Source organism: Pseudoalteromonas sp. HL-AS2, assembly GCF_031198805.1.
GTDB lineage: Bacteria > Pseudomonadota > Gammaproteobacteria > Enterobacterales > Alteromonadaceae > Pseudoalteromonas > Pseudoalteromonas nigrifaciens.
Genome location: NZ_CP133572.1, coordinates 1 through 57671 on the forward strand (window position 1 = coordinate 1; position 57671 = coordinate 57671).

Below are 57671 nucleotides of genomic sequence, written 5' to 3' on the forward strand. Positions count from 1 at the left end.
TTAGTTAATGATGAGTAATTTACAGCATGGATGCTGTACAAAGCGTAGCTTGGCCACGGATGGCCTATCTACGCTGATTACGTTCACATCATTCACGTAAGTTGAAGCTACAGTGTGATCCTCGGGTGCGCCGTGGGATTCCAAAGGGCGGTCGGCGGCAGCCGCTCTTTGGTTGCCATCGCCAACGCGATATAACCTCGAATAGAGGTTTTTAAATCCCTAAATTCATACGCCTCAAAACTACTTATGAGTGTGATATAAAATCGCACCTACACATTCAAAGCTTTGCTTTTTGCGTCAGCAAGCTCAACGCCTACGAGCGAACATTTAACCTTCAATTTAAACAAGCGCGAGGTAAACTCCCGCCTACAGCACAAACTACAAATTCTGTATTACACGTCATACCTTGGCTTTTCTTCCGCCACTAAATCAAGCCCAGCACTTGGTTGCTGATATTTAAAACCAGCCGCTTCTTCAAAACTACCTTTCGCTATCCATAACTTTGCACTGTTGGCCTGCGCAACCTGATATGCCCAATCACTAACCGAAAGCGACTTATCTGAATCGCAATTAAAGTAATCACTAAGTTCATTTGTTAAATGCTGGCTGTGAGTCACTAAGTTTTGATTTTGCCAGCGCTCGCGATGCTGTTGCGCAGCTAAAAAGTCGCGCTTATTGTTATTACATGTGCGATGCGCTGCTACAAAGTTATGGCCTAGGTCGTTTGCGTAACGGGCAAACGGTATAAAGTGGTCGACCTCAATATCGTTTTTCATTGGCTTTTGGCAATAAAAGCATGAGTTTGATTGCAGCTCTACTAACACAGGTTTTGCTTTTGTGAGTGCGTTACGGTCAAAGCCAAATAAAAAATCATGCAGTTGGCTTTGCGGGCCAATAAGTGTTTGGTTGTACTTTATACTTTGAATTTTTTGCAGCCACGCATTTTTAGCTAAGTACACGACTAAATCATAAAAACGTCTAAAGCAACTGGCGATACCTGCGTTTAAGGTAATGAATTTAGTGTTTTTAGTGTGTGGGTATAAAAAGCATTCTTCTTGTTTGGCAAGTATTTGTAATCGCCAAAGCGGACCACTTTTCAATGTTGCCATAGCAGCGTTAAATGTTGGTTTGTAAAATGAACTTTGCTTTAGCTGGCGTAAATTACGAATATTGTTTTGTTGGCATTCAAACAATACGCTAATTACTTTTGATTGCGCGCCTGTGTTTTGCAAAAGCAGAGCGCTTTCACCGGTATGTTCTGACGGAAACGGCATTGCATGATGCCAATATAAGGTAATTAATTTATCGGCAAGTGTAGGTAACTCTATTACTAACTCACTTTGATCTGACAATAACGGCTGTTCTACACATACATCGGCAATAGCATGCAGCAGGGCAAACTTATAAGTTGCGCTAAAGTCCCCTTCAACTAACATTCGTTGAATATACGCAATAAAGTCGAGCTGTTGCTGCATTGCTCCAATCATAAAACGTGCACTACTTTAATCAACGCATTTAGCCACACTTCACTTTCGCGCTCTGGGCGCTGATCAACACTTTGCCATTGTTTAATCACTTTTAACTGTGTGTAATTAAGTAAATGCGTTAAAGCATTTTCGGTTAAATCGGTAAATTCACGACCATTATGCACACGCTCTGTATCGCCATATTTAAACGATACATACAAAACACCATTTGGTTTTAGTGCATTTTGTAGGTTTAAAAATACCTGTGGTAATTCAGCTTTTGGCACGTGTAATAAACTGGCGCAGCACCAAATGGCATCGTATTTATTAACAAAATCTAGCTGCTGGAAGGTTTTAACGTCGACGGGTTGCTGTAAGTAACTGCTTGCTATTGCGGCAAGTTCTGGGCTTGCATCAAACGCGCTAACAGTAAAACCCTGTTGTTTAAAGTAAGCAGCATCGCGGGCACTGCCGCACCCGGCATCTAAAATATGGCCGTGTTCGGTAACGTGTGGCAAAAACTCAGCATACAGCACTGACATATCAACATTTAAGGTTGAATCACTAAAGCTTTGTGCGTTTTGATTGTAGTAACTAAGTGTGGAGTTTGACACGAGACACACCGCTCCTTGGCTTATCTGTTAATAACTAACGTATTATTAAGTTAGTATTCATTTAAAACAATTTACCTGATTGGTAAAAATAAATATAGGCTTATTAGTTATATAACCAATAAAAACTACGCCGTTATCATTAATACGCGCCTGCTTTTACAATTATGTAAATTTAGCCTTAACTTTTAAACAATTAAGTACAAGCTTTTGTTATTACTAAATTTAAAAAACCACACAACACGTTTAAATTAATCCGAAGGTATAATCGTGCCTACACATTAAAAGCTGCGCTTTTCGCGTCAGCAAGCTCAACGCCTACAGCCCATAAGCGCGAAGTAAACTCCCGCTACTCTTGTACATTAACCTTGGTTAATTTTTACCTAAAGCCTCAAGCCTGACATCTAAAACCTGCTCTTGCCATACCGGCTATTTTTTAAGTTTCTTTTACCTTTCATCTTTGGCTTTGGATCTGTATAATTCGCCAGCTAATTTACCCTATTGTCTGGTTCTTGTTTGTGGCGTTTTGCTGCAGCCTATCCCTGTCAGTACTTTTTCTAGGATTACATTTTTTTGATCTCCACCGCAAATATCACGATGCAGTTTGGCGCAGAGCCGTTGTTTGAAAACATTTCAGCTAAATTTGGTAACGGTAACCGTTACGGTTTAATTGGCGCTAACGGCTGCGGCAAGTCGACTTTCATGAAAATTTTAAGCGGGGCACTTGTGCCAAGTGCCGGTAATGTATCTATTACTCCTGGGTTAAAAGTAGGTAACCTAAGCCAAGACCAGTTTGCGTTTGAAGAATTTAGCGTAGTTGACGCTGTAATTATGGGCGACGTGGAGCTTTGGAAAGTAAAGCAAGAGCGCGAACGTATTTACTCTTTGCCAGAAATGAGCGAAGACGATGGCATGAAAGTAGCTGAGCTAGAAAGCGTATTTGCAGAAATGGACGGTTACACGGCAGAAAGCCGCGCTGAAGAAATTTTGCTAGAAGCGGGTATCGATAAAGAATTTCATTATGGCTTAATGGCAAACGTAGCGCCAGGCTGGAAACTACGTGTGCTTTTAGCACAGGCGTTATTTGCAAACCCTGATATTTTGCTACTCGATGAACCTACAAATAACTTGGATATTCATACAATTACCTGGCTTGCTAACGAGCTTAACAAGCGTAAATGTACCATGATTATTATTTCGCATGACCGTCACTTTTTAAACTCGGTATGTACACACATGGCCGATATTGATTACGGTGAGCTGCGTATTTACCCTGGTAACTACGAGAAGTTTTTAGAAGCTGCTGGCCTACAACGCGAGCAATTACTTGCTGAAAACGCGAAAAAGAGCGCTGAAATTGACGAACTACAAGACTTTGTTAACCGTTTTGGTGCTAACGCATCTAAAGCGAAACAAGCAAGTTCGCGTGCTAAAAAAATGGATAAAATTAAGCTTGATGAAGTTAAATCGTCAAGCCGTATGAGCCCTTCGCTAAGCTTTGACGAAGGTAAAAAAATGTATCGCCAAGCGCTTGAAGTTAACAAAATTGGCCATGGCTTTGATGGCGAAATGTTGTTCTCTGGCGGCGACTTATTACTTGAAGCCGGCGCTAAGCTTGCGGTAATTGGCGAAAATGGTGTGGGTAAAACGACCTTTTTACGCTGTTTAGTAGACGAGCTTAAAAGCTTAGAGGGCGAAGTTAAGTGGTCTGAAAATGCTACTTTTGGTTATTGCCCGCAAGACAGCACTAAAGATTTTGATAACGACTTAACCTTGTTTGATTGGATGTCGCAGTGGCGCACCGCTAAGCACAACGATTTAATGGTACGTGGCATGTTAGGCCGTTTGTTGTTTACAGCAGACGATTCAAACAAGAAAGCGCGTAACTGTTCAGGTGGTGAAAAAAACCGTTTGTTATTTGGTAAGTTAATGATGCAAGACGTTAACGTACTAGTAATGGACGAGCCTACAAACCACATGGATATGGAAGCCATTGAAGCACTTAACAATGCGTTAAAAGACTTTCAAGGTACGCTTATTTTTGTAAGCCATGACCGTGAGTTTGTATCGTCACTTGCTACGCGTATTATTGATATTAAAGATAAACAAGTAATCGACTTTCAAGGCTCGTTTGACGAATACCTAGCCAGTTGTGAAGAGAAAAAAGTAGCGTAATAACAGCTTTTAAATACTCTATTTAAGTATTAAGTAAAAACGGTGCTAGCTTTAGCGCCGTTTTTTTGTGCTTGTTATTTGCGTTTCGAGCTTGGGCTTTGGCCTGTGAGCAATTGTTTTTTAAGTAATTAACTCACAAAAAGGCTATGAGGCGCTGCGCTTTTAGAGGGTGAAAAATAAATATAGCTCTACTAATTTACTCTCATTACCTACTCTTTGTGCAATTTTTGTAGGCGGGGCTTTATGCCGCGCATTTTAAATTTAAAAGCCTATTCACAAAGAGGCTATGAGGCGCTGCGCTTTAGAGGGTGAAAAGAGCTGCAAGTTTCGAACTGCGGATAAAATGGAACTGCTCTACTCATTTACTCTCATTATCTACTCTTTGTGCAATTTTTGTTGGCCGGGCTTTATGCCGCGCATTTTAAATTTAAAAGCCTATTCACAAAAAGGTATGTGGCGCTGCGCTTTAGAGGGTGAAAAGAGCTGTAAGTTTCGAACTGCGGATAAAATGGAACTGCTCTACTCATTCACTCTCATTACCTACTCTTTGTGCAATTTTTGTAGGCGGGGCTTTATGCCGCGCATTTTAAATAATAAAATGATCGCTTTTAAAATAAGCGACGTAATGTAATGTGAAGGGCTTAAAAAGTTGGCTGTCGGGTAACCAAGGTCACTGTGTATATCCCCCTTCGCCATGTAAGTTAAAAAAGGTGTATTTTTTGATGATTTATACACCTTATTTATTTAATTTAAAGTATTGAATTGAGTTAAGTAATTGTTCAGCTTAGTCGCGTTATTATGCAATCTAACTTATTGTTTTTCCCTTTGACATTATGTTGTTTTAAGTAGTTTTTGCCAGCTCACCTTGAGCTGGTTTTTTTTGCCTAATTTTTATCAATAGCGTCTAAAAATGTCTAATTGCTGCAAACTAACGTTAATTACCTAACCAGCGCTATAAAGTGTTTAACGAAACAGCAACCTCCTCTAGTACCCTGAATCTGTGCATGTTAAAGTTGCCTTAGCGATTTATTGATTTTATTTATTAGGCGTACTATGCGTTACTTTTTATTACTATTGTTTATTTGCGTAACTTTTAATTCTACAGCAATCATTGCTGCTGAAGATGACCCTTTTTCGGCTCCCACCGAGCAGCAACAAAACCAAGCTGTTGATGGGCTAGCTGCTCCTATGTATAAACCGCTAATGGAGCGTTATATTCTTGATGAGCTTAGAGCTGTGCGTCAAGATCAGCAAAAACTACGTGAGGATGTAACAAAACAAGTTACTCATGCCCAGCTAGATACCGCCGACCGTGCAATTACCTACACTACTGATACCATTAATAATGTATTTTTTATTATTACGGCTACCGCATCAATTTTAGTATTAGTGGGTTGGAACTCACTGCGCGATGTTAAAAATAAAGTAGAAGACATAGTAAATACCCGAGTAAGCGTTATTACCGATGAGTATGAAGATCGCTTAAAAATTCTTGAAGAAAAACTGCGCGTTCGCTCTGAAGAAATACTCAGTAACCAAGAACGGATTTCGGTCACTAATGAAGTTCACTCACTGTGGATGCGGGCTAATTTAGAAAGTGATTTTGCTAACAAAATTGAAATTTTTGACGAAATTTTAAAACGTAAACCCGAAGACGTAGAAGCTATTGCTTATAAAGCCGATGCACTGCTAGAAATTAACGACACAGCACAAGCTATTGAGCTATGTAACCAAGCAATAGAGATAGACAGCGATTATGGCTATGCTTATTGGCAACGTGCGTGTGCTTATGCGTTAATTCATGAACATGCCGATGCGTTAGCCGATATAAAAATGGCGCTAGATTACTCGCCTAACTTACGCAATGAACTACTGCACGAGAGTGCGTTTGCTAGCCTTCACGACAACGAAAGCTTTAACGATATTTTGAGTGCGACTAGCGTTTAAAGTACAGATCTATTGCTTTACTGAGCAGCTCGTCGAGCTGCTCTTCAAACTCTACTATATTTATTTGAAAGTGATCAAAGTACAGCTTGGCCTGAACTTGCGATAAGTTGCGGCTATTTACGCTGTATTGACGTTCACTTTTTTGCTTGTCGTAACGAGGGGTAAATAAAAATTGCGCATAATATGGTGATTTAATATGCTTATTAGCATAGCGACAAAAATCTTCTATGTGGCTTAGCCCTTGTGGGCCTAAACAGCCTGGCTCTACCCGATACTCTAGGCGAATTTTTTTCTCGTCGTTTAACTGCATTTTGATACTTACTTACCTAGTTATGAGTTATCGAAAAAATAACACACGAATTATTTTACCATCTTTAACTTGATAGCTTGAAATAAGCTCTGAGCGTTTATCTATTACGTTTTTATCTACTGAGCAGGTTTCTGATAATTCATGATCAATTACTATGTCGCCATGTACTATGCGTTTAATTGGTGATGAATGAATGCATTTTAGTTTTTTAAACATTAAGCCATAACGGGCTATTAGTTTTTCTTTGCCTTTAAATAGCAGCTCGTTAGGAAAAATATAAAATTCAACGTCTTCGGCATAAACCCGAATAAACTCTTCAATATTACGGGCGTTATAGGCTTTAACTAATTGTTCAATTACAGCTAATGATTCGCGCGATTGTTTGGCTTTTGTTTGCTGTTTTTGCGTTAAGGCTTCTTTAGCTTGCGTTACTACTTGCTCAGCTTTGGCTATAGCGGCGGCTTTTTCTTCTTTATTTTTAATTTTTTCAACTGGCTTAGGAGTTTCGGTGCCAAGTACTTTTGAGTCGTCTACTTTGTTAGGATCAACAACTGGTTTTGTTAATACTGCTTCTTTATGTTCTAGGGTATTGAGCCTATCTGTAGCTTGTTGCTTTGACTCGTCGGCAGCTTGCTGCTGTTTTTCAATTACAGGCTTAGCTTGCTCTGCACTGCTTTGCGCCGTTGTGTTGGTTTCTTGCTCTGTTGCGTAAACAAGTGCCGCGGCACCAATAAATATAAAAGCAAAAACGATAGGTAAAGATTTCATAGTTTTCCTAAAATGAGCACGAAATACTGTTAGGGCGCAACATAGCAAATTTTACGGTTTTGGGGTAGTGATTATCTGTTTAGTACTAGAGCATGTTTGGTATTTAGCATGGTTATTGCCCATTTAAAGGAATAACCACACTAAATAGGTACTTATTTACCTAAAAACCAAACATATTGCTACACGTTCAAGCGGGCAAAATACACACGCCTAACTACCAATATTGCTCAACTGTTATGTGGCCGGGGGTTCTACGGCGATTGCGTTGGTAATTTTGGCTTATTAGTAATTCGGTGGTGTCTTTTACCATTTGCGGATTACCACAGATCATAAACTGTGCATTTTCGGGCGTGGCATCTAGCCCAACGTGCGAAAACAATTGCTTATTAGCTATCGCATCCGTTATTCGTCCGTGCAACCCTACATCAGCTTGCTCACGACTCACTACAGGAATGTAATTTAACTGCTTAGGATGAGCTTCAAGTAGTGTGTTTATAAGCTCCTGATAGCTTAAATCGTCATTTAAACGTACACCATGTACTAGGTTTATATGCTGATACTTTTGCCATACTTCGCTCTGTTGCAGCATGGATAAAAACGGCCCTAAAGCGGTACCTGTGCTTAGCATCCATAACTGCTCGCTGGCGGGTATTTCGTCAAGGGTAAAAAAGCCTGTAGCGCGGCGCTCTATTAGTACATTATCACCTGGTTGTAGCTTGGCTAAATGCGATGAGAGTAAACCGTCAACTACGTTTATTAGGTAAAACTCTAAATTGGGGTCATCGGAGGCATTAACATAGGAGTAAGCCCGTGCAATACGTTTATCGCCATCCATTATAGATAGCTTAGTAAACTGCCCCGCTTTAAATGGCTCAACGTCGGCATTTACCGTTATGCTAAATAACGAGTCTGTCCACCAAGTAATTTTTTTTACTGTTGCATCAACCCAATTAGACATAGTTAGCTCCTATATTATCGGCTATAAAGTATTAAGGTTACTGATTTACTTTAAATGTGCGTTTTAGAGCTTAAACCTTAACATTAAGTAATAAATACTTATAGCTAAAACACTGTGTAATTGCAGGTAAAACAATCAGGATCAACCAGTCAAAATAAAGAGAGTATATGTAGTTAATGTCTGTGTTTATTTTGCGTTAGATTGGCTTTTTTACTTTTAGATCTGATATTTTTTAAAATATAATATATTTAATGATTCGCACTGCGTGCGCGCGGCACCCGACTTTATCGGGGTTATCGGTGATGTAAATTAATCAGATCGTTTTTTTTACTTGAACGATCTTTCCCATGTGTCATGCTATTAAAATGCCAGACACTATTCTCATCACCGAACTACAAAATCAGCTTGCACTTATGCAGGCTAAGCTTGATGCTTTACAAGAAGATAAGGTTGAAATGCAATCGCGGATTGACCACTTGCTTGCTGAGCTTAAGTTAAGTAAATCCCAAAAATACGGTAAAAAAAGTGAAAAAGCCCCACGGGGCACCTTCAATGAAGCGGAGCAGCATAAAACGACTGAGCCGCCTAAACACCATAAGAAAGGCAAATAAACGCTGGCTGAGCACTTTGAACGAGAAGAGGTTGAGCACACCTTAACCGAGTTAACGTGTCAGTGTTGCGGTGAGCAACTACATCAATGTGGTAGTGAAGACAGCGAACAAGTTAAAATTATTCCGGCGAAAGTCAGCGTCATTAAGCACAAACAATTTAAATATGCTTGCAGACATTGCGAGCATGAACAATTGACCAGTAAAATCATCACCGCGCCTAAACCTAAACAACCGATACCGGGGAGTATTGCCAGTCCCGAGGCATTAGCGGCGGTTGTGACAGGCAAATACTGCGATGCCTTACCGCCTTACCGCTTTATCGTTTCGTTGAAATACTGGGCCGTGGCGGCCTTGAACTATCGCGCGGAACATTAGCTAATTGGTGTATTAAAGCGGGCCTGCTAATCAGCCCCTTAGTGGCAGCCATGCAACGTCACTTGCTTAATGAGCACAGTTTATGTGCCGATGAAACCCGTACACAAGTCTTAGATGAAGGTGACAATCCTAGCAGCAATTCCTACATGTGGGTTTATCGCAGCAATGAGGTTAGCCATGAGCCTGTCGTGATTTACGATTACCAAGCAGGTCGAAGTCGCGCTTGCGCAAAAGAATTTCTTGCCGGTTATCAAGGCTATTTACAGTGCGACGGTTACCGTGTTTATGACGGTATTGAAGGCATTACCCCTGTTGGTTGTTGGGCACACGCTAGACGCAAATATAACGATGCCTTAAAAGCAGAGTCGAAAAACAAAGGTCGAGCGCATAAAGCCATCAGCTTTATCAGCCAATTATATAAACTGGAAACCCAGGCTAAAAACAAACAGTTATCCCCTCAAGCGCGGTATCAGTTACGACAAGAAAAAGCCTTACCCATATTAATGCACTTTAAAGCGTGGCTTGATGAAGCCGAAGGTAAAGTAACGGCGGGGAGTTATATTGGCAAAGCGATAAAATACACGCTTAATCAATGGCCGAAATTAATGCGATATAGTGAAGATGGCGAACTAGGGATTGATAATAATATTACTGAGCGAGATATTCGGCCGTTTACCACTGGTAGGAAAAACTGGCTATTCTCAAAGTCAATTAATGGTGCCCAAGCAAGCGCCACACTCTATAGTATTGTGATGACGTGTCGTGCCAATGACATCAATCCTTATTACTACTTTGTGCATTTATTTAAAACGTTGCCGAATCGAGATGAGGGTGATGATGATTTTACCGACCTAATGCCGTGGAATGTGCAGCTAGACTTCGATTATAGCTAAGCGCACTGCTTAAATTCGCGCTTACTTAATAACCAGCCAATCTTTTGAGAGTTTTATAAACATTTCTTTTTCATTCATATTAATAATGAATTCATAATAACGTTTAGAAGACGAAGCACTTTCGTCACTTTCCATAAATGAATACAGCCTAGCATTAATTTTTTTGTTTTTTGATTCGAACTCTACTCTTCTTAACTTTAAATCATCGCCATAAGCGATATAAACTGGTTTTAGAGTGTAGTTTGCTAAGCTGCTCTTACTGCCCTTTAGATTTATGTTTATAACTTCTACGCCCGTGTAAGGGATTTTCCGGCTCAAATCCCCAAATGTATCTATAACCCCGGTTTCATATTCAGCATCTATTTCTTTATCTGACTCAGCATTTTGGATAATAGCTTGTAGTGTACTTTTTTGGAGGTTGTTTAATTCAAACGATTCCACACGCTTGCTTTGAGAGTATTTATTAACGTGAAGATCAGAATTTTGAGCCTTCGCCTGGAAGCTAATCCCGCAGAGTAAAATTAAAGTGAGAGAAACTTTGCTCATATTATATATCCTTATATTAGATGTAATTTCAATTCAACAATAACGACTTCCGATTAAAAAGCAAACAGTCTTTAACTGCTATATTTTTGCATGTTGTTTAGAAATAAATGAAGTAGGAAGCGACAGCTTGTAAGCGAGGCACATTAATAATTTTATTTTTATCACAATGTGAAGTAAGGTGAATACTACGGAATGCAATAAGTTTGGATATGAGCATGCAAAAGCACCAACGATTATAAGCCTACACCACATATCACTAGTTCCTAAAGGCAAAGGCTCTTGGTTTATGCAAACCGCAAGCCTTTTTTCTATGTATTACTTTTCGCTATTTTAATAAAGCTGACTTGATCGACATCACCAAAATCATCTTCATCGTAATCATTTTGCCACGCTTCAATATGCTCATCACTAATAACACACTCTTCAATATCCATGACTGAAATTGGCATTTCAGCAACAGCGATCAATTAGCATAATTGTCAATATACGCGCAGAATTGAGCGCTTACAAATAGGGGGCATGCCAGTGGTGATCGCTGAATAATTGCAATTCAGAAAAGTCTTTCGGGCCCCCATGAATGATCACTGCTACAGGAGCTTGGGACAGGTTTGACTGGTTTTTGCTGAAACGCAGTACGCCTTGCAACGATAAGCCGTCTTCAGAGAACCAATTGAATCTTTTAGCTAGGCCAAAATCAAGGCCTGTGAGTTGCGTATGATTACCCGAAGCATTGATCATTTTTTGCTTATTGAGATTAAAGCAAAAGACATCGGGGAAATGTTTGGCACTTTGACCTATGAAAACAAGCGCGTTATCTGTAAGTTCTGCATCTATTCTGCTACTGAGCCCATTGATATCGAGCAATGTGATATGGTGTCTATCGAGCCACCCTAACTTTGCTGTGAGTCCATCGACAAAACGAATGTAAGCGCACTGCTTAAATGCGCGCTTACACATCAAACAAATCATTTGAGCAATGGGATGAACTATTTGAAGATTCAACAATGACTGTCGCGGCAATCGATCGTTTGGTTCATCATGCAACGATTATTCATTGCGAAGGTGACAGTTACCAGCGCAAAACAGCGCTCAATAAGAGCAAATGAAATTCGGTGTCAACCGGCCAAGTTAATTGACGCTAGATAACTTTTAAACGCTACGCTAAAATTGTGGTTCGTGCACCCCCTAAATTGGGTGCAAAAAGGAGCGAAAAATGACGCCGAAAAAAGATGATATTACGCAATTATGCGATGCAATTAATTCGGATTTAGAGAGTGAAAAAACACGTCAATTTTATGCTGATTTAGAGGGAGACGAACTAGCGCCAGCAGACAAAAAAGAGGCCCTCGAAAAGTGGCTCGCTGAAGGGAATAATTTAGAGCTTCCTGTGTGGGTATCGAAGAAAAAACAGTCGTGAAGTGCAACGTTATTTCACACTGTCAAATGCTCACTATTTGTTCTAAACTTTAGTCTATATACACAAGGAGAAAGCGCTATGCAGGTATCTAATAATTTTATGGATGTATTTTTTGGTTATAACGGTAGAGTTGGCGATGTTAAGGGAGCAAAAGAAGGGATTGCAGAGTTTGAGCAACGAGCTAAAAATGCTGAATCTCCAGAAGAAAGAGAACGATATGCTCAAGCAGCTGAGCAATTAAAAACAGAAATCCTTCCTAAAATGCAACAAGAAATGGAGCAGTTAGGAAAGCAATTAGGATTAAATTCAGGTCGGATAGGACAGGTAATAGAAATAGATAAAGAGAATAATTCTGTACCTAATTTAGCTGTTAAAAAGAATGATAGTGGTGTACTGTCCTTTATGACTTCTTACGAATCAGGAAGTTATTATCACAACAAAATATAAAGGATTAGTTTATGTTAAAAAAAATATTGTTTACATCAGCTTTAGTTATAAGCTCTTCTGCAGTAGCAAATATAAAAGTTAATGTTGAGAATGACTCTAAAGATTATGATGTCACATTTACGAGTAAAGACGTTCAAACATCCACGTTATTCACCAGAGCCATTAGAAACTCTTAGTGCTAATTCAGCTGACCGATTTTATGTATTTAGTAATTACCCTGATGTAGTTCGCTTAGTAGATTTTGAATATAAATTTAGTGATAGTTCAGTAGCTCCTCGTTGTCACTTTCGCTTTGTTATCATGAAAGATTATCGAAGTGGTAAAATGTTACCTCAAAAAGTAATTGCTGAGAATGAGGGTGGATCATATAGAGATAAGGCTATTTGCTCAGGTAAATTAGATTCTTTTAACCTTAACACTGGAGAAGCTGAAGTTACTTTTTCTATAAATCGTAGAAAATATTAATTTTAGATTTTACAAGTCCATTTTTAATTGGGCACTTTTTTTAAATTCAAATGAGAGGGCTGCGACTGAGCGGCCTTTTTTTATTGTTTCAAAGTAAGCGCACTGCTTAAATGCGCGCTTACGTTATTCCTCTAAAAGCGCAGCGCCTCATACCCTCTTTGTGAATAAAATGGGCTTAAATGTTTTTGCAAAAAGAGAAGACAATGAGAGTAAATGAGTAGACATAAAACACATTGTTCTTGGCTTTGTTATTTTTTTAAAAGCGCAGCGTCTCATACTCTCTTTGTGAATAAATGGGCTTAGATGTTTTTGTATAAAGAGCAGAAGGTGTGAAAGTATACAAACAGGTTTTAGCGCATTACGCCAGTAAGTTGCTTGGCTGCAAAATAATATCTGGCTTAAACTTAATTTGTAGATGCAGAGCTAACTCACGTTAAAAACTAAAGTTTAAGCATAAAAAAAGCCGCATAAATGCGGCTTTGGGGTTTAGTCTCACTTCACTTTGGGCGTGTCTCCAAAATTTAGTGAATACGTTACCAAGGAACTGTTTTACTACAATAGTTAATTACTTAGATAGACTCTAAGGCAATTTTAACCATTTCGTTAAATGTGCTTTGACGCTCGTCTGCTGGAGTTGCTTCGCCAGTGATCACATGATCACTTACAGTGAATAATGCCATTGCTTTTGCGCCATATTCGGCTGCAACGCCATATAAACCGGCTGTTTCCATATCAACGGCAAGCACACCTAATTTATCTAAATCTTTATAAAAAGTGTCATCGGCTTGATAAAATGTGTCGGTAGTAAATACGTTGCCCACTTTTGCTTTAATACCAAGATCTTTTGCAGCATTTACGCCGTTTAAAAGCAGGTCAAAGTCAGCAATTGCAGCAAAATCTGTACCGCGCACACGGGCACGATTTACGTTTGAATCGGTGCATGCACCTTGTGCAAAAATAACATCGCGTATTTTAACGTCGCTACCAATACCGCCACACGTGCCAATACGAATCAGGTTTTTAACCCCAAAAGTAACAATTAGCTCACGCGCATACAAAGACATTGATGGAATGCCCATGCCCGAGCCCATAATGCTTACAGGCTTACCTTTGTAAGTGCCCGTAAAGCCAAGCATGTTACGTACACTGGTTACTTGTTTTGCGTCATCTAAAAAGTTTTCAGCAATATATTTTGCGCGTAGCGGATCGCCTGGCATTAATACTGTTTCGGCGAAATCACCTACGTTTGCATTGATATGCGGAGTACTCATTAATCTTTCCTTTTTATTTAGATGTAGTTAGCTTATCTATAAAGCCATCACCATATTCAAGCGCAGGTAAGTTAAACCATTGTGCTAAGGTTTGACCTATGTCTGCAAAACTATTTCGCTCACCAAGTGGGGTGTCGGTCATGGCCGGTTGGTAAGCAATTACTGGTACGTATTCACGGGTGTGCTCAGAACCTGGAAAGGTTGGATCGCAGCCATGATCGGCAGTAATAATTAGTAAATCATCGGCTTTTAGTGCGTTTAATATAGTTGGCAAGTAATCGTCAAACTCTTTTAACGCTTTTGCATACCCAACAGGATTACGACGATGGCCAAACATTTCGTCAAAGTCGACCAAGTTAGTAAATATTAAGCTGTGATCGGGCGCACTTTGCATTAATTCGTTAGTTTTTTTCAGCAAGTTTATTAACCCTGGTGCTTTATGCTTTTGGGTAATACCTTGATGCGCGTATATATCTGAAATTTTGCCAATGCTTATTACTTCGCCACCGTCTTTTGCCAGTACGTCTAGCAATGTAGGAGCTGGCGGTAATACCGAGTAGTCACGGCGATTGCTGGTGCGGGCAAAATCTTGATTATTTGAACCCAAAAATGGCCGCGCAATCACTCGCCCTATATTCATTTCATCAAGTAGCGACCGTGCAGTTTCGCAAACCTGATAAAGCTTTTCTAGGCCGAATGACTCTTCATGCGCGGCTATTTGAAACACGCTGTCAGCTGAGGTGTAACAGATAGGTTTACCTGTTTTAACGTGCTCTTCACCTAGCTGCTCTAAAATAGTGGTTCCTGATGCATGGCAGTTACCTAATATGCCAGGAATACCGGTACGAGCAATAAGCTCGTCAATAAATTCTTGTGGGAAGCTTGGCTGAGTTTTAGGAAAATAACCCCAATCAAATAAAACGGGTACTCCCGCCATTTCCCAATGGCCTGATGGCGTATCTTTACCGCTCGAAAGCTCTTTAGCGTATCCCCATGCACCTTGCGATGCTGAACGGTTTGACACTAAACAAGGCTCTTTACCGGCCGCTTCGCAGGCATCAATTAACCCTAACTTTGATAAGTTTGGTAGCGATAATGCTGTGCCTGTTTCGTCATAATATGCTTTTAGCAGATGTGCTAAAGTATTTGCGCCAATATCACCAAATTTATCTGCATCTGGTGCTGCACCAATACCTAAACTGTCTGCCATTAGGATAATTGCTCTTGCCATTGTGACCTCCCGTTATTCAATATGGTTACTTTATCTGCTCTTCGATTTTTACGCACAGGACATAAGTCCTGTTTCATATAACCTAAACATTATAAATTTACGTCCTTAAGCGAAGCAAAAGAGATTAATCGTGTCTTTTTTGCTATTGTGATCTACCAACAATATATCTTCCTGTGTGGGTGAGAACTTTAGTGACACGAACTATTATAGCCATTGCTGGCGCATCAGCGTCGGGTAAATCTCTTTTTAGCCAAACAATTTACAATGAATTGGTTAATGAACTTGAACCAGGCGCTATCGCCATTATCGAAGAAGATGCTTATTATAAGGATCAGTCGCATTTACCGTTTGCACATCGTACGCAAACTAACTACGACCATCCTGATGCATTTGAATATAAGTTAATGCATGAGCATTTAACACAACTTCGTAACGGCCACGCTGTAGAAGTACCTATTTATGATTACGCACAACATACTCGCAGCGAAACAACGCGGTATGTAACTGCAGCTAAAATATTAATCGTAGAAGGCATTTTACTACTTAGCGATAAAGCGCTTAATAAAGAATTTGATATTAAGGTGTTTATAGACACTCCCTTAGACATTTGCTTAATGCGTAGAATGCAACGCGATATGGAGCAAAGGGGCAGAACATTACAATCTGTTGTTGAACAATACCAAGCAACTGTTAGACCGATGTTTTATCAATTTATAGAACCGTCAAAGCATAATGCAGATCTAGTTGTCACTCGAGGCGGCATGAATCGCGTTGCGATTGATATAATAAAAAGTAAAATCAAACATATTCTTCAAGAATAGTAACGGGAAACATTTGTATGACAACTTTTATGAGCGTAGTTGGCATGTTTGTGCTGCTAGCTATTGCATTTGCGGCGTCAACTAATCGCAAAGCTATAAAGCTTAGAACGGTAGGTATCGCATTTGCGATGCAAGTAATTATTGGTGGTTTTGTATTATTTTTTGATGCAGGTAAAAATGCATTAGCAAGTGTATCTTCCGCTGTTTCATCGGTTATTGGTTTTGCTAACGACGGTATAAGCTTTTTGTTTGGACCTTTAGCATCGCAAGATACATTAGGATTTATTTTTGCTATTCAAGTACTGCCGGTAATTGTATTTTTCTCTGCGTTAGTGGCCGTGTTATATCATTTAGGCATTATGGCGTGGGTTATTAAGATTTTAGGTGGCGGCTTGCAAAAGCTGTTAAAAACCTCACGTACTGAATCACTATCGGCCACTGCTAATATTTTTGTTGGTCAAACAGAAGCACCGTTAATTGTTAAACCCTTTATTGCCACTATGACCAAATCGGAATTATTTGCCGTAATGGTAGGTGGTTTGGCAACGGTAGCAGGCTCTGTTATGGCCGGTTACGTAATTATTGGTATTGACCTTAAGTATTTAATAGCAGCTAGCTTTATGGCGGCTCCTGGTGGCTTTTTAATGGCCAAAATGATTGTACCAGAAACCGAAACGCCTAAAGACAATTTAGCTGACTTAGATGTAGATGATGAAAAGCCCGTTAACGTTATTGATGCTGCTGCATCGGGTGCTGCAAGTGGTATGCACTTGGCACTAAACGTAGGTGCAATGCTACTTGCTTTTGTAGCATTAATTGCATTGTTAAACGGTTTATTAGGTGGTATTGGCGGCTGGTTTGACTACCCGACATTAACGCTGCAAGAAATTTTAGGTTATGTATTTGCGCCTGTTGCATGGTTACTTGGTGTGCCATGGAATGAAGCAATACTAGCCGGTAGCTTTATTGGTCAAAAGTTAGTAGTGAATGAATTTGTTGCTTACTTAGACTTTATAAATTATCGCGATACGTTAAGTGCGCACACACAAGCAATTGTTACTTTTGCACTGTGTGGCTTTGCTAACTTATCATCGATAGCCATTTTACTAGGTGGATTAGGCGGTATGGCGCCTAGTCGGCGAAAGGATATCGCTCGCTTAGGGCTCAGAGCAGTGTTAGCAGGATCTATGGCTAACCTTATGAGCGCCGCAATTGCTGGATTTTTCCTCTCGCTAGCTTAGAAACTTAATGAGATGAACCACTGTTGCAAAACAATAGGATAGTGCTTTAAGGGGTTAAAGCTCTATCTGACTTGAACGATACTTCATCAAGGGCCGCAAGGCCCTTTTATCGTTTTGGGCTTATAAATAGGCTTATAATGAGCTTAAAGGCTAATCTTTGAATCATATAATAAAATAAAGAACCACCTGCCAACCACCGCCTTTAAACACTAAAATGGTATTCACCAGCAACCAGAGATCAACATCAGATAACAGTCCCCTGTCATAAGCGTAATATAAAGCAGTAAAAAGCGTGCGAGATAAACTCCCGTCTACTTCCATAACCATTAACTTGGGTGGGATTATAACTACTCGCTAATAATTAAGAAGTTGATAGTTGATAGTTGATAGTTGACTGGCAGACAGCTCAAGTGCGTATTCTCATGACTTTGATCACCGATTCTCATCAGCTTTGATCGCTTGATTTATCATTTTGTAGAGCCATTTTTAAATTAACTTAACTGATCATCATCAGTCAATTCATTTAACTGTTTTCGTATCGATTCTCCTTTTAAATTCAACTTAATTGCACCATGAATCAGCCTATCTAAAATAGCATCAGCGTGCGTTGATTCGCCGATCATTTGGTGCCAATTTTCCTGTGGTAACTGACTAATGATGATGTGTGATTTATAACCATATCTAGCATCGATTAATTCAAGTAAGTCGCTTCGTTGCTGAGCACTGAGTGGCTCTAGCCCCCAATCGTCTAAAATAAGTAAGTCGTATTTAATGAGTTTACCCAATAATTTTCGATAACTGCCATCGGCCTGTGCTAGAAATAGACTTTCAAGTAATTCTTTTAATCGAATATAGAAGACACTTTTTCCTTGTAAACAGTGCTCGTGACCCAAGGCACACGCGAGGTAGGTTTTGCCACAGCCTGTGGCGCCTGTAATTAATATATTCTGATGTAAACTCAGCCAGGTGTTTTGGCTGAGGCTGCGTATTTGTGCTTTATCTAGATTACGCTTCGGCGAGTAAATGAGTTGATTTAACTGACCCGGTACGCGGAATTTTGCTTGTCGCACCAGTCGCTCTATTTTTCTTTGGTCACGCGTATCAATTTCATGCGTTAGCAATAAACTGACGCGCTCTATAAAGCTTTGTTCTTGATATAGGTTTGGCTGTTCAAGCTGCTGCTTGAGTGCTTGCTTTATACCCGATAACTTGAGCAATTGAAGTTGCTGATTAATTGTTTCTATCATGTTTGCATTCCTTAATGGTAGTAATCTGTGCCACGTATGTTGCTGTGTGTAATTGGCTTTTCTGGCTCTGTTTGGAGTGTGGGTAATGGTTGTTGGTCTAACCCTTTTTGCAGCATTTGCTTAATAGATCTGTGTGTGGTCGTATTCATGCAAATTGCTCGGTAACATGCTCGCTCGAGGCGTTCCTTTGAATACGTTTTAGCTAAACTTAACACCCCTAAACAGGTGCGATAAGCTTGCTCTGGATGACGTTTGCTATTAAGCAATAATTCAACGACTTGATGAGTATAATCACCGATACTCAATGCCCATGAGCGTAAATTTATCGGTGACTGCTCATGCTGTTTTTGATGCGCCTTTGGCATATGATGTGTCTGTGTCGTATGTCCGCCTAAACGGTTTGAGCGAGGATGCTGTGCTATTAAAGTGCCGTCATAATAAAGCTGCACGAGTTGATTGGATATGTGTGCGCGTAATTGTTTTTTAACCCACAGATAAGGCACGCTGTAGTAATGTTTTTCTATTTCAACATGGTAATCAATATGCACACGTACTGTTTTGATTTGTGTATATTGATAGGGCTTTTCAGGCAATGGCTTTAATGCATTTTTATCCACCATATCAAATAGCTGTTTGCGTGATTGTTGATATTGCTTCATCACCTTATTGTTCATCATATCCAGTAGCTTTGCTATTTCATGATTGAGTTGCGCTAAGCTGTGGAAGATTTGGTTACGTAAGCGTGCCATGATCCAACGCTCAACAATTTGTACGCCGACTTCAGCCTTCGATTTATCTTTGGGTTTATAAGGTCTAGCCGGAATGACAGCAACGTTAAAGTACTCGGCTAACTGGTGGTACGTCGGATTTAAATCAGGCTCGTAGCGACAGGTTTTACTGACAGCACTTCTGAGATTATCGGGAATAACAACGTCAGGAACGCCGCCTAAAAATTCAAAGCAACGCGCATGACTCATTACCCAATCTTCAAGTTGCTGACTATACGTTGCTTCAACATAGGTATAATTTGATGCACCTAGCACTGCAACGAATATCTGAGCAGTGCGCTTTTCTTGTGTCGTCGGACAAGTAATGGTAATTGTGGGGCCACAATAATCCACAAACAGCTTTTCACCCCCTTTATGCTGCTGACGCATTGAGAGTCGCTGGGTACCTAACCATTGTTTATAAGCTCGGCAGAAGTGACTGTAGCTGTAATAAGGCTCACCCACTTTTTCAAGTAACTCATCAAATACGAGCTGTAATGTTAGGTGTTTATGTTGTTTTAAGTCTTTATTGATATTTAACCAGTCAGGCGTTGGGTGTCTTTTTTTACGCGTTGAGAAGCGCTTGAGTTTGGTGTTGAAAAATGTATTTTGCTGTTTATCCTCTGGTATTGGCCATTGATTTAAGCCTAACTCATTGGCCTTTTTAAGGTAATTAGCCACAGTACCAGGTGAAATATTTAAACTTCTGGCAATCTCTCGATGGGATAATTGTGCTGAGTACTTCAGCCGTAAAATGGAATGTAATTTACTCATAGATATAGGTCTTGTTGTCATTGTTGTTATCCTCATCAAACGATTCAGATAACGGTTTAACACACCTACAAAAATGATAAAACGTGAACTCGGTTACGAGTGGTATTAAGCTTTGATCGGCAAAATCATTAAGAGCATAAAAGTGATCATTTACAAGTGATTTTAGTGATCAAAGCTTAATGAGAATAAGCGATCAAAGTTAATGCAATTGGGTGATCAAAGCTGGAGAGAATATGCACTCAAGCCTGAGTGCTATCCCTTTTCGTATTTACAGCCAAAGCTAAACATTGAATTTGCATCAAACACCTGACGCCCAAAACCTGAAATATAAACCTGTTTTTACCTCATGCTGGCATTTCATCTATAGGGTTTAAATCACTACTTTGTGATCTCATCACCTTTTACGAATACGTTTTTCGTACTACGAGCGTGCGGCAGGTAACAAGCTACTCGCCCAGGGTAAGTTTATATCCAACATCGAAAACACAGTAAAAAACGCGAGGTAAACTCCCGCCTGCTTTCGCAGCCATTAATTTGGATGGGGTTCTAACTGCTCGCTGATAGTTGATTGGTTAATTGATAGTTGATTGATATCTCAAGCCTGAGCTCTGCCTTTTGCATTTACGGCCAAAGCTATACACATTGAGCTTGGCAAATTTTGCCTGAGATATAAATCCTGAAACCTAGAGCCTAAAGCTTGGAGCCTGGCACCTGTATTTTATATAAAATTGCATTCACAAAATCGATACGGAGTTTGGCAGTTAAATTTAATACGTTGAAATACAATACTGTGGGGGGAGTTACCGAGGAATACCAAATTTTAGGCACAAAAAAAGCGCCTTAAGCGCTTTTTTTCATTTTACTTAAAAAGTAAAATTATACAGCTGTGATGTTATCAGCTTGTGGACCTTTTTGACCTTGTGAAAGAGTGAACTCTACACGTTGGCCTTCAGCTAAAGTTTTGAAACCTTCGCTTTTGATTGCTGAGAAATGTGCGAAAACGTCTGGGCCGTTTTCTTGCTCGATGAAACCAAAACCTTTAGACTCGTTAAACCACTTAACTGTACCTGATACGATGTTTGACATTGTAATATCCTGATATAAAAATAAAAATATGCTCATATGAGCGGGTATAGCAAAAAATGAGATGGTACTTTAAAAACTTCAGGACGGTACTACAAGTATTACTTATACAACATCGAAATGGAGATTTATAGATTACATACTTTCTTTCTAGCTGCGGCCCACTATATAGAAGTTTTAATTTGTGTCAAGCTTATTATTTAAATAGTTTTAAAATAATAAACCTTGTTTAGATTAGTTAAGGGTCTTTCAGTTACTCTATTAAATTAGCAATAACGCTACGGTTACGACCATGCTCTTTTGCATAGTAAAGTGCGTTATCGGCTTTTTTAAATACTTGCTCAATATTAGTGCCGTGCTCTGGGTAACTAGCAATACCTATTGATATGGTTATGTAACCAACTGTATCTATATGTGACGACTCAACTGCAAGGCGCAACCTTTCAGCTATTTTAAATGCACCTTCACTGTTTTGATTAGGTATTACAAGTACAAACTCTTCGCCGCCAATGCGCGCAACAATATCGTCTTTGCGAGCAATACTTTGAATAAGCACGGTTAATGCTTTGAGTGTTTCATCGCCTTTGTCATGGCCATATGTGTCATTTACGCGTTTAAAAAAGTCGATGTCTATTTCTAAAATGGTAAATAACGTTTGTTCGTGGATTAGTTTATCAAGCCATACTTTTAAGCTTCTGCGATTATGAAGCCCCGTTAGAGGATCTGTTTGTGCATCGTGGCGTAACTGCCCTATTTGCAGCTGTAAAATACTTTCGCCTTTTAACATTGCTACTTTTAATTGCTGACTTTCAAAATACCATGACTTAACTTTTTTCAGCTCACTTTCATGGTTCAATTCATCAGTTCTATTTGCAATATCAGCTAGTCGCTTAAGTGGCTTAGAAATAAAATGCGCAAACAAGCCGATTAAAATTAATGTGATTACAACCGTTGGTAAAGTACGCTTAATAACCTGTGCAATTAACCCATCTAGCGGGCTCAATGTGCTCTTAACAGAGCGTTGCACTACAACTCCCCAGTTAGCTAATTTAACTGGGGCATAACCAGCAAGCATGCTTTCGTTTAAGCTATTTACAATGTTAGCACTGCCACTTTGCCCTTCAATAACTTTATTTATAACCTTGTTGTGAGCTATTTTAGAACCAATACGCGCAGCTTGTGGGTGATACAAAATCTGTTTGTTTTTATCAACAACATAAATGTGCGTTTCGTCTTTAAAGTAATCTTGCTCTAATAAATTATTTAAAATGCTGCGCTCATTTAAATACAACGAGCCGCCAAGATAACCTAAATAGTCGCCGTTGTTAGAAAACAGAGGATGTGAAATAAAAACAATTAAGTTACCTACTGCCGACATATACGGCATGCTAATAATTGGCTTTTTATGTTTTCGTGCTTGTAAGGCTCCTACTGAGCCAAGCGGTTTATTAATAACCTGCGGTAAATTAGGGTAAGTTGCAACGCTTATGCCGTGAATATTTATAACTACAGAGTTAAAGCTATTCGTTTGTAACTTTAAACGTGCTGCTTCCTCTTTTAAAAATTCATCATCGGTTATGTTTTGTTCTAACTTGTTTGCTGAATAAGCTAGTTGTTGCATGGCCGCTTCAAGAAAGCCATCTGTTGCTGAAGCAAGCTTATTAGCATAAGCGTAATTACTGTGTAACGTGTAGTTGATTAACTGCTCTTTTTGCACTTGATAAGTAGCATAAAAACTACTTACTAAGGTGCCAATAGAGGCAAGCAAAACAAGTAATAGTATAAGAAACCTGAGGTTTAATGTTGGTAATAGTTTGTGAAACACCCTGTTTATACCTCACGTACAACTTGCATGCATAATATATTCAATACATTTTATACTACCTGCTTTATAACCAAGAATCTAACCAACTTTAATAATGTGCAGTACTAATTAACCTAAGCTGCGAATAATAAACCTATCTCAAGCAGTTATTGACGCGTAAATTCGCCTTGTTTTCACTGAAAACTTATGGTTAAAGAAAATAAATTTAAATCTAATTATAATTCAAAACGTTAGGGCGTGTTGATCTTTGTGGTATGAAAAACAAACAGCATGAAGATAAGGTATAATTGAATTCGCCAGAAAACTTTACACCGAACCTACATGCCAAGATTAATGTTAACAGACGGGACATGGAATGTCTTATCAAAAGTAATGTACTTAAGTGGTCGAATTTATAATAAGCCCGACCATAGAAAAACGCTCGAAGGCATACTGTATAAGATGCGCACAGGTATTCCATGGCGAGATTTACCTTCTGATTTTGGCCGTTGGAGTGCTATCTACAGACGGTTTAATTTATGGTCCAAAAAAGGGATTTTGAATGAACTGTTTCGCGCATTATCTCGTGATGCGGACATGGATTGGGTCTTCATTGATGGCAGTATTGTCGGGGCTCATCAACATAGTTGCGGTGCAAGAACTGCTGACAATGAATCAATTGGAAAGAGCCGAGGTGGAAATTCTACGAAAATTCATCTTGCAGTCGATAGCGGAGGGTTGCCTGTTTATTATGAATTATCCTGTGGAAATACGCATGATATCGTCCATGCAGAGTCACTCGTAGCTAATTGCCCAACAAGTAATATGGTTGTCGCAGATAAAGGCTACGACAGTGAAAAACTGAGAGCGTTTGTTCGTGATAATAACGCTACACCCGTTATTCCACGTAAGGGCAACAGTTTAGTAGGCAATGAAGATATTGACTGGTGCATGTACAAATATCGGCACTTGGTTGAGAATGCATTTGGCCGTATTAAGCAATATAGAGGGATAGCCACGCGGTATGAAAAGCTTGAACGAAATTATCATTCAATGCTCGCTTTAGCATTTACTATGATGTGGCTACCAATGTGGGCTGATTGATATATGTACTACAAAGATCAACAGCCCCTAGTAAATCTCTTAACCAGAGTTCCGGTTAATTATTGCCTACCTATAGGTAGACAATAATTAGAAATGTGTTTTATCAAGTTAACTTTTATAACTGTCGATTAATTTATTACACAGTGCTATCCACTGCTTTGGTTGCTCTTTACCTTCAACTCTTCGGCCAAATAAGGTCATCACTGTGTTGCTGCTCTCATCAAAAAACTCTATTGAGTGCACCACAGTATTACCGTTATCTGTTGGCTTTTTAACGACAAAAGCACGCGCTAAATCTTCACTTTTAATATGTAAATTAAAGTCTTCATCAAGTACGTTATACCAAGGGCCTACTTGCTTTAAGTTATTGAGTGCTCCTGAGTATATTTGCACCGCGGCGTTGTTATTTACAAAAATCATTACCTCGCTTTGCTGCTCTTTTAACGTGCTAAATATTAATGGTAAGCTTGCGGTTGGTATTTCTTGTGCCCAATTGGGCTGTGCAAGTTCAAGTGCTTGTATTCTGCCTACTTTAAACTCGGTTAATAATGCCGGAAAATGATGCACATCTTGCAAGTTTTCCCATGCGGTTAAAAAGCCTGCTACATTTATATTTTCTTGCGGTGTGGTCTCAAGCTCTTGGGTTTTGATTGGCTCTACCACTAATGTAGTGCTTTGCTCTGGGTCGCTATATTTACTAATTAGCGCCTGATACGCAGTTAAATTAGTTTTATCGGTATTAAATATTTTATGAACAGCTCGGCCATGTTTATCAAAGCACTGAATGCTCACCATGTTATTTAACTTAACAGCAAATACACTGGCCCATTGCGATAAAAACAACCTTAAATCTATGCCTCCTGGGTTAATTGCTATTCCCATTTTTTTATTATTACGCTGTGAAGTATATAGTTTTTCGTAGCAGCCTTTAATTTCACTCACTACAACGCCGTTGCGTGTAAGTGCCATTACATGTTCTAGCTTTTTTAACCCTTTGAGAATGTTTTCGATTTGATTAATATTTAATTTAATTGCTTGCTGCCCTACTTGAGAAGCAATAAGTTGTGCTTCTGTGGTGCCAAGTTGTACGGCGGCATCTACACTGCGAATATTGGGCTGCGCTACTTTTAATGTTTGGTATTGGTTAACTAAGGTATTCATAATTTACTCCTAAAAGGTAATGGCCTAAGTGGCCATTACGGCAACTTAAAATTTAAAGCTAATTTGCGTTTTAATATTACGGCCAACACCATAGTCGCCAATGGCGCCTGTAGTACCCGCTATAACTTGGTATTCATTATCAAATAAATTATCTATTGCTAAGCGGGCATTCCAGCTGTCGTTAATATCCCAACTGGCGTTTATACCGGCTAAAACATAACTTTTATGTTGCTGCTCAATACCTGCTACAAGTACAGTGCGATCATTAACATGTTGAATATTAAAGCCTGTTTTTAGCACGTCGTTAAAAAAGTTTAACCCGCTACTTAGTGCAAATTTATCTGCTGGTAAATACCAAAGTGGTTCATTGTTTTGGTTTTCACCTGATATTCGACTATAAGAAAAGTTGGCATAACCTAAGGTATGTGCATAATTAATTTCAAACTCAATGCCGTCTCGTTGGTTTTCGCCACTATTGTTATAACGCGCTGCGGGTTCGGGATTAGTGGCTATATTGGTGTTTGATTGAATTTCGTCATCTATTTTTACTTTAAAATAAATAACACGGGCAGTTAAAGCATCTCTGTTTGTAAATATGTTTTGGTTTTGGTAACTCGCACCTATTTCTTTATTGGTGCTGTTTTCTACTTTAAGTTCGAGTGCCGGATCACGGCCACCATATTGATCATAAAGCTCATCTATTAATGGGGCTCTAAATCCTTGCTGATAACTTGAAAAAACAGCTAGCTGGTTATTAATTTGATAGTGAGCGGTTAATGCAGGCACCACTTGAGAGTGATCAACATCGGTATCTAAATTATTAAATGAGTTGGCAAAGCTAGAGGTTGCTGTGGTTTTATACTTTTCATAACGTAGCCCTGTGGTAAGCGTTAATGCCTGCCAAGTAAATTCGTCTTGTAGGTAAACGCCTATACGTTTTTGAGTACCTCCGGGCTGAGATGTTATTTCGTCTTGTATTGCTTGCTCTGCATAATCAATACATTGATAAGTTTGCATGTCTAAATTAAGGCATGGATAACTTAACTTGGTTCCCACTCGATCTTTTTCAGAATACTGCATGCCATAGGTTAAAGTATGCTGTTTAATTAAAGATGTATTCGCAATATCAAGTGTAGTTATGTTGTATTCGTAGTTAGACTCTAAGCCAATAAAATCTTTTAAAGTGCCTGAACCATCACTTTCAACAACCTGACTTTGGGTGCGCCCTAAGCGTGCTGTTAAATTTACATAAGGATTATTGGCGGGGTTAAGCTCATAGCTTAAATTAGTAACCGATTGTTCAATTTCTCTATATACCGTACCCCATGCGCCAGGATCGGTAGTATTAAACTCGGTGCGCTGATTGTCTTCACTTTTTGTATACGACAATCCAATTAAGGAGTCTTCGTTTAAGTAATATTCAGCTTTTAAAAGCAACGATTCGGCCTCAATACCCGAATTATCGAGCGTTTCACCATTTGATAACTTAAAGTCGTCACTGCTGCGCTTTACGTACGAAGTAAGTATATCTAATGAGTCAGTAGGGCGTGCATAAGCATATACGGTACCGTTATTTTCATTATTATTGCCATGGTGACCTAGCTTAACTTTAACGCCACCTTGCTCACCCGGTGCTAAAAAGTCGCTGGCATCTTTAAGTTCCATTTCTACCACACCACCTAAAGCACCACCGCCATGCAAAACAGTACTTGGTCCACGTTTAACATTTACAGAGCGATAAAGTTCAGGATCTGAAAAAAAACTTCCCATTCGATACTTTTCAAATGTTTGAATTGCACCATCTACACTTATCAACACATCTTCTGCGTCACTAAAACCACGTACATTAAACTTTTGTCCCATATTACGTGGGCCACCGGTTGCAGTAACGTTAGGAATACTAATAAGGCTGTCGAATACGCTACTAGCAAGTACTTGCTCTATTTGTTCTGCGTTAATAACATTAACGGCTTGAGCTGAATTTAGTGCAGACTTTGCGGTACGGGTTGCCGTAACGGTTACGGCATCAAGTGCTGTAACCGGCATATTAGTGTGGTTAGGGTTTTCAAGATCAGCTGCCATTAAGGGCGAAGACAGAGTGGCAAGGCAAGCTGCCAGTTTGGTAATACGCATTATTTACTCCATTTAATAATTATATTTTGTTTACTCTTTTGCTCTACTTATATTGAATGCAAAAAAATTACATAACGCTTTGGGTTAGCCCCTACTGCCTAAAGCAACTTGACTATAACAAAATAAACATCAAATGATAATAGTTATCAATCGTTTTTAACTAAAATATTTGCAACTTGATACTTTTCAGCAGAAAGTTTAGCTAATAGCTTTACTAATTCGCCGCTAGGTACTTGCTGATCAACCGCTAAATACAGAGGTAAGCTTTCTTTACTGTTTTTTAAGGCGTTAATCGCTTCATTTAACGTAGTAAATGATTCTTTTTCGAGGGCGTATTGAAGCTTATTATGCTCTAACCGAATACTAAGCACCTGTACATCTGCTTGTTGTACCGGTGTGCTGGTGTTTTTACCTGTATCGGGAAGCGTTACATCAAGCATATTTAACTTAACCGCTGCTGTAAGTAATAAAAAAACCAATAAAATAAATAACACATCAAGCAAAGCGGTTAAGTCTGGCACTAATTGCGCCGCTGTATTACGCGGTGGCAAGCTAAGCATAAGGTGAGTCACTATAGGTAAACTTATAATTTAAATGATTGATAATTCTTGTAAAATCATTTTGTAACCCTTCTAGTATGGTGTTTAATAAGCCGCTAACTAATAAACATGGAATAGCAATAACTAATCCAGCCATAGTTGAATACATAGCTTCCCACAAGCCATCAGCTAGTAAAGCAGGCGTAACCGCTTGGTTAGTTTCGGCAATACGTTTAAACATAACGACCAACCCCCACACAGTACCAAGTAACCCCATTAAAGGGCTTAAAGAGGCCAATAAACTCAATATGTTTAGCCGTTTTCGCCAATCAATTAAGCAGTCTTGTAAATACAATTGACACCATTGCAAACGTTGCTCACTGTGCAGCAACTGCTTAGCTTGCAGCGTAATTGCAAATTGACTTGTCCCTAGTTTATGTTGCTTTAATTGCCACTTAGCAATAATTAAAATAGTGCTGCGCTCCAGCACAATAGCCAAAGCTATAATTGACACCAATAGTAATGGCCAAGCCATAATACCTACCGCATTAAAAGTTGACTGCATGTTATTACTCTTTGTTATACGTTTAACGAAAACCGAATTGGCACGCTAAATCGTGCTTTTATCGGGTGGTTATTTTTAACAACAGGATGAAACTGCCACTGCGCTACATTATTTAAAGCAGCTTTGTCGAGCTCAGTAAATCCGCTGCTTTTTAACACAGTTAATTTTGCTATATGCCCCTGCTTATTCAACTCAATTTGTAATAACGTAACCCCTTCGTAACCTCTTTTTTTAGCCCGTAACGGATACGTTAATATTGGCTTAGGGGCTTTAAATAATGGTAATTCGGTTACGGTAACTAATTGATTAGTAGCAGAGTGCTGGTTACTTAGTTTTGTGGTACTAGAACTGGGCGCAGCAGGCTTTATTTTATTTTTGTTTGCAGGGGCATTTTTTACAGACTTTTTATGTTCAGTGCTTTTAGCTATGTTAACCGGTTTGGCTTTAGCTGGTTTTTTTGGCGAGTTATCTATTATTTTTTTTATATTTTTAGGTGTTTTTTTTACTATTTTAAGGTGCTGCTTGGTGCCCGAAAACTCAGTACTAACATTATCGTTTTTAACCACAGGCGCTGTTAGTTTTGGCTCAGCTGGTATTTTTTTAGCTACTTTACTGGCGTTAACCTGGGTTGAGTTAATAATATTAATTGCTACACGATCGGCTTTTTGCCCCTGCGAAAATGTCATAGCTTTAGGGGGAGCAGGTTGCATAAACAACCCAATATAATGAGCAACTGCTGACAGTAATATAAAAATAGTAAACTTCATAGCTTTTAAATATAAATGATAACTGTTATTGTTCGTGTTTATTGATAATATCAACATTGGATTTGTTATGAAACCCCTATTCACATATTTAATTACGCTTACCCTGTTAACATTTGCTTGTAGCAGTAATTCAGCTCCATTTTCGGCACAAAAAATTGTTGTTTCGGGAGGCTCAATAACCGAAATTATTTATGCCTTTAATGAGCAGCATCGTATTGTAGGTGTAGACAGCACCAGTGTATTTCCAAATGCTGCGACTAAAAAACCGCAAATAGGGTACGTACGAAAAATAAGTACAGAGGGGATATTATCGCTCAGCCCAGATTTACTCTTAGGCGAAGCCGACACAGGGCCTCAAAAGGTAGTAGAGCAGCTAAAAAGTACGGGAATAAACATGACCATACTTACACAAGAAGATAACTTTTTAGGTATTGAAGCTAAAATAAAACACATTGCACGTTTACTCAATGTACCTAAAAAGGGAGAGCAACTTGCAAATAGCTTGGCAATAGACAGAGCAGCTTTAAACACAGTTTTACAACAAAGTACTTATAAGCCTAGAGTACTTTTTATTCTTAATGTACGCAGCGGGCAACCTATTGTAGCCGGGGCAAATACCTCTGCAAATGAATTAATAAATGCCGCTGGAGCAATTAATATTGCAGCAGAGCATATACAAAATTGGAAACCGCTTTCAACTGAAGCGGCCCTTGCTCTTAATCCAGACGCAATTATTACCATGGGACGACACGGCGACACCCCACTGGAAAACGTATCAAAACTAGCACATTTTAAGTTCTCTAATGCAGTTAAAAATAAGCAAGTTTATAGCTTCGACGGCAGTTATTTATTAGGCATGGGTCCACGTACACCACAAGCAGTAGTAGAGCTTGCGAGTGTTTTACACCCTAATGCTAAATTACCTGCAACGTATAAGTTTCGCTTTGCTAAAGCCTCTCAACCTAACATTGAGCTAAGTGAGTAATAACTATGCTGGCATTAGGAAGTACGCTATTAACCGAACAAAAACAGCGAAAAATGGCCATTCCCTGTTTATTTTTAGCCTGTGTTTTTATGTTTTTTATTGCACTAAGTAAAGGTGGCGTAAATTTAAGCTTAAGTGAAATAGTGGCAATAATTAACCAGCTTGAAACTGATAGCTTAAAAAACGCTATTATTTGGCAAATACGCTTACCGCGCATAGTGTTAGCCATGGTGGTAGGTGCAGGGCTAGCCGCTTGTGGCTGTGCTATGCAGGCAATTTTTAGAAACCCATTAGCCGATCCGGGTTTAATTGGTGTGTCGAGTGGTGCAGCACTTGGCGCTGTAGCCACTATAGTGTTAGGCAGTAGTTTATTTGCTAACTTTAGCAGCACCTTGGGTGTTTATGCAGTACCGGTTGGCGCATTTATTGGCTGTATTAGTGTGTGTGTATTTATTTATAGATTAAGCGCTCACAGTGGTCAGTTTACAATTATAAGCTTATTACTAGCAGGTATTGCTGTTAACGCCATTGTGGGATCGCTCATTGGTGGGCTTACATTAATTAGTAACGAGCAACAACTGCGCGATTTAACATTTTGGAGTATGGGGTCGTTAGCCGGTAATCACTTTGCCATGATGCTGCCCTCTTTATGTATTATTGTTTTGAGTGTGGTTTTATTACTACGCCTAGCAAAACCTCTTAATTTATATTTACTAGGCGAAGCGCAAGCTAAACATTTAGGCATTAATGTAACGCGGCTTAAAAAACAGGTATTTATTTGTACGGCATTGTGCACCGGTGCTGCCGTCTCCATTACCGGTATTATTGGCTTTGTTGGTTTTATTGTGCCGCATATTGTAAGGCTTGTTTTAGGGCCCGATCATCGTTACTTAATGCCAGCAAGTATTTTAGGCGGGGCGTTGTTATTAAGCTTTGCTGATTTATTTGCACGCACTGTGATGCTCCCTGCAGAGTTACCTATTGGCTTAATAACCAGTGCTATTGGTGGCCCTTTCTTTTTAATTATGTTGTTAAAAACTTATCAGCAACGGAGCTTATAAATGCTGTGCGCTAATAATGTGTCGGCCCAAATTGGGCAAAAAAAACTACTGAAGCATATTAACTTTTATGTAAAACCTAACGAGTTAGTGGTAATTATAGGCCCTAATGGAGCAGGTAAATCGTCGTTACTAAAAGCCTTATGCGGCGATATAAAAATTAATAATGGTGATATCACACTTAATGATCGCCTACTTAGCGACTACTCAATAGCAAGCTTGGCTACATTACGCGCTGTGCTTACGCAAAATTACGAACTCGACTTTCCATTTAGCGTAGCTGAAGTGGTTGATATGGCGCACTTTGCCCATCAAGCAGACTATAGTAAACAGCAGCTTATGCATTTTTCAGAGCAAGTAATGCAAGCACTTAGTGTAACGCACTTAAAAGCCCATACCTTTACACAACTCTCTGGCGGAGAAAAGCAGCGCGTACAACTTGCGCGGGTATTATGCCAAATTCAGCCTAGCCTAGTTGCCAATAAAACACCTTACTTACTAATTGACGAGCCCACCTCTAGCTTAGATATTTTTCATCAATACGATGTAATGGCTCAAGCTAAAAGTATTGCAAGCCAAGGCGCAGGAGTGGTTGCCGTGATCCACGACCTATCGCTTGCTGCCAGTTTTGCAGATCGAATTTACATGCTTAATAATGGCGAAGTAGCCGCATGCGGTACACCAAAAGAAGTGCTTACCCCTGCGCTGCTTAAGCGGGTATATAACATTAGCGCCAGGCTTGAAAATAACACCACCGAGGTTATGCCACACATTCAAATGTGTTACTAAATTACTTAAAAATAACGCCCTAATATCAGCGTTTATTCAGCTTTAAAAATCAATAAGACTTAAACGCACCGCTATTGCGTATCGGCTTTGCAGTTGCACTAAAAAATAGATAAGCTGCATGCACTTATCTATTTTATTTAGCTTTGGAGTGTGTTTTGCTAAATAAGTATGCTGTATCGTCTATTGCTTTTTTAATCGGGTGTTTAATGCCATTACAATCTTCTATAGCTCAACCTGCGCTTACGCTTGAACAACAACTTGGCCAAAAGCTATTACTCGACTTTCGCTATTTTTGTCACCAAGGTGCAAGCAAACAGTGCCGAACGCCAATGACTCAATTACCCGATGAACTGGCAAACGCCATTAGTAAATACAATATTGGCGGGGTGATTTTATTTTCTGAAAACACCCAATCTATTGAACAAATAATTACCCTTAACCAACAACTACAACATGCTGCAAGTAAATCAAGCTCTGCATTACCTTTGTTTATTTCGGTTGATCAAGAAGGCGGCCGTGTTGCACGCCTACCGCGCGATGTAGCAACCTCGTTTACCGGTAATATGTCGATTGGTGCTACTTTTGAAAAGCACGACAGTTATTTTGCCGCGCAAAGCGCTAAAGTAATGGCCACCGAGCTAAGTGCTTTGGGTATTAACGTTAATTATGCGCCTTCAATCGACGTAAATATGAATCCAGATAACCCCGTTATTAATGTACGCTCTTTTGGCGAGGACCCTAAGCGCGTTGCAACTTTAGGTGCCGCTCAAGTTGCTGGGTTTGAAAATAACGGCATTATTAGTTCACTTAAACATTTCCCGGGCCACGGCGACACTAACGTAGATAGCCATACGGGCTTACCTAGGGTAAACCATGCAAAAGAGGTTATTTACCAACAAGATCTAGCCCCTTTTAAACAGATTATTGCCACGCAAAGCCCTGGCATGATCATGACCGCACATATTCAGTACCCTGCGCTTGATAGCAGTACCTTTACCAGTGTTGATGGTAAAAGCATGATTAAACCCGCAACTATGTCGCGTAAAATAATTACTGATATTTTACGCCATGAGCTTAATTATAATGGCGTAGTAGTAACCGATGCACTTGATATGGCAGGTATTAGTCACTTTTTTAATCCTACTCAAGCGGTTATAAACACCTTTGCTGCAGGGGTCGATATTGCCTTAATGCCAATAGAAATTCGCAGCATAGATGACTTAACCAAACTTGATCAGCTCATTAAAGATTTAGTCGCTGCAGTTAAGTCAAAGCAACTTAATCAGCAAGAAATAACTGAGTCGGCGCAGCGTATTACAACGCTTAAAAGTAAGTTTAAACTTAATACCAGTTTTAATGCCATTAATGCGCTAGTTAACGCCAAGCACGTTATTGGGAGTAAAGCGCATCGCGATATTGAAGCACAATTAGCGGTAGAGGCTATTACACAGGTTAAAAACACTCATAATACACTGCCACTTACACTTAAAACTGGGCAACATGTTCATATTATAATGCCCGACACCCGCAAATGCATGGCACTACAACAAGCCCTGCAAAGCATTAGTAAACAAACGCTTAACTATACTTGTAGTAGCTTGCAAGGCTTTGATCCGCAACAAGCGCACACAGACATTAATAAAGCCGATGTTGTTATAGCGGGTAACGCAACGCCAAATCAAAGTGCGGTAGAAATTGGCGGTATGGATGATTTAAAAAACGCTCCTCAATTTGCACTTAGCAACGCACAGCAACCAAAAGCACTTGAGTCGTTATTAAAAGTGGCAAAAAAGCAAAATAAAAACACGGTATTTATTAGTCTAAGAGCGCCTTACGACATTGCTGAGTTTAGCGATTATGCGCATGCTGTACTTGCATCATATGCCTATAATATTGATCACGATAAAAACGATATTGTAACAGGCCCCGCATTTACCGCTTTAGCACACGTACTGTTAGGTAAATTGCCAGCTAATGGCACTTTGCCTGTAACAATAAAAAAGTAAGGAGAACTTAAATGCTATTAAATTGCGATTTAGGTGAAAGCTTTGGTGCTTGGAAAATGGGCTTAGATGAAGAAGCTATGCCGCACATTAATATGGCTAACATTGCTTGTGGTTTTCATGCGGGTGATGCCGATGTAATGGCAAATACGCTCAAGCTGGCAAAACAGCATAAGGTACAAATTGGCGCTCATCCTAGCTACCCAGATCAACAAGGTTTTGGCAGACGATCTATGGCGCTAAGTGCAAGCGAGCTTACAAATTGTCTGCACTATCAAATTGCTGCATTAGAAGGTATGGCCAAAGTACAAGGCTTAAGCCTTAGTTATGTTAAGCCCCATGGCGCACTTTATAACGACATGATGCTTAACGAGCAGCTTTTAACTAGCGTAATGAGCGCAGTAGCACACTACCCTAGCCCATTAAAATTAATGATTTTAGCTACTGCTGATGCTAAAAAGCATCAAAAAATGGCCGACACTTTAGGGTTAAAATTAATATTAGAAGCCTTTGCCGACAGACAATACACCGACGAAGGGCTTTTAGTGTCAAGGCAGTTAGCAGGCAGTGTGCATAACGAGCAAGCTTTAATTGAGCAAGTAAAGCAACTGTTAGCTGATGGCAGCGTAACTACGCGTTCAGGTAAAAAGTTAATTTTAGATGCCGATAGTTTATGCGTACACGGCGATAACCCTGCCGGTATTGCACTCATTCAACAAATAAAGTTATTGTGTAAACGGTAAAGCATTATTTAATATGTTCAGTTGTAAACCCCCTTTACAGCTGAACCGTTTTACAGATTTAGTCACCCACGCAATTACTTCATCGCCCTAGCTATTATTTTTAAACTCTCTAACATATAACTATTATTATTAACAACCACAGGGATTTGAAATGAAAACATTTTTTGCGCTTAGTCTATTAATAAGCACAGGTAATCTTGCCTTTGCCAATAGCAGCACCCTACAGTTAGAAGATGTATTTACGCTTGAATACGCTAACCAGCTAGACATTACCAAAGACGGTAAAACAGTTTATTTTGTACGTAACAGAATGGATATAAAAACCGACCGTAAAATAGGTAATATTTGGACAGTAGATTATAAAACACGACAAATTCAACCGCTTACTTCTGGCGTGCATATGGATCATTCGCCCAAGTTGTCGCCGGACGGCTCTCGTTTAGCGTTTATTTCAAACCGTGACGGTAGCAACCAAATTTACATGAAATGGCTTAAAACTGGAGCGGTTAGCAAAATAAGTAACCTTACAAGTACGCCAAAAGCGCTAAGCTGGAGCCCAGATGCTAAGCAACTCGCATTTAGTATGTTTGTTGCCACCACATCAAGCTCACCCATTAACTTACCTGGTAAACCTGAAGGCGCTACTTGGGCAGAGCCAGCTAAATATATTGACGACGTGTATTATCGTGCTGATGGTGCTGGTTACTCTAAGAAGGGCTTTGAGCAATTATTTATTATTGACGCAAATGGCGGCAATGCTAAACAGCTCACCTTTGATGAGTTTAATAACGGCGGCGAAGTTAGCTTTAGTAAAGATAAAAAAGCGTTATATTTTTCGGCTAATAGGCATAATAATTACTTGTTAAAACCAACTAACAGCGAAGTATATAAACTTAATTTAATTACGCTTGAAGTAAACGCTGTAACCGATAGAAACGGCCCCGATCGCCAACCTCAAGTATCGCCTAATGGCCGCTACCTTGCGTATACCGGTTACGATGACAAGCAAACTAATTACGAAAACACCCAATTGTATATTCGCGACCTACGTTCGGGTAAAACAACTAATTTAACTGCCGACTTAGACCGCAGCGTAGCTAAAATAAAGTGGAGCGGTAACTCTAAAGGCATTTACTTTAGTTACGCTGATCAAGGGCAAACCACGTTAGCGTACCAACCTCGTAGCGGTTCACGTAAAGTTATTACTGAAAAAATTGGCAGCGTTTCGTTTGGTCGTCCTTATTCTGGTGGCGACTTTGATGTGAGCGAAGATGACGAAATTGTGTTTACCCTAGCCGACACGCAGCGCCCTGCCGATGTAGCGGCAATTAAACGTGGTAAAGCACAGCGCTTAACAAGTTTAAATGACAACTCGCTGGGGCATAAACAACTAGCCAAGGTAGAAGAGCTATGGCTTAAATCGAGCCACGATCAACTGCCAATTCAAGCTTGGGTAGCCTACCCGCCTGGTTTTGACAGTAATAAAAAGTACCCATTAATTCTTGAAATTCATGGTGGCCCGGTAGCCAATTACGGCCCGCACTTTAGCGCCGAGGTACAATTATATGCGGCTAAGGGGAACGTTGTATTGTATATGAACCCTCGCGGGAGTGATTCTTACGGCAAAGAGTTTGCACAAACTATTCATCATAATTACCCAAGTAACGATTATGACGACTTAATGACTGGAGTAGATGCTTTAATTGCCAAAGGTTTTATTGATGAGTCTAAATTGTTTGTTACCGGTGGCTCTGGTGGCGGCGTACTTACCGCGTGGATAGTTGGCCATACCGACCGTTTTGCCGCAGCCGTGGTTGCTAAACCTGTAATTAACTGGATCAGTTTTGTACTAACTGCCGACTTTTACCCGTTCTTTGCTGACTATTGGTTTCCGGGTAAGCCGTGGGATCATATAGAACATTATATGAAACGCTCGCCAATTAGTTATGTCGGCAATGTAAAAACACCCACTATGCTACTAACCGGTGAATCTGATTTCCGTACACCGATTTCAGAAACCGAACAGTTTTATCAAGCATTAAAGCTACAAGGTGTTGAAACCGCTATGGTACGTATTCCCGATGCATCACATGGTATAACCGCTCGTCCGTCTAATTTAATGGCTAAAGTTGCCTATATTCAATGGTGGTTTGATAAACACACTAAATAACCTAAACATACCGCTTGGTATGTAAGTTAAAGCCACTTTTTTAAAGTGGCTTTTTTACATTACCAATAAGTGTAAAGGGGGTTTACAGTAAGTAACCTAAACTCAGGTTAGGTATTTTTAATAGTAACGCCTAGGCAAACTACAAACGCCGCGGCAAGTTAATTAACCTGACCTCTGGTTAAGAGATTTACTAACGTATTGAATCATATTTATATTTAATTTTATTTTCTCTAGCCAGAGGTTTTCAGTGAAAACAAGGCGAATTTACGGGTCAATAACTGGCCTATTGCAAGAAAATTCAACGCAGTTAGCGCTGAAAATAGCTGCTTGAGATCCGGATCTCAGGTTAATTATAGCCAAAAAGTACTCACTCCCCCTTTAGGGATATAGTCCACTTTAACTATATTCACCTACACGCTAACATCAGCAATATAGAGATAAAGCCATCTAAATGCTTACTAATACTTAAGCTATCTTAATGCCTAGCTTAAGTATCGGACTTAACTATTATTTGAGTTGGTAAAATTTCGGTTTATACAATTAAATACCCACTGAGTTGGTAAAAAACCGGTTTGAGCTAGTGTTTATAGGCCCTCAGTTAGTAAAAAAGTGTTTTGTCGATGGCTCAAGTTAGTAAAAAATCGGTTTATTATAAGGTGAATGTTCACTCAAAAAGCTAAAATCAGTCACTTATGGCCTTTATTTACAGTTTATAAAGCCATAAAAGTGCTAAAAAGGTTAAATAATGGGCTTTACACTAAGCTTGGTTAAACTCTGATCCGTAATTATAGCCAGCTAGTTAAATACTGATCTGTTGCGGGTAGCTACTTAACTGAACTGGTTAAAAGGTTTACTAAAGTATTAAACTGTAATGATAATTTTATTTTCTTTAATTAGGGGTTTATTTGAGGAGTGGGGAGGAAACAAGGCAGCTTTACGCGCCCATGGCTGGCCTATTGCAAACAAATTCAATGCAGTTAACGTCAAAAAGCGACTAGAGATAGCTTTATTACCCACAGACAGGTTACTTAATTATACGCATAAAAAAAGGGCCTTTCGGCCCTTTACGTAACACTATCTAGTTGAATTAGAATTGGTTCATGGTGTTATCTTCACCACCGGCTTTAAGCGCATTATCACCAGAGAAGTACTCTTTGTGTGTATCGCCAATGTTAGAGCCTGCAAGGTCTTGGTGCTTAACAGACGCTTGTTCGCGACGAATCTCTTGACGCTGTACATCACGTACATAAGCCAGCATACCTAAGTCACCAAAGTAACCTTCTGACAAAATATCCGTACTTAGTGCTGCTGTATGGTACGTTGGCAATGTGATTAGGTGATGGAAAATACCGGCTTCACGTGCACCATCACGTTGGAAGTTTTGTACTAGTAAATCGGCTGCTACTGCAAGCTCGGTAGCATCCATTTCTGGTGCCATAAGGCCTTTATTGTCACCCAAGCTTGGGTAAGCGCTAAGGTCACGGCCCGCTTCTTGCCATTCTTGATACACTTGCTCACGAAACTTAAGTGTCCAGTTAAACGACGGTGAGTTGTTATAAACAAGCTTAGCATCTGGCACTTGCTCTTTAACACGATTAACCAGCTCAGCAATTTGCTTAACATGTGGTTTTTCGGTTTCAATCCACAGTAAATCTGCACCCGACTGTAGGCTAGTTACACAATCTAGTACTACGCGGTCTTTTTCTGTGCCTTCGCGGAACTGGAATAAACCATTATCAAGGCGCGTTGGTTTGCAAAGTTGGCCATTAAGCTTCATTGCAGTGTCGCCTTCATTTAAATCTTCAACACCGTTAATTGGCGTAGTTTCTAAAAATGCATTGTACTGGCTAGCTAAGTCACCTGGAGTTTGTGAAACCGGTACTTTTTGCGTTAGGCTGGCGCCTAGTGAATCGGTACGCGCAACAATAATACCGTTATCAATGCCCAGTTCTAAAAATGCGTAACGTACTGCGTTAATTTTAGCTAAAAAGTCTTCGTGCGGTACAGTTACTTTACCTGCTTGATGGCCACATTGCTTAGCGTCGGACACTTGGTTTTCGATTTGAATTGCACAAGCACCTGCTTCAATCATTTTTTTAGCGAGTAGGTAAGTCGCTTCTTCGTTACCAAAACCGGCATCAATATCAGCAATAATTGGCACTACGTGCGTTTCAAAGTTATCAATTTTATCTAGTACCGCTTGTACGTCGCCGCCGTTTGCTTTAGCTGCATCTAGGTCATTAAATAAATGGTCTAGTTCACGTGCATCGGCTTGCTTTAAAAAGGTGTAAATTTCTTCAATTAGTGCCGGAACTGAGGTTTTTTCGTGCATACTTTGATCCGGAAGCGGACCAAACTCTGAACGAAGTGCCGCAACCATCCAGCCACTTAAGTATACATAACTACGCTTAGTTGTTTTTTGATGGCGCTTAATAGCCATCATCATTTGTTGCGCAGTAAATCCATGCCAACAACCTAAAGACTGAGTGTACTGGCTTGTATCAGCGTCGTATGCGGCCATGTCTTCACGCATAATGTCAGCAGTAAACTGTGCAATTTCTACCCCAGTACGAAAGCGATTTTGTAAACGCATACGTGTTGCATATTCAGGGTTAATGGTTTTCCATGCACTACCTTGTTTTTTACAAAGTGTTGCTAATGTATCTGTTTCGCTTTTATATGTAGTCATAATTAAAATCCTTTGAACGGGGTAAATTATTATAGTGTTATGAGAGTGACTGCTTTAGTTGCTCTGCAGCGCTTAATTAAACATTAGGCTTATTTTTCAGATTTAGTAAATTTATAGTTGTTATTACGGCTATACATATCATGAATGAGTAAATTGCACTCAACCCCCCTTTTTTACGTTATGGTTACACTACGCACACTAAAATTTACAATATCGCGACCGTTTAAGGATTATTGAAATGCCCCATACTCTCACTCACTCAGGACTCAGCGTAGACAACCAACTAGCTGACTTTGTTAAAAACCAGCTATTACCTGGTACACATTTAAATGAGCAGCAATTTTGGCAGCGCTTTGCGCATATTGTACAAACATTAACGCCAGTAAATAGAGCTCTACTTGCTAAACGCGAACAGCTACAACAGCAAATTGATGAGTATCATCTGACCAATAAAAGCTGGGATAAAGCACAGTATCAGGCGTTTTTAACCGACATAGGTTACCTAGTAAACGAGCCTGAAAATTTTAGTATTGAAACAAAAAATGTTGAGCCCGAAATAGCACAAACAGCTGGGCCGCAGCTGGTAGTGCCGGTAAGCAATGCACGCTTTGCACTTAATGCTGCAAACGCGCGTTGGGGTTCGTTATACGATGCCCTATACGGTACTGATGTACTAAGCGAAGAAGATGGTGCCGAAAAAGGCCGCACGTATAACTCAGTTCGTGGTTTTAAAGTAATGGCATACGCGAGACAGTTTTTAGATAAAGCCTTGCCACTAGAAAACGGCTCGCATATAGAGAGTACTAACTATTCAGTTGTTGATGGCGCGCTATCAATTACTCTACGCGACAGCTCACAAACCAAACTAAAAAAGCCAGAACAATTAGTGGGTTACCAAGGTGAAGCACAAAACCCTAGCGTTATTTTGCTCAAAAATAATGGCCTACACCTTGAACTGCATATAGATCACCATCACCCAATAGGCCAAGCAGATAAAGCAGGCTTAAAAGATGTGGTACTTGAAGCTGCGCTTACCACTATTATGGACTGCGAGGACTCTATAGCTGCAGTTGATGCAGAGGATAAAGTACAAGTTTATAAAAACTGGTTAGGTTTAATGCAAGGCAACTTAGTCGAATCGTTTAAAAAAGGCGATAACATAGTCGAACGTACCCTGCAAAGCGACCGTCAATATACTGCGCTAAATGGTGAAACCTTAAGCTTAAAGGGCCGCAGCATGATGTTTGTGCGCAATGTAGGCCACCTAATGACCAATCCTGCAATTACCGACGTAAGCGGTAACGATGTGTTTGAAGGCATTATGGATGCCATGTTTACTGCAACAGCGGCGCTACATGACTTAAATTCTAGCAGTGCGCTTAAAAACTCCAGTGCGCAAAGTATAAACATTGTAAAACCTAAAATGCATGGCCCAGAAGAAGTGGCATTAACAAACACGCTATTTAACATGGTTGAAGAAGCACTTGGCTTAGAAAAAAACACCATTAAAATGGGCATTATGGATGAAGAGCGCCGTACTTCAGCTAACCTAAAAGCCTGTATTCATGCAGCAAAAGAGCGTGTTGTATTTATTAATACCGGATTTTTAGATAGAACAGGTGATGAAATTCATACCTCAATGCACGCCGGTGTGGTACTGCCTAAAGCCGCTATTAAATTAGAGCCGTGGATCAGCGCCTACGAAGATCGCAACGTAGACATTGGTTTGGCTTGTGGCTTAAGCCATAAAGCACAAATAGGTAAAGGTATGTGGGCTATGCCCGATAAAATGGCATTAATGATGGAGCAAAAAATAGCTCATCCTAAATCAGGTGCTAATACCGCGTGGGTGCCCTCCCCCACTGCAGCAACTCTGCATGCTATGCATTATCATGATATAGATGTATTTAGCGAGCAGCAAAGCATTGCTAAGCGTGCTATTGCCAGCCTAGATGAGCTACTTACCCCGCCATTAATGGACGAGCCTGAGCTACTTAGCAAAGAAGATATTAAAACCGAGCTTGAAAACAACGCCCAAGGTATTTTAGGTTATGTAGTACGCTGGATTGACCAAGGGATTGGCTGCTCTAAAGTGCCCGACATAAACCACATTGGCCTTATGGAAGACAGAGCAACACTGCGTATTTCAAGCCAACATATGGCTAACTGGCTGCATCATGGTATTTGCAGCGAGCAACAAATTAGATCAACCATGGCCAAAATGGCAAAAGTGGTAGATGGCCAAAATGAACATGACAGTGCTTATAAGCCTATGGCAATTAGTGAGCAATCACTTGCTAATAATATTGCCTACCAAGCTGCACTAGCCTTAGTGTTAGAAGGAGCTAAGCAACCAAGTGGCTACACTGAGCCTTTATTGCACAGCTACCGCTTAAAATATAAAGCGCAGCAGGGTACTTAACACTTAACTTCAAGTAATAAAACCCCCTAGTTAGCATACAAAAACCAGCCAAAGTGCTGGTTTTTATTTATTTGCCAAAAATACCAGCCATTATTAATAACTAAGGTGAATGGCTAACATTCATCTTAGTAACCGTTATTAGTTTTTAACCACAAAAAAGCGCGTTTTGCTTGCACAAAACACGCTTTTTCTAAAATTATTACCGCTTTAATATACAGCTTTAATTAGTTTTTGATGATTGCGTTGTGATAAATATTTTGTACGTCATCACAATCCTCAAGCATAGTGATGAACTTATCAAAGTTAGCAATTACTTCTTCATCTGTAATTTCAATATGCACTTGCGGGACAAAAGTAATTTCGTCTACTTCAAAATTAATGCCTTCAAACGCCTCTTCAAGGGCTGTTTTAGCTTTAAAGTATTCTGTATGTGGGGCAAACACCGATACTTTACCGTCTTCTACTTCAACATCGGTTACATCAACGTCAGCCATCATTAGTGCTTCTAACACAACTTCGTCGTCATCGCCTGAAAAACCAAGCACAGCAAAATGATCAAACATATGCGCTACACAACCCGGTGTACCAATTTTTGAATCTGTTTTAGTAAAAGGCAAACGTACATCTTTAATAGTACGATTTGGGTTATCGGTTAAACAGTCAACAATAACCATACAATTTCCAGGGCCATAACCTTCGTAACGTGCAGTTGAGTAATCCTCCCCTGCTCCACCGGCGGCTTTTTCAATTGCTTTTTCGATAACATGCGCAGGCACTTGATCTTTTTTTGCCTTTTCGATTAAGCGGCGCAAAGTTTGGTTTACATCTGGGTCAGGTTCGCCGTTTTTAGCTGCAACGTAAATTTCTTTGCCGTATTTTGAATTTACTTTAGTTTTTGCGTTAGCCGTTTTAGCCATCGAACTTTTACGAACTTCAAATGCTCTGCCCATCATGTACCTCTAATGAATACGTTAAACTTGTCGACATTTTACCAATTCAAAACGTATTGGGCTAGCACCACGTTAATATATAACGTTTATAACACCACACTAATTACATAAAAAAATAAACAAAGCGCTATTTAACATAACACAAATTTTTGTGCGTAATTGTCAATTAAAGTAACTAACTGCGTAAAATCATGTAATACATAATCGGCCTGGCTAGCATAACTAGGAGTAACATCGGGGGCGTATAAACATGCACGCATATTGGCATTATGCGCTGCCTGAATATCATATAAAAAATCGCCCACATACAATAAATTACTTGGGCTCATATTCCACAAGGTAGCAATATTATTTAATGCACTCGGATCGGGTTTTGCTGGCGCGTCACTTCGGGTAAGTACGATTTCTATTGGCAGTGGATTATTTTGTAACTTAATAGCGGCCGCTTTGTCAAAATTGCGTGTAACTATCGCCATTGGAATGTTTTTAGCTTTAAGGGCATTTACAGCCTCACTCACACCGGGTAGCATTTTGGCATGTTGAGCGTCGAGTAACTCATGCTGATGTACAATATTCATTGCTTCTTCGCGCATATATGCTGAAGGCAATTGGGCAATATAATCGAGTAAGTCTTGCTCACACGGGCACCCTATTTGCGCTTTAATTAATGAAAAATCTAATTCTGATGACACTAAAGTGCCATCTAAATCAAAAATCACACCTTTAATCGCTTCAATCTGCATTTATATATCCTTCCTTGTATTTAATACCCATTGAATTAAACCCTATATAAAAATAACTTCATCGTTTATAAAACTAAATCACTGATGAATAACAAAATTTATATACCTAACCTGACCTCTGGTTAAGAGATTTACTAACATACTAAATCATAGTTATATTTAAATTTATTTTCTCTAGCCAGAGATTTTCAGTGAAAACAAGGCGAATTTACGCGTCAATAGCTGGCCTATTGCAAGTAAATTCAACGCAGTTAGCGCTGAAAGTAGCTGCTTGAGATAGATTTATTATCCAAAGTTCAGGTTACCTTGCTTGCTAAAAAGCACACTAATATACAAGGTATATTAACGTAATTTAGTATTAAGTCGATCAGAAAAACGGGAATGAAAATAACAAAAACGCGCACAGTGACTGTGCGCGTAGTTTGTAGGATTATTGTTGCTCAAACCTTGCTTCAAGCCAAGTGTCGTCTTGAGTAAAGTTTAAGGTTTTTATTTTTCCTTGTCCTTCAACGTTAACCATATTAACTTGCGAAGGCCATAAGTCGCGCAGTGCACCGTTACTCATTTTAATTCCTGCAATTTTTACCGGAATTGGCGCTTCTTGGTAAACCCAAAAAAACTTGCCATCAACTTGTGCTCCTACAAAGTTAAGCGGCAGTGGTTCACCGTTTAACGTTTGTAGCGCAACATGCGACTCTACATACTTAGCAAAGCGTTGTTGATCTATTTTATTGCTAATAATATCAACCTTACCTTTAAATAAGTGCGCCACAGCATGCTCAGTATCGTGCAAATAAAAACGATGCATTAGCTCAATATTATTAGTACGTTTATTAAAAAGCACAGTAGTAACAGACGACTTTAATTGATGCGCCATGCTAGGCGCAGCAATTAATAAACCAACAATAATTAGCAATATGCGCATTATTGTTGCTCCTCACTATTATTATTTTCGTCGCCTTTAGATTCGTCTTTTTTAAGCTCGGTTTTAATATCTTGCATAATATCGCGGCTTACTTTTGCTTTGCTCTTTTCTTTTTTAAATACTTCTATGCGTGATGGAATAATACGACGTGGGTAGTTATTATTTTCAATATCTACGTCAGCCGTTTCCCAGCGCGGATCGATAGTAACCGACACCAGCGATTTATTTTTGTCTGTCACTATTAGTTTTTGCACATTTTTATAATTACGACGCCAAATTTCGGCCGCAATATAACGCTCTTCTTTGCTGCCATCTTCAAAAGTCAGCTCTAATAGAATAGGCATTACTAAGCCGCCTACGTTAGAAAACTCCATTACGTAGTAGTTTTGGTCTTCTTTTATTGCACGCTCAAGCGTTTTACGCTCCCACGGCTCTAAGCCCTTTAAAAACTTGTTGTACGCGTTGCGTTCTTTATTAGTAACGGTAAAACGGTCGTTTTCATCATAAAAGTCTGTAACATCGGGATTTTCTTCTACCCAGGTTTTTTTACCTTGTGCGCGGTTACGCTCTACAAACAGCGAAGTTGGCTTATTTGCTTCAATATCGCGTAGGCGACTAAAATCAATATCAGGGTTTTTAGTGTCTAAACGCAGTTGATATACCTTATCTAAAGCAATATCTACGTGATCTGTGGTAAAAAACCAACCACGCCAAAACCAATCTAAATCAACACCCGAAGCTTCTTCCATGGTACGAAAAAAATCAGCTGGGGTAGGGCGCTTATACTTCCAGCGCTGGGCGTATTCTTTAAACGCAAAATCAAACAGCTCTCGGCCTAAAATAACTTCACGTAAAATATTAAGTGCAGCAGCGGGTTTAGTGTACGCGTTAGGGCCTAAACGCAATACGCTGTCTGACTGGGTCATTATAGGCACTTGAATTTCTGACTTCATATACGCCACTATATCGCGCGGCTCAACACCCCATGGAATGCTTGGATCCCACTCTCGCCCTGCAACACCGTCTAAAAAGCTATTTAAACCTTCATCCATCCAAGTCCATTGGCGCTCATCTGAGTTTACTATCATCGGAAAGTAAATATGACCCACTTCATGGATCACTACACCGAGTAAAAATCGTTTTTCTGCTTGAGAGTAAGTACGAGTTCCATCATCTTGCAGCTTAGTGCGCGGGCCATTAAAGGTGATCATTGGGTATTCCATACCACCAACAGGGCCATTTACTGACTGCGCGGTTGGGTATGGGTAATCAAATGAATACTTTGAATACACTTCCATAGTGTGAATAACAGCTTCGGTTGAATATTTTTTCCATAAATCGCCCCCTTCTTTAGGGTAAAACGACATAGCCATAACCAATGGCTGCTCATCACCGCCTTGCTGATAGCCTTTAGCATCCCACATAAATTTGCGTGACGACGCCCAAGCAAAGTCGCGTACGTTATTAGCTTTAAAGTGCCAAGTTTTAGTTTTATCTGTACTGGATTTTTCGTTATCGAGCGCTTCTTCTTCACTAACAATAAACACAGGGCGTTTAGCATTTTCGGCTTGCTTTAAACGTTTGCGTTGCGTGCTCGTTAATACGCTACTTGCGTTATTAAGCTTACCCGTTGCCGACACGATATGGTCCGCAGGTACGGTAATTTCAACATCGTAATCACCAAACTCTAAGGTAAATTCGCCGCCACCTAAAAATGTTTTATTAGTCCAAGCTTCGTAATCAGTATAAGCAGCTAAACGCGGAAACCACTGCGCCACTAAAAATATATCGTTACCATCTTTTTCAAAGTGCTCATAGCCCGAGCGTGCGCCTACTGCATCTTCTTCAACTAAGTTAAACGCAAAGTTCATGCTAAATTCGGCTTCTTTACCTGGCTTTAACGGCTTATTTAGGTCAATGCGCATTAAGGTATCAACCACGGTTACACGTAACTCGTTGCCATTGTCATCTTTTACATTGCTAATTGTATAGCCAAGCTCGTTGTCACTCATAAACTGTTGACGACGAAGGTCGCCTAAACTTAACTTGGCGGGTTTATCGGCTGGTAAACTTGTTAAAGTACTTTTAAACGTTTGAGTGGTTTCTGCAATTGAATCATTTTTAAAAACGTTTTGATCTAACTGTAACCATAAGTACTTTAATGTGTGTGGTGAATTGTTTTTATATTCTATTTTTTGGCTACCGCTTATACGGCGCTTTTTTTCGTCTAATTGTACGTCAATATCGTAATTAACGCGTTGCTGCCAATAATTTTCGCCAGGTTCTCCGGCAGCACTTCTATAAACATTTGGTGTTGGCAATGCTTCGTCTAGTTGACGAAACTTATCGATATAGCTGCCTTTGGTTTGCTCAATAGCAGACGCTAAAACAGTGCTCGACATTGCTATTGGCAATATAACCGCACTTAGCGTATAAATTATTTTTTTCATTATTAAACCTGTTAGATTTTAGTGTGCGCACTTTGACAAAATTATCGTTTTTCTTCAATAAAATAACGATAAAGTGCGACTTTTTCAGGCTAGTTTTCACTATTTTTTTACAATTAAAGCGCATTATTCTTTTAGATAAAATTAATTAAACGTGAATTAAAATAATAAAACTGTAAAGGGGCTTTACAGTTTGTCGTTTTAAATAAAAATAATTGCCAAATATCAGCTAAAAATAACGGCTTACAGCTACTAAATCTCCCTCTGTATTTTGGCTTCAAAGGTAGCCAAATGTAATTATTTAGCAAAAAAGTTAATCCCTTTGTATGAGAAACCGCCAATAGTGAAGTTTAAGGTTGATCTTTGTATCCATTTGTACTTAGAATCGCCCACTTTTTTCATTTGAGGGTAATTTAATATAATTATTTTCAAATATGTTTATTAATATTTTAGTGTTGAAAAGTGTGGTGGTGTATGGATTTTTATGTTCTAAAAAAGCAGCAAAAACTAATTGCTATTCCAGCAGACGCGCAAAACTGTAAGCAGTATTTAAACTCAGGTTATTTGTATATTGACAAAGTGGCCGCTTGTAACGAAAAAAATGCATTGAAAGCGTTACAAGCTAAAAAAGCCAAAGCAATTAAACTGCCGTTATTTATGGCACTTTTAGCCTTGCCTCTTATTTATGTTGGTTGGTTTAGCTTAGGAGCTAGCTAAAGCCCATTCACCCTAGCAAGATGAGCCTATAAGGTTGCATCTTTAACTGCCTTGGGTATATTGGCGCTCTTACGATTTTTTAAGAGCGCTACATGAAAGTTCTGCACACTTCTGATTGGCACCTTGGCCAACAATTTTATGAATATGACCGTCGTCATGAACACCTTGCTTTTTTCACTTGGCTGTTAGCCACTCTCGTTGAGCAACAAATAGATTTACTGCTCGTTGCTGGCGATATTTATCATACTGCAACCCCCAGTGCTAGCGCCGAGAATCAACTCTATCAATTTATTAAAGATGCCAAAAAGCAGTGCCCTAATTTACATGTAGCAATTATTGCCGGGAACCACGACTCTGCAAATCGTATTTTAGCCGCGCAACCGTTACTCGCTCAATTTGATACCCATGTTGTAGGGCGTTTTGAGGCAACAGCAGCGGCTGATAGCGTAATCACTATTAACACTAACAAAAAACGCGCTGTAATCGTTGCCATGCCATTTTTGCGCGCAAGCGATGTAACTACACTCAGTCAAACCAAAAGCGGCCCTAGCTATGCCCAAGGCGTTAAAAAGGCATATGAACTTGCCCTTGAGCATGCAGCTACTTTACAAAGTGAAAATACCCCGTTAATTGTTATGGGGCACCTTCATGCTAAAGGCGGCGATATATCGAGTGACTCTGAGCGCAACTTAGTAATAGGCGGCGAAGAAGCCATATCTGCCAACGTATTTGGTAAACAAGCACACTACGTTGCGCTGGGGCATTTACATAAAGCGCAGCAAGTTGCTAAAAATGAATGCATTAGATACAGCGGTACGCCAATTCCTATGTCGTTTTCAGAGCGAAATTACAGCCACCAAGTAAATGTAGTTGAATTTAATAGCGATGAAAAACAGCAAATTAGTGTAACTGTAAACCCCCTTTACATTCCTCGTTTAGCCGATGTAATAGTTTTACCGAAAGGGGAGTGCGTACCATTAGCTGAGCTATGCGAGGAAATTAAAGCCCTCGACACCACAGCCAATACAATAGCACCATATTTACGGGTAAAACTTAAATCTAGCGATACCGACACCACCTTCAGAGAACAAATAGAACAAGCTCTTGAGGGTAAACATATTCGTTTTTGTGGCATAGAGCGCGTGCGCGAACAAGCAGCTAACAATGAAGGCGGCGCAGTATTTGAAGATTTAACTGAAGTTGAAATGCTCAACCCACTTAATTTATTAGAACAAGCATTTGCAAACGACAAAGATATGCACGGTGAAAGCGTACCCGACGCACTAAAAAATCTATTAAACGATGTTATTAACGAACTAGAGGAGCAACAGCAACTATGAAAATAACCGCAGTGCGTATTCATAACTTAGCTTCTATTGTTGATGCCGAAATAGACTTTTTAGCAGCCCCGCTAAAAGACGCCGGATTATTTGCAATTACCGGCGATACCGGCGCAGGTAAAAGCACTATTTTAGATGCTATTTGCTTAGCTTTATATGCTAAAACCGCAAGGTTAGGTGGCGATAGAGGCAATAAGGTAGAGTTTCAAGGCGACAGCATTAGGCTTAATGACGCACGTAACTTACTTAGACGAGGAACGTCTAATGGCTATGCTGAAGTTGACTTTGTAGGGCAAGACAAAGAAAGTTACCGAGCGTGTTGGAGCGTTAATCGCTCGCGAGGTAAAAGCGACGGCAATTTACAAGCAGCACAGCATACGCTTCATTTATTACCTGATGATACGTTAATTTCATCAGATAAAAGTAAAACAGTAAAACAAATAGAAGCCAAAATAGGGTTAACCTTTGATCAGTTTTCGCGCGCGGTGTTATTAGCGCAACACGAATTTGCCGCGTTTTTAAAAGCCACCGGCGATGAGCGCGCACAGCTTTTAGAATGCTTAACCGGTACCGATAAATTTAGCCGTATTGGTGTACGTATTTTTGAGCGTAATAAAGAACTAAAAGAAAAGTTTGAATTACTCCAAGCGAGTTTAGCAAGTTACACATTACTAAGTGAGGATGAATTAGCCGCTAAACAAACTTCGCTTAATGAATTAAAACTGCAAATTGAACACACTAAAAAAACCTTAACAACTACAGAGCAAAATTTAAATTGGTATAAACAAGCCAATACGCTTGAGCAAGCACTTAAACAAGCACAGCAAAACCAGCAACAAGCGCAAAACGAGCTTAATGCTATTGCTCAGCAAAGTGAGCAAGCTAAACAAGCACAAAGCGCACTTGAAATTAAAGATAACCGCAGTCGCTTTAAAAGTTTAACAGCTCAAAATATTGAGTTAAGTACGAAAGTAAGTGACTTAAAAAGTATAGATCACACTGCAATAATTACTGCGCATACTAATACGCTTAGTAAGCACCAAGAGATATTACAAACAGCTAAAGAACAAAAACAAACTGCTGAGCCTATTATTGCTAAAGCGCGCGAGCTCGACAGTCAATTAGCTATTCAAGCACAAACCATTGCAAGCCTTACCCAGCAAAGCGAAAAAGAGCAATTACAATTAAACGATTTGCAGCAGCAATTTAAGCAAAGCCAATCTGTGCTTGATGAAGCTACAAAATTAAGTGCTCAGCATCAACAGTGGTTAACTACGCACACACAATTAAAACCTTTAGCCAATGATTGGAATTACTATCAGCACAGTTTTAACCAGTTTTTAAACGCAACTGAGCAATTTAAAACAACGGCACATCAAAACCAAAAATTAGTGGCTGAGCAGGCTAAGCAAGCGACGCTTTTAACCACGCAAAATGCAAAGGTTGAGTCACAAGAACAGCTACTTGCTAGTGAGCAAAAAAATCTTAACCAATTAAATGAGCAGCAACGCCAATTTAATATTGAACAGTGCGATGCAAAACTTAAAAATATTGATTACTTAAAAGATCAACGCGAGCGCTATAAACAGTTTAATCATGAACTAAAATACAGCACACAACAGCAAACACGCGTTGCAGAAAAACTTATCCAAAGTGAGCAAGCGCAAAACGCATTATTACAAAATTTGGCTTCGTGCGAGCAAACGCTTAAGCACAACGAATACACGCTTAGCCAAGCACGCCTTCGCGCCAGTGAAAATGTAGAACACTTACGTACACAACTTGCTCCTAACGAGCCATGTTTAGTGTGCGGTGCAACTGAGCACCCCTATGCAAGCACTCAAAACCAGCAATTAAATAACTTAATAGCCGATTTTGAAACAGCTTATAACAATGCAAAACAGCAACGCGATAGCGCCCAAACCCAGCTGCATCAGCACCAAACACAACATGCTGTGTTAGTGGCCGAGCAAACGCAACATAGCCAAGCAATACAAATTGCACAGGCTAAGCAGCTAGAAATTAAAACGACCATGCAAGAGGCTCGCACCGAGCTTAACGCGTTAACAACCGAGAAGCTTGATGAAACCTACAAGCAACTCAGCGAGCAAAAAGCCCAGTATTTTGCAGTACAAACACAGCTGCGTACCTTACAAGAAAAAGTAAATCAGCAGCTTAATGCTTTAAAAACCGAGCAACACGCGCAGCAGCAATTACAAAACCAGCATGTTGAGTTAACTAATCAGTTAAACCAATTAAGCAGTAAACATAACGAGCTAAGCGTACAAATAAACGAGCTAAGCGCAGCGCTTAACGCGCAATTTGAACACAGCGACTTTTGGCAGCAGCTGCAAAGTGAATCGCTTACCCTAAGCGATTTAAACAAACAGGTTGAGCAATACCAGCAAACACTAACGCAGCTTGAGCAAAGCCAAAAACAGCTCAACAGTACAGACCAGCAACTACAGCAATTAACGCCATTAATCACTAAAAGTGATCACGCACTTAAAGCATTAAATGACGATTTAGCCAAAGCGCAGCAACAGCAAAATATTACGCAAAGCCAGCGATTAGCTTTATTTAATAATGAGCAAATAAGCGCAAGCGACTATCAAACCAAACTAGCCATGCAGCTTGAGCAATGCCAAACACAGCTAAATGCCAGCCAACAAGCGCACGATAACGCAATTAAACAGCGTGACGAGCATGCCATAACACTTAAAAATGTTGAGCAACGCTTGCAAGAGCACGCCCAGGAGCTAACCAGCCTTGAGGCACGTTACTTAGAGTGGTTTACTGACTTTAAAGCGCAACATAGCGATGCAACACACGAACAGGTCACTATTTTACTAACCTTAAGTAGCGAGCAAATTAAAGCGCACTTAAAACAGTTTGAACAAGTATCACAAACGCTAACCGATACAAATGCGGCGCTTAAACAGCAACAAAAATCGTACACTGAGCATCAAAATACTGACAAACCTTCAAAAAACCACGATGAGTTAACTGAGCAGCTAAATGTATTAAATACCCAGCAAACAGAGCTACAAAATAGCTTGCTTGCCACTAATACCGCTATTGAGCAACACAACCAAAATGCTAAAACGCTCAAAGGCAAACAAGCTGAGTTAACTACGCTTAAAACGCAAGTTGATCAGTGGCATTTACTTAATAAAGTATTAGGCGATGCAACCGGTAAAACCATGCGTAATTTAGCGCAAACGCAAACTTTAAAAATACTGCTGCACTATGCAAATAGTCATTTAAAAACCCTTAATAAACGCTATGAATTAACCGCTATTGAGCACTCTTTAGATATTGCTATTATTGACCGCGACATGGCCGATGAGCAACGCTCTGTAAATACGCTCTCTGGTGGTGAATCATTTTTAGTCTCTTTGGCGCTGGCTTTAGGGCTTGCTTCATTGTCGTCAAACAAAGTACAAATCAATTCTTTGTTTATTGACGAAGGGTTTGGTACGTTAGACAGCGAAACGCTCAGTGTTGCAATGGATGCACTTGATTCATTACAAGCACAAGGGCGAAAAGTAGGTGTTATATCGCATGTAAGCGAAATGAGTGAGCGCGTAGCAACACAAGTCCATGTGGCTAAAAAGCCGGGCGGTTATTCTAGCGTAGAAATTGTGTGAGGTTAATTTATATTGATAACACCCATTGTATTTATGATCCCCAAAAAACTTGGGGTCTATAAAGGAAGTAATAATGCCAACATTTACAGATGATCAAGCAACACAATACGATAGCCGCATTACGCGACTAGTACCAGGCTACGAGTTATTGCATCAACTAACTAATGCGCAACTGCAAGCCACATTAAAAGATAACGCACATATTTTAGTGGTAGGGGCGGGGACTGGCAAAGAGGTAATTGAATTAGCTAGCATTAATCCAACATGGAAGTTTACCGCACAAGATACCTCAAACGACATGCTTAGTGTTGCTAGCGATAAGTTTGCTGAGCAAGGAATAAGCGATAGAGTAACTGTACATTGCGGGCCTTTAGAAAAACTTAAAACTAAAGCCGATGCAGCCTTATGCTTATTAGTTCTACAGTTTGTAGAAGATAATGGCGATAAAAAGCAAGTTCTTAAAAACATTAAAGCAAGTCTGAACAAAGATGCTGCGCTGTATATTGCTGATTTAATGCGCCCAGAAACCTTATTTGAGCGTGATGCCCAGCTTTTAACTTGTGCAAAACTAGGCTTAGGTGAGGCTGGACAAACTCATATTCGTCATAGCCTAGAAAATGAATTTTATCCGTTAGATCGCATGCGTTTTAGCGAGCTACTGCATGAGTGTGGATTTAGCACTATTCCTAAATTGTACTTTAAAGCGCTAGGTTTTAGCGGCTATGTAATTTAGTAACTGCTTAACTTAGTAACTTAGTAACTACAACACTTAGTAGCTAAGCTTTAAATATTAAACAGCCCCGCCTAGCGCAGGGCTTTTTTAATGGGGTATATAATTAAAAATGCAGGTTTCGGGCTCGAACAATATCTTTCATCACAATGGTTGAGGTTAAACGTTGCACGCCTGGCAGCGCCGATAGTTTATCATCGTATAATTTTTGAAACGCGCCTAAATCTCTAGTCACCACATGTATTAAATAATCAGGTGTACCAAACAAACGCTGCGCATTAGTTATTTGTGGAATATCTTCAACTGCTAATTCAAGTTTAGCCAACGATGCTTTATCACCTTCTTTAATAGTAATAAAAACCAACGCAGAAAAATTAAGCCCTACTTTTTCTGGAGAGATCTCCGTCCTGTAGCCCACAATTGCTTTGGTTTTTTCTAATTCTTTAACTCGGCGGTGACATGGCGAAACACTAAGCCCCACGCGATCTGCAAGTTCTGAAAGAGTGAGTCGGCCATCAACTTGCAGCTCAGCAAGAATTTTCCGATCTATGCTATCCATATTCAATTGTTTCCTAATAATGGCGTTTAATAAGGTAAAATATAGTATTTTTTCCCCATAAGAAAGCAATAAAATAAGCTCCCAATTATTTTAGGTTATTGTTGATGGATATTAATGTTATTTTTTCTTTTTGGCTGGTGTCAATATTGTTTGTACTTACCCCTGGTGCTGATTGGGCGTATACCATAAGCGCAGGAATTGCGGGAGATAAAATTATTCCGGCAGTTTCAGGGCTCTTGTTAGGCCACCTTATTGCCGCGCTGATTGTAGTGGTAGGTTTGGGTGCTATTTTAGCTTCACATGTGATGTTAATGAAATTTTTAACCTTATTTGGCGCACTGTATGTTGTTTGGATCGCGGTTTCGCTTTATAAAAACCCGCCAGTACCCGCAGTATATAATGGCGCTGCTAGTGAATTAGGCGAAACACCATTAAAGTGGATGAAAAAAGGCTTTATTATTAGCGGGTTAAATCCTAAAGTAATGCTGCTATTTTTAGCATTATTGCCACAATTTGTATTTCCGACCTTTTCATTTTCGATCACCGAGCAGCTGTTAGTATTAAGCGTAATTCATTTAATTGGCTGTGGCTTTGTATATTGGTTTATTGGTGTTAGCGCCCGAAAAATATTAAGCAATAACCCGGCACTTGCGATTAAATTTGGTCGACTTTCTGCCATTATATTATTTATTTTAGGCTCTTTAATGCTGTTTGATAGCGCACAAAAGCTACTAGTACACTTACAGTAATACACGCATAAAAAAATAAAGCCTAAGCAGTACTTTAAACACCGCTTAGGCTTTTTTATTACTAATATTGTCTTGCCCTCAAATATATTTAAAACGTAGGTCGGTTAAGCGAAGCGCCACCCGACGGGCGAATATCACCATTACTTCAGATCATTGTTATATCAACTTAAAATAGTTCTCACTTAACACTCAAAGCCAAAAAATTAAAATGACACCCACTCTAATTATTAATCCCTTCAGTCTTTATCTAAACAAACATTGCTAGGCTTAAAAGCATCCTTAATTTTTAAAATCCCTTTGCTTATTCAAATAACGCTGTATTTATCTACTTTTCACTCATTTTTAGACATGCGAAACACTGTGCTTTCACAGTGAAGGGGAAATAACGGGTAACTTTTTGAAGTAACGCTTTAAGCCAGTAGCTTTTCGCAGTTACTAACGTTGGCGCGCCGCTTTCTGTTTAGGTGTTCGCAGTATCCTTCGTGCGACGCTGGGCGACCTACTGCACCATGGAATACACGACTAAATTGCGTGGTGAGTTTTAACCAGTTTTCGGGGGTAATGTTGACTCTTTGTAACAGGGGTAAAGTGCTGCTTTCGATATAGCCTGCTTTACCTTCGCGTATACAACGCCCGGTTAATTCTACTAGTTCAAGGTAAGATTTAAGCGCAAATGGTAATCCTTTTGCCATTTGCTTTTTTGGTTTACCTGAAAAGCGTAGGAGTTGCTTCGGTTGCTTACCCGCAGTGGCACTTTCAATGCGTATTTTTACACTGGTATGCTCTGATGTTTCTGGTGTTGCTGCTGCCTTTGCTCTTATTGGGTTTAAATCAACATATGCCATACAGGCGATTAATGCCGCTTCATCTAAAAGGGCTTGTGATTTAAAGCGTCCTTCCCAAAAGCGGCCGGTACAGTTATCTTCTTTATTAGCTCTGCGCGCAATGTCTTCATTTAATAAGCGCATAAACCAACTGATATTAGCTAAGCGTTCTCGGTATTCACTGATTGTTTCATTTAACAGTAGCCATTCAATTTTGCTTAGCTCTTCGCCTTGCAGGTATTTGTTAGTGAGTACAGTGCCTTTACAAAGCCTGTGCCACCGCTGAATAATGGCTTTACCGGTTAGTCGCTTGGCTTTTTTATCATCAACATAGAGTACTAAGTGGGTGTGATTACTCATTACTGCATACGCACACACATCGATACAAAATACGTTAGCGAGGGCAAGTAATTTGCTTTCAACCCACCCTCTGCGATGTTCATACGATTGATTAGTAAAGTTGTCTACGCCGCATAAAAATGCACGGCGTACACAGCGCGAAATACAGTGATAGTATTTTGTATCGACCAAACTTACCTGACGTTTTCTTGCGATAGCCATGTGACACCCTGCTTAATTATTGCACTAAAAAGAGCATAGTTAATTACACTGATATTACAAATATTAAGGTGGGTGTCTGTTTAAAGAATTCTAGCCAGAGCTTAGTTAATCATGCTGATATTGCAAATATTAGGATGGGTGTCATCTTAAAGAATTTGTTAGCGTCGCTTTTAAAAGCTTTAACATAAGAAAGTTACAAAACGCAGGTCGGTTAAGCGAAGCGCCACCCGAAGAACGAATGCCACCATCACTCAGATCATTGTATATCAACTTAAAATAGCTCTCATTTAACATTTAAAGCCAAGCTAGTCTAACCAATCTCTTTCAGCGCATTTAACGCTGCGTGGGCTTTATCTGCTTGTACAAAAATATGGTCGTGATAAAACGCAGCTACCACATTAGCGCTAATGCCATGCTCTGTCAGTTTGGCAGATACTGCCGCTGTTAAGCCTACAGCCTCAAGGCTGGAATGTACGTTAAGAGTAATTAAACTATATTTTCCCTCGTAAGTAATTCCTGCTTTATCGGCAGTTTCAGCTTTCAAAATAAGGGTTAGGCCTTCTTCTTCAACGTAAGTGGCCAGTGGGTTTAAATGAACATAATCGGCAAGTGAGCCTGCTAAACAGCAAAATATGTACTCACCTTGTTTAAGCACAGGCTGCATTGATTTTAATAATTCGTTTAACTCTAAAATTCCGGCCATGGTCGTTCCTTACAATGTGTTATTTAGTGACTTTTAGCTGCGCGACTAGCTCGCTAAGCCTCGCTATTTTTATATTGCTTAGTTGTCTGTAGTCGAAATACGGGCACACAATAATATTATTAATAGCGTCTATTGCAAACTCGTCATCGAGCCAATCAAACTGCGTTTGTAATTTACCGTGTTGGAGTAAATTTTTAGCGTGGGTGCGCCCGGCAATTATGTGCAGTTGGTTTTTATTGCTAGAAGCTTTATCTGCAGAAGTAATAGTAAGATTAGGCGCGCTAAACAGTAGGACGGTTTTGCTGTTTTTTTGCAATAAAAATTCATCGCGATATTGCTGCCAAGTAGGTGCTTGTTTTGCAAATGAGTAATGCTCACTAGGCAGGGCAAACAATACTTTAGCGTATACGTTAAATA

49 protein-coding genes and 1 pseudogene (1 of these 50 running past the window's edge) are annotated in these 57671 nt (G+C 39.7%); 22 read left to right on the forward strand and 28 right to left on the reverse strand.

Features of this window, described 5'->3' with window-relative positions:
- Window positions 1-392 precede the first annotated feature (392 nt).
- Together RB215_RS14895 and RB215_RS14900 are read right to left on the reverse strand one after the other, a co-directional pair.
- Complete coding sequence (locus RB215_RS14895; RefSeq protein WP_309217320.1) at window positions 393-1487, reverse strand: HNH endonuclease; 1095 nt, start codon at window positions 1485-1487, stop codon at window positions 393-395.
- The gene (locus RB215_RS14900; RefSeq protein ID WP_309217321.1) at window positions 1484-2080 is read right to left on the reverse strand and encodes a class I SAM-dependent methyltransferase; all 597 of its coding nucleotides are present in this window, start codon (window positions 2078-2080) and stop codon (window positions 1484-1486) included. The genes RB215_RS14895 and RB215_RS14900 overlap by 4 nt, the downstream gene beginning before the upstream one ends.
- A 570-nt stretch (window positions 2081-2650) precedes the next feature.
- Between RB215_RS14900 and RB215_RS14905 the strand changes: the two genes are divergently transcribed.
- Window positions 2651-4252, forward strand: a complete 1602-nt coding sequence (locus tag RB215_RS14905) for an ABC-F family ATPase (protein ID WP_011329728.1) — start codon at window positions 2651-2653, stop codon at window positions 4250-4252.
- A 1053-nt stretch (window positions 4253-5305) separates the two neighbouring features.
- Window positions 5306-6199, forward strand: coding sequence for a tetratricopeptide repeat protein (locus RB215_RS14910; protein WP_309217322.1), 894 nt, complete (start codon window positions 5306-5308; stop codon window positions 6197-6199).
- Here RB215_RS14910 and RB215_RS14915 read toward each other — a convergent pair.
- The 3 genes from RB215_RS14915 to RB215_RS14925 all read right to left on the reverse strand — a co-directional run bounded on the left by RB215_RS14915 (window position 6189) and on the right by RB215_RS14925 (window position 8235).
- Window positions 6189-6509 (reverse strand): hypothetical protein, encoded by a 321-nt coding sequence (locus RB215_RS14915; protein WP_011329726.1) that lies wholly within the window; start codon window positions 6507-6509, stop codon window positions 6189-6191. The genes RB215_RS14910 and RB215_RS14915 overlap by 11 nt on opposite strands.
- A gap of 27 nt (window positions 6510-6536) precedes the next feature.
- Window positions 6537-7277 (reverse strand): nuclear transport factor 2 family protein, encoded by a 741-nt coding sequence (locus tag RB215_RS14920; RefSeq protein ID WP_011329725.1) that lies wholly within the window; start codon window positions 7275-7277, stop codon window positions 6537-6539.
- A gap of 214 nt (window positions 7278-7491) precedes the next feature.
- Window positions 7492-8235, reverse strand: coding sequence for a ferredoxin--NADP reductase (locus RB215_RS14925; protein ID WP_309217323.1), 744 nt, complete (start codon window positions 8233-8235; stop codon window positions 7492-7494).
- Window positions 8236-8600: 365 nt separating this feature from the next.
- On the opposite strand from RB215_RS14925, the pseudogene RB215_RS17860 reads away from it, so the two are divergent.
- Window positions 8601-10114, forward strand: a pseudogene (locus tag RB215_RS17860) (IS66 family transposase).
- A gap of 21 nt (window positions 10115-10135) precedes the next feature.
- On the opposite strand, the gene RB215_RS14945 reads toward RB215_RS17860, so the two are convergent.
- The 3 genes from RB215_RS14945 to RB215_RS14955 form a co-directional block, all read right to left on the reverse strand.
- On the reverse strand, window positions 10136-10660 hold the full coding sequence (locus RB215_RS14945) for a hypothetical protein (RefSeq protein WP_179807791.1): 525 nt from the start codon (window positions 10658-10660) through the stop codon (window positions 10136-10138).
- Between the two features lie 308 nt (window positions 10661-10968).
- Window positions 10969-11109 carry a hypothetical protein gene (locus RB215_RS14950; protein ID WP_179807792.1) on the reverse strand — a complete coding sequence of 47 codons (141 nt, stop codon included), beginning with the start codon at window positions 11107-11109 and terminating at the stop codon, window positions 10969-10971.
- Window positions 11110-11164: 55 nt separating this feature from the next.
- Window positions 11165-11704, reverse strand: coding sequence for a hypothetical protein (locus RB215_RS14955; RefSeq protein ID WP_275942347.1), 540 nt, complete (start codon window positions 11702-11704; stop codon window positions 11165-11167).
- Between RB215_RS14955 and RB215_RS14960 the strand changes: the two genes are divergently transcribed.
- The 4 genes from RB215_RS14960 to RB215_RS14975 all read left to right on the forward strand — a co-directional run bounded on the left by RB215_RS14960 (window position 11665) and on the right by RB215_RS14975 (window position 12989).
- The gene (locus RB215_RS14960) at window positions 11665-11766 is read left to right on the forward strand and encodes an ATP-binding protein (RefSeq protein WP_275942346.1); all 102 of its coding nucleotides are present in this window, start codon (window positions 11665-11667) and stop codon (window positions 11764-11766) included. The two genes, RB215_RS14955 and RB215_RS14960, sit on opposite strands and share 40 nt — an antisense overlap.
- A 107-nt stretch (window positions 11767-11873) precedes the next feature.
- Window positions 11874-12077 (forward strand): hypothetical protein, encoded by a 204-nt coding sequence (locus tag RB215_RS14965; RefSeq protein WP_179807794.1) that lies wholly within the window; start codon window positions 11874-11876, stop codon window positions 12075-12077.
- 78 nt (window positions 12078-12155) lie between these two features.
- Window positions 12156-12524 carry a hypothetical protein gene (locus RB215_RS14970; RefSeq protein WP_086993876.1) on the forward strand — a complete coding sequence of 123 codons (369 nt, stop codon included), beginning with the start codon at window positions 12156-12158 and terminating at the stop codon, window positions 12522-12524.
- 90 nt (window positions 12525-12614) lie between these two features.
- Window positions 12615-12989, forward strand: a complete 375-nt coding sequence (locus tag RB215_RS14975) for a hypothetical protein (RefSeq protein WP_257025514.1) — start codon at window positions 12615-12617, stop codon at window positions 12987-12989.
- A 569-nt stretch (window positions 12990-13558) separates the two neighbouring features.
- On the opposite strand, the gene deoD is transcribed toward RB215_RS14975, so the two are convergent.
- On the reverse strand, window positions 13559-14260 hold the full coding sequence (deoD, locus tag RB215_RS14980) for a purine-nucleoside phosphorylase (RefSeq protein ID WP_011329723.1): 702 nt from the start codon (window positions 14258-14260) through the stop codon (window positions 13559-13561).
- 13 nt (window positions 14261-14273) lie between these two features.
- Entirely contained in the window at window positions 14274-15491 is a 1218-nt protein-coding gene (locus RB215_RS14985; protein ID WP_089369039.1) for a phosphopentomutase, read from the reverse strand.
- A gap of 191 nt (window positions 15492-15682) precedes the next feature.
- Between RB215_RS14985 and udk the strand changes: the two genes are divergently transcribed.
- Together udk and RB215_RS14995 are read left to right on the forward strand one after the other, a co-directional pair.
- Window positions 15683-16312 carry a uridine kinase gene (udk, locus tag RB215_RS14990; RefSeq protein ID WP_011329721.1) on the forward strand — a complete coding sequence of 210 codons (630 nt, stop codon included), beginning with the start codon at window positions 15683-15685 and terminating at the stop codon, window positions 16310-16312.
- Window positions 16313-16329: 17 nt separating this feature from the next.
- Window positions 16330-17553, forward strand: coding sequence for a NupC/NupG family nucleoside CNT transporter (locus tag RB215_RS14995; RefSeq protein WP_089369038.1), 1224 nt, complete (start codon window positions 16330-16332; stop codon window positions 17551-17553).
- A gap of 491 nt (window positions 17554-18044) precedes the next feature.
- Here RB215_RS14995 and istB read toward each other — a convergent pair whose 3' ends face one another.
- The 4 genes from istB to RB215_RS15015 all read right to left on the reverse strand — a co-directional run bounded on the left by istB (window position 18045) and on the right by RB215_RS15015 (window position 23249).
- Entirely contained in the window at window positions 18045-18800 is a 756-nt protein-coding gene (gene istB / locus RB215_RS15000; RefSeq protein ID WP_222714676.1) for an IS21-like element helper ATPase IstB, read from the reverse strand.
- A gap of 11 nt (window positions 18801-18811) precedes the next feature.
- The gene (gene istA / locus RB215_RS15005) at window positions 18812-20362 is read right to left on the reverse strand and encodes an IS21 family transposase (protein ID WP_024604872.1); all 1551 of its coding nucleotides are present in this window, start codon (window positions 20360-20362) and stop codon (window positions 18812-18814) included.
- Window positions 20363-21217: 855 nt separating this feature from the next.
- A complete protein-coding gene (locus RB215_RS15010; protein WP_002959120.1) occupies window positions 21218-21427 on the reverse strand; it encodes a cold-shock protein in 210 nt (69 codons plus the stop codon).
- A 250-nt stretch (window positions 21428-21677) separates the two neighbouring features.
- Window positions 21678-23249, reverse strand: coding sequence for a sensor domain-containing diguanylate cyclase (locus RB215_RS15015; RefSeq protein WP_309217325.1), 1572 nt, complete (start codon window positions 23247-23249; stop codon window positions 21678-21680).
- Between the two features lie 321 nt (window positions 23250-23570).
- Here RB215_RS15015 and RB215_RS15020 point away from each other — a divergent pair, with 321 nt between their 5' ends.
- On the forward strand, window positions 23571-24332 hold the full coding sequence (locus RB215_RS15020) for an IS5 family transposase (protein WP_309217218.1): 762 nt from the start codon (window positions 23571-23573) through the stop codon (window positions 24330-24332).
- A gap of 108 nt (window positions 24333-24440) precedes the next feature.
- Here the strand turns inward: RB215_RS15020 and RB215_RS15025 are convergent, their stop codons facing one another.
- The 5 genes from RB215_RS15025 to RB215_RS15045 form a co-directional block, all read right to left on the reverse strand.
- Window positions 24441-25493, reverse strand: coding sequence for a ChuX/HutX family heme-like substrate-binding protein (locus RB215_RS15025; RefSeq protein ID WP_309217327.1), 1053 nt, complete (start codon window positions 25491-25493; stop codon window positions 24441-24443).
- A gap of 45 nt (window positions 25494-25538) precedes the next feature.
- Complete coding sequence (locus RB215_RS15030; RefSeq protein WP_309217328.1) at window positions 25539-27626, reverse strand: TonB-dependent receptor domain-containing protein; 2088 nt, start codon at window positions 27624-27626, stop codon at window positions 25539-25541.
- 146 nt (window positions 27627-27772) lie between these two features.
- Window positions 27773-28186, reverse strand: a complete 414-nt coding sequence (locus RB215_RS15035; protein WP_192532299.1) for a biopolymer transporter ExbD — start codon at window positions 28184-28186, stop codon at window positions 27773-27775.
- Window positions 28179-28730, reverse strand: a complete 552-nt coding sequence (locus tag RB215_RS15040; RefSeq protein WP_011329712.1) for a MotA/TolQ/ExbB proton channel family protein — start codon at window positions 28728-28730, stop codon at window positions 28179-28181. Before RB215_RS15040 ends, RB215_RS15035 begins: the two co-directional genes overlap by 8 nt.
- Window positions 28731-28744: 14 nt before the next feature.
- Window positions 28745-29440 carry a TonB family protein gene (locus RB215_RS15045; protein WP_309217330.1) on the reverse strand — a complete coding sequence of 232 codons (696 nt, stop codon included), beginning with the start codon at window positions 29438-29440 and terminating at the stop codon, window positions 28745-28747.
- Between the two features lie 124 nt (window positions 29441-29564).
- On the opposite strand from RB215_RS15045, the gene RB215_RS15050 reads away from it, so the two are divergent.
- From RB215_RS15050 to RB215_RS15075, 6 genes are all read left to right on the forward strand, one after another.
- The gene (locus RB215_RS15050; protein ID WP_309217332.1) at window positions 29565-30482 is read left to right on the forward strand and encodes an ABC transporter substrate-binding protein; all 918 of its coding nucleotides are present in this window, start codon (window positions 29565-29567) and stop codon (window positions 30480-30482) included.
- Window positions 30483-30487: 5 nt separating this feature from the next.
- Window positions 30488-31543, forward strand: a complete 1056-nt coding sequence (locus RB215_RS15055) for an iron ABC transporter permease (protein ID WP_011329709.1) — start codon at window positions 30488-30490, stop codon at window positions 31541-31543.
- Entirely contained in the window at window positions 31544-32329 is a 786-nt protein-coding gene (locus RB215_RS15060) for a heme ABC transporter ATP-binding protein (RefSeq protein ID WP_179807802.1), read from the forward strand.
- Window positions 32330-32535: 206 nt separating this feature from the next.
- Window positions 32536-34335, forward strand: coding sequence for a glycoside hydrolase family 3 protein (locus tag RB215_RS15065; protein WP_179807803.1), 1800 nt, complete (start codon window positions 32536-32538; stop codon window positions 34333-34335).
- Window positions 34336-34346: 11 nt separating this feature from the next.
- Window positions 34347-35075 carry a 5-oxoprolinase subunit PxpA gene (locus RB215_RS15070; RefSeq protein WP_179807804.1) on the forward strand — a complete coding sequence of 243 codons (729 nt, stop codon included), beginning with the start codon at window positions 34347-34349 and terminating at the stop codon, window positions 35073-35075.
- A 151-nt stretch (window positions 35076-35226) separates the two neighbouring features.
- On the forward strand, window positions 35227-37245 hold the full coding sequence (locus tag RB215_RS15075; protein WP_309217334.1) for a S9 family peptidase: 2019 nt from the start codon (window positions 35227-35229) through the stop codon (window positions 37243-37245).
- Between the two features lie 1087 nt (window positions 37246-38332).
- Here RB215_RS15075 and RB215_RS15080 read toward each other — a convergent pair.
- Entirely contained in the window at window positions 38333-39934 is a 1602-nt protein-coding gene (locus RB215_RS15080) for an isocitrate lyase (protein WP_011329704.1), read from the reverse strand.
- A 238-nt stretch (window positions 39935-40172) separates the two neighbouring features.
- Here RB215_RS15080 and RB215_RS15085 point away from each other — a divergent pair, with 238 nt between their 5' ends.
- The gene (locus tag RB215_RS15085) at window positions 40173-42356 is read left to right on the forward strand and encodes a malate synthase G (RefSeq protein ID WP_309217335.1); all 2184 of its coding nucleotides are present in this window, start codon (window positions 40173-40175) and stop codon (window positions 42354-42356) included.
- Between the two features lie 224 nt (window positions 42357-42580).
- Here RB215_RS15085 and RB215_RS15090 read toward each other — a convergent pair whose 3' ends face one another.
- The 4 genes from RB215_RS15090 to RB215_RS15105 all read right to left on the reverse strand — a co-directional run bounded on the left by RB215_RS15090 (window position 42581) and on the right by RB215_RS15105 (window position 47424).
- Complete coding sequence (locus tag RB215_RS15090) at window positions 42581-43306, reverse strand: YebC/PmpR family DNA-binding transcriptional regulator (protein ID WP_011329702.1); 726 nt, start codon at window positions 43304-43306, stop codon at window positions 42581-42583.
- A gap of 131 nt (window positions 43307-43437) precedes the next feature.
- Window positions 43438-44049 (reverse strand): HAD family hydrolase, encoded by a 612-nt coding sequence (locus RB215_RS15095; RefSeq protein WP_309217336.1) that lies wholly within the window; start codon window positions 44047-44049, stop codon window positions 43438-43440.
- A gap of 430 nt (window positions 44050-44479) precedes the next feature.
- Entirely contained in the window at window positions 44480-44974 is a 495-nt protein-coding gene (locus RB215_RS15100; RefSeq protein ID WP_086995497.1) for a DUF6702 family protein, read from the reverse strand.
- Window positions 44974-47424, reverse strand: coding sequence for a M1 family metallopeptidase (locus tag RB215_RS15105; RefSeq protein ID WP_182679306.1), 2451 nt, complete (start codon window positions 47422-47424; stop codon window positions 44974-44976). The genes RB215_RS15100 and RB215_RS15105 overlap by 1 nt, the downstream gene beginning before the upstream one ends.
- A gap of 471 nt (window positions 47425-47895) precedes the next feature.
- On the opposite strand from RB215_RS15105, the gene RB215_RS15110 reads away from it, so the two are divergent.
- From RB215_RS15110 to RB215_RS15125, 4 genes are all read left to right on the forward strand, one after another.
- On the forward strand, window positions 47896-48138 hold the full coding sequence (locus tag RB215_RS15110; RefSeq protein ID WP_011329698.1) for a hypothetical protein: 243 nt from the start codon (window positions 47896-47898) through the stop codon (window positions 48136-48138).
- 92 nt (window positions 48139-48230) lie between these two features.
- The gene (locus tag RB215_RS15115) at window positions 48231-49478 is read left to right on the forward strand and encodes an exonuclease SbcCD subunit D C-terminal domain-containing protein (protein WP_309217341.1); all 1248 of its coding nucleotides are present in this window, start codon (window positions 48231-48233) and stop codon (window positions 49476-49478) included.
- Window positions 49475-53128: an AAA family ATPase gene (locus RB215_RS15120; RefSeq protein WP_309217343.1), complete on the forward strand. Its 3654-nt coding sequence runs from the start codon at window positions 49475-49477 to the stop codon at window positions 53126-53128. Before RB215_RS15115 ends, RB215_RS15120 begins: the two co-directional genes overlap by 4 nt.
- A 73-nt stretch (window positions 53129-53201) precedes the next feature.
- Window positions 53202-53861 (forward strand): class I SAM-dependent methyltransferase, encoded by a 660-nt coding sequence (locus RB215_RS15125; protein ID WP_086995509.1) that lies wholly within the window; start codon window positions 53202-53204, stop codon window positions 53859-53861.
- Window positions 53862-53964: 103 nt separating this feature from the next.
- Here the strand turns inward: RB215_RS15125 and RB215_RS15130 are convergent, their stop codons facing one another.
- On the reverse strand, window positions 53965-54417 hold the full coding sequence (locus tag RB215_RS15130; RefSeq protein ID WP_011329694.1) for an Lrp/AsnC family transcriptional regulator: 453 nt from the start codon (window positions 54415-54417) through the stop codon (window positions 53965-53967).
- Between the two features lie 104 nt (window positions 54418-54521).
- On the opposite strand from RB215_RS15130, the gene RB215_RS15135 reads away from it, so the two are divergent.
- Window positions 54522-55166: a LysE family translocator gene (locus RB215_RS15135; RefSeq protein ID WP_011329693.1), complete on the forward strand. Its 645-nt coding sequence runs from the start codon at window positions 54522-54524 to the stop codon at window positions 55164-55166.
- Between the two features lie 410 nt (window positions 55167-55576).
- Here the strand turns inward: RB215_RS15135 and RB215_RS15140 are convergent, their stop codons facing one another.
- From RB215_RS15140 to RB215_RS15150, 3 genes are all read right to left on the reverse strand, one after another.
- Complete coding sequence (locus tag RB215_RS15140) at window positions 55577-56551, reverse strand: transposase (RefSeq protein WP_309217345.1); 975 nt, start codon at window positions 56549-56551, stop codon at window positions 55577-55579.
- A gap of 310 nt (window positions 56552-56861) precedes the next feature.
- Window positions 56862-57254 (reverse strand): ACT domain-containing protein, encoded by a 393-nt coding sequence (locus tag RB215_RS15145; protein ID WP_182684558.1) that lies wholly within the window; start codon window positions 57252-57254, stop codon window positions 56862-56864.
- Between the two features lie 19 nt (window positions 57255-57273).
- Window positions 57274-57671, reverse strand: the 3' portion of a protein-coding gene (locus tag RB215_RS15150) for a DUF6942 family protein (RefSeq protein ID WP_309217347.1). 166 nt of this gene lie beyond the right edge of the window; only the last 398 of its 564 coding nucleotides appear in the window; its start codon lies beyond the right edge, outside the window — the gene reads right to left on this strand; the stop codon is at window positions 57274-57276.

Excerpts from the sequence above, each read along its gene's own strand:
- RB215_RS14920 (WP_011329725.1), bottom strand. The coding sequence starts at position 7,277 with ATGAAATCTTTACCTATCGTTTTTGCTTTTATATTTATTGGTGCCGCG.
- istA (WP_024604872.1), bottom strand. The coding sequence starts at position 20,362 with ATGACAACAAGACCTATATCTATGAGTAAATTACATTCCATTTTACGG.
- RB215_RS15145 (WP_182684558.1), bottom strand. The coding sequence starts at position 57,254 with ATGGCCGGAATTTTAGAGTTAAACGAATTATTAAAATCAATGCAGCCT.
- RB215_RS15020 (WP_309217218.1), top strand. The coding sequence starts at position 23,571 with ATGCCAAGATTAATGTTAACAGACGGGACATGGAATGTCTTATCAAAA.
- RB215_RS15100 (WP_086995497.1), bottom strand. The coding sequence starts at position 44,974 with ATGCGCATATTGCTAATTATTGTTGGTTTATTAATTGCTGCGCCTAGC.
- istB (WP_222714676.1), bottom strand. The coding sequence starts at position 18,800 with ATGATAGAAACAATTAATCAGCAACTTCAATTGCTCAAGTTATCGGGT.
- RB215_RS15135 (WP_011329693.1), top strand. The coding sequence starts at position 54,522 with ATGGATATTAATGTTATTTTTTCTTTTTGGCTGGTGTCAATATTGTTT.
- RB215_RS14895 (WP_309217320.1), bottom strand. The coding sequence starts at position 1,487 with ATGATTGGAGCAATGCAGCAACAGCTCGACTTTATTGCGTATATTCAA.
- RB215_RS15090 (WP_011329702.1), bottom strand. The coding sequence starts at position 43,306 with ATGGGCAGAGCATTTGAAGTTCGTAAAAGTTCGATGGCTAAAACGGCT.
- RB215_RS15030 (WP_309217328.1), bottom strand. The coding sequence starts at position 27,626 with ATGCGTATTACCAAACTGGCAGCTTGCCTTGCCACTCTGTCTTCGCCC.
- RB215_RS15120 (WP_309217343.1), top strand. The coding sequence starts at position 49,475 with ATGAAAATAACCGCAGTGCGTATTCATAACTTAGCTTCTATTGTTGAT.
- RB215_RS15105 (WP_182679306.1), bottom strand. The coding sequence starts at position 47,424 with ATGAAAAAAATAATTTATACGCTAAGTGCGGTTATATTGCCAATAGCA.
- RB215_RS15065 (WP_179807803.1), top strand. The coding sequence starts at position 32,536 with ATGCCATTACAATCTTCTATAGCTCAACCTGCGCTTACGCTTGAACAA.
- RB215_RS14995 (WP_089369038.1), top strand. The coding sequence starts at position 16,330 with ATGACAACTTTTATGAGCGTAGTTGGCATGTTTGTGCTGCTAGCTATT.
- RB215_RS15095 (WP_309217336.1), bottom strand. The coding sequence starts at position 44,049 with ATGCAGATTGAAGCGATTAAAGGTGTGATTTTTGATTTAGATGGCACT.
- RB215_RS14925 (WP_309217323.1), bottom strand. The coding sequence starts at position 8,235 with ATGTCTAATTGGGTTGATGCAACAGTAAAAAAAATTACTTGGTGGACA.
- RB215_RS15070 (WP_179807804.1), top strand. The coding sequence starts at position 34,347 with ATGCTATTAAATTGCGATTTAGGTGAAAGCTTTGGTGCTTGGAAAATG.
- RB215_RS14950 (WP_179807792.1), bottom strand. The coding sequence starts at position 11,109 with ATGCCAATTTCAGTCATGGATATTGAAGAGTGTGTTATTAGTGATGAG.
- RB215_RS14960 (WP_275942346.1), top strand. The coding sequence starts at position 11,665 with ATGACTGTCGCGGCAATCGATCGTTTGGTTCATCATGCAACGATTATT.
- RB215_RS15010 (WP_002959120.1), bottom strand. The coding sequence starts at position 21,427 with ATGTCAAACATCGTATCAGGTACAGTTAAGTGGTTTAACGAGTCTAAA.
- RB215_RS15055 (WP_011329709.1), top strand. The coding sequence starts at position 30,488 with ATGCTGGCATTAGGAAGTACGCTATTAACCGAACAAAAACAGCGAAAA.
- RB215_RS15125 (WP_086995509.1), top strand. The coding sequence starts at position 53,202 with ATGCCAACATTTACAGATGATCAAGCAACACAATACGATAGCCGCATT.
- RB215_RS15060 (WP_179807802.1), top strand. The coding sequence starts at position 31,544 with ATGCTGTGCGCTAATAATGTGTCGGCCCAAATTGGGCAAAAAAAACTA.
- RB215_RS15115 (WP_309217341.1), top strand. The coding sequence starts at position 48,231 with ATGAAAGTTCTGCACACTTCTGATTGGCACCTTGGCCAACAATTTTAT.
- RB215_RS14915 (WP_011329726.1), bottom strand. The coding sequence starts at position 6,509 with ATGCAGTTAAACGACGAGAAAAAAATTCGCCTAGAGTATCGGGTAGAG.
- RB215_RS15130 (WP_011329694.1), bottom strand. The coding sequence starts at position 54,417 with ATGGATAGCATAGATCGGAAAATTCTTGCTGAGCTGCAAGTTGATGGC.
- RB215_RS15110 (WP_011329698.1), top strand. The coding sequence starts at position 47,896 with ATGGATTTTTATGTTCTAAAAAAGCAGCAAAAACTAATTGCTATTCCA.
- RB215_RS15040 (WP_011329712.1), bottom strand. The coding sequence starts at position 28,730 with ATGCAGTCAACTTTTAATGCGGTAGGTATTATGGCTTGGCCATTACTA.
- deoD (WP_011329723.1), bottom strand. The coding sequence starts at position 14,260 with ATGAGTACTCCGCATATCAATGCAAACGTAGGTGATTTCGCCGAAACA.
- RB215_RS14910 (WP_309217322.1), top strand. The coding sequence starts at position 5,306 with ATGCGTTACTTTTTATTACTATTGTTTATTTGCGTAACTTTTAATTCT.
- RB215_RS14970 (WP_086993876.1), top strand. The coding sequence starts at position 12,156 with ATGCAGGTATCTAATAATTTTATGGATGTATTTTTTGGTTATAACGGT.
- RB215_RS15025 (WP_309217327.1), bottom strand. The coding sequence starts at position 25,493 with ATGAATACCTTAGTTAACCAATACCAAACATTAAAAGTAGCGCAGCCC.
- RB215_RS15045 (WP_309217330.1), bottom strand. The coding sequence starts at position 29,440 with ATGCAACCTGCTCCCCCTAAAGCTATGACATTTTCGCAGGGGCAAAAA.
- RB215_RS15140 (WP_309217345.1), bottom strand. The coding sequence starts at position 56,551 with ATGGCTATCGCAAGAAAACGTCAGGTAAGTTTGGTCGATACAAAATAC.
- RB215_RS14965 (WP_179807794.1), top strand. The coding sequence starts at position 11,874 with ATGACGCCGAAAAAAGATGATATTACGCAATTATGCGATGCAATTAAT.
- RB215_RS15075 (WP_309217334.1), top strand. The coding sequence starts at position 35,227 with ATGAAAACATTTTTTGCGCTTAGTCTATTAATAAGCACAGGTAATCTT.
- RB215_RS14985 (WP_089369039.1), bottom strand. The coding sequence starts at position 15,491 with ATGGCAAGAGCAATTATCCTAATGGCAGACAGTTTAGGTATTGGTGCA.
- RB215_RS14945 (WP_179807791.1), bottom strand. The coding sequence starts at position 10,660 with ATGAGCAAAGTTTCTCTCACTTTAATTTTACTCTGCGGGATTAGCTTC.
- RB215_RS15080 (WP_011329704.1), bottom strand. The coding sequence starts at position 39,934 with ATGACTACATATAAAAGCGAAACAGATACATTAGCAACACTTTGTAAA.
- RB215_RS15050 (WP_309217332.1), top strand. The coding sequence starts at position 29,565 with ATGAAACCCCTATTCACATATTTAATTACGCTTACCCTGTTAACATTT.
- RB215_RS14975 (WP_257025514.1), top strand. The coding sequence starts at position 12,615 with ATGACTCTAAAGATTATGATGTCACATTTACGAGTAAAGACGTTCAAA.
- RB215_RS15085 (WP_309217335.1), top strand. The coding sequence starts at position 40,173 with ATGCCCCATACTCTCACTCACTCAGGACTCAGCGTAGACAACCAACTA.
- RB215_RS15035 (WP_192532299.1), bottom strand. The coding sequence starts at position 28,186 with ATGCTTAGCTTGCCACCGCGTAATACAGCGGCGCAATTAGTGCCAGAC.